Here is a 56,728-nt window from a genome sequence, read left to right as displayed (position 1 = left end):
TTTCAGGCATTCTGAATGCAGAGAAAGCAGATGCCGATGCGTTCATGATCCTGATGACGGAGACCCTGTTCTCATCGCCAATTTACAAAAACTACGCGCCATCGGTGACCGGTACAAGGCCGCTTCCCGCAACCGGCCTCGCGCTGCCAATGAAGGATATGGACTTGCTCGCGGCGGTCTCTGCCGATAACGGGCTCAACAGCCGACTTCTTGCTGCCTTGCGCGAAAGCCTGTCCCTGGCGAAGGAAACGGGCTTCGGAGCGTACGACTGGTCCATGGCATTGGGACGCGCAGCGCGTGGGCATATTGTCGGTTCACAACAATAGACCGCGGAATTTCTCCCGGCCAAACTCGACATATTTTTGTTCCTTTTATGTTCCATTGCTCCTTTTGTGGACTCCGCAAGCCATTATGCGTGTGGAACGAGGGATGATCGACCAGTCGACTTTGAAATTTCTGTCCGAAGCATCCTGTCATCATGGTGATGAGTGGCTGAGCGACAACAAAGCTGAGAGCGATTGGGCTCGGCGCAATTTGATGGAATTCACATTGCAGCTGATAGGAAGCGCCGGATTGGTGGACCCCCGTATCTCGAACGCAAACATCGATCCGCGAAAATGTCTCGCCAGAGCGCCAATCTCAAAGGGGGTAGGGTCGATCTCTGTGCGCGTTTCCCTATCAAAGAACGCTGCAGCAACCTATTTCATGCGAATTTCATCCGGCTCTTCTTACAGTGGGGGCGGCGCACTGTTGCCGCCTCCGCGCCTCGCTCGCATCCTGAGGCAAACGATCGCAAGCCATACCGGCAACTGGAGAGGGATCGTCGAAGGTCCGCTCTTCCAGAGATATTTTCCGAACGGTTTGACCGGGGGACATGATATCAGCGCCAGAGGATATGTTAAAAACCATGATGCGCTCGATTTCTTCAATCTCAAGAACTTTGGCGCATGTCGAGGCGTCCCAGACGAGATGTTGATCTCCAACAGTCTGGTAGAGGATACCGTGAAATCATTCGCGGCCGCTCGTGCCTTGGTCGATTACATCAATCGCGCCACGACGCGGCTTCCTGAGGCTGGATAACATCTGGCTGTTCGTGCACGCAGGCCTGGCACGGAGACCTTCTCGTTATTTCCTAGCGTTATTGCACCCTTTAGATCATCGCAGCAGTCCGTCGAGATCGAAATCGTCCCAGCCCTGCAGGCTCGATGCGGGATCTACGGTTGCCTTGTCGGCCTTTTTCGTCTGCTTCTTCTTTTTCGCCAGCCGCGTCACCTTCCTTTGATATGCGGCCTTCGCTCTCTTCTCCGCCTTCGCCTCGGCATCCTCAACTCGCCACTCGTCGATGACGCCACGATCAAGAAGATCCTCGACAACCTTCGGATCAAAGACGTGGAAGGTGATCTGGCGGGCGCGTCCTGCCAATCTTACGGTCCTAGTGCCGGCACTGAGAAGACGACCGTCAGCGAGCCAGCGATGGCGCTCGCTCGTCTTCATTCCAAGGATGTCCTGGATCTCGCGCGGGATGACGGGAAGGGACGGTGCTTCTTCCACTGTTTTGGAGGCGACCGATACCGCGGCATTGAAGGCGGGTTCTTCATCAGCAGGCATTGCCAGGACCAGATCGACACCTTCCAGCGAGATCGCTTTTTTGGAAGTTGCCGGAAGGCGCGCCTGGATCTCCTGAAGAAGACCTTTTGCCCGCACGGATGACCCCATGGTGATCGCCGCTGACAAGGTCCATGTCTTGATCAGTTCGATGTCGCTCTTCTCGTGTTTCGCCATCGCGCCTAGATGGTGCGATCGATAACGACGTTCAATGCACCCGATCGCGCGAGCGAAAAGATACAGGGAGCGCCGCAGCGCTCCCTGCTGCATTTATCTGGAAGGGTGAAGGAGTGCTTGAGCCTTCATTTTCTCGAGCGCGCGAGCGACAGGATTTCCGTCGCCGACCCTGAGCTTGCGTCCACGGCGTTTGCGAACTTCTACCACGAAGTTATTGACAAGACGCTTCTTCATGGCGAGGCCCCTCAAGCCACCTGGCGTTCCGCTTCAATTTGCAGCGGCGCCGTCTGTCCGGCCGACGTGCCGATCGGGATCTTGCGGGGCTTCATGGCTTCAGGGATCTTACGCTTGAGCAGAATTCGTAGAAGGCCGTTCACCAGCGAAGCATCTTCCACTTTCACATGATCCGCCAGTTCAAAGCGACGCTCGAAGGAGCGGCCGGCAATCCCGCGATGCAGGTATTCGCCATCCTTGGCTTCGGCCTTCTGGCCTTTCACGACAAGGACGTTGCGTTCCTGCGTGATGTCGAGATCGGAATCGCCAAACCCTGCGACCGCCATTTCGATCCGGTACTCGTCGTCGCTTGTCTTGACGATATCATAGGGCGGCCACGTGTCGATCGCCTGCAGGCGCTGCGCGTTGTTCAAAAGATTGAACACGCGGTCGAAACCGACGCTGGAGCGATAGAGCGGTGCAAAATCAAGATCGTTTCTCATAACCAAATCCTCCGTAAAGCGAGATGGAATGGAGACGCGGAAACCTGCGTCTCCGGTTGTGCCTGCCCCTGTCGGCGGCTGGCGAAACTGATCTGGTTTTGAGAAAAAACGGATTCAAGAGAGCGGTCGAAAAAATTCTGTCATTTCATTTTGCCACGCCAAAGTCAGGCCGATTGCATTGCTGCAGGCCGTTAGCGGCTCTTGGGGTGAAGCTGCGGGGCCCCGATCAAGCAGGCTAATGGCTACGACGGCCTGCTTAGCATGTTCGCCAGATCCTCCCGTCTGAAGGGCTTCGTAAGCCGCGGCAGATCCGGTGCCACGTCTTCGACCTCCGAGTAACCTGAGACGATAAGAACCTGGACATCAGAAATCTTCGCATTGACCGATCGCGCGAGTTCCGTCCCGCTCATGCCAGGCATCAGGTGGTCGGTAATAAGGATGCTCGGCTTCAATCCCCGATCGAGTAGTTTTAGAGCGTCCTCCGCAGATGCCGCCTCGATCACGTCGTAACCGAGCTCGCGCAGCATCTCCGCCGTGCTGAGCCGGACCAGCTCCTCATCATCGACAAGCAGGGCAACACCTGAAAGAGCAACTGTCGAAACGGTCGACGGACGCTCCTCATCTTGAACGCTTCCCGTGCTAACAGGCAGCCAGATCTCAACGTTCGTACCGACTCCAGGTCGGCTCCTGATCGTGAGCGTGCCCCCCAACTGGAGCGCGAGGCCGTGTACCATAGAAAGGCCGAGGCCGGTTCCCTTGCCAAGACCCTTGGTCGAAAAGAAGGGCTCTGTTGCGCGCTTCAACGTCTTCTCGTCCATACCAGAGCCGGTATCGGAAACCGAGAGGCAGATATAGTCCGCGTCTGCGAGTTCAGAGGGCCTTGTTGCTCTTCCCGTAGACGTTCCAGCGGTAATCCGGAGCGTTCCTCCATCTGGCATCGCATCGCGTGCGTTGACCGCGAGGTTCAAGAGCGCCATCTCCAACTGGTTGCGATCCGCCAAAGCCGGTGGAAGCGCTGCCGAGACCTCCACTGCAATATGGATCTGAGGTCCGGTGGTGCTTGATATGAGCTCAGCCATGCCCTGAACCAACTCGCCGACATCGACGGCTGCAGTCTGCAGGGGTTGCCTGCGCGCGAAGGCCAGTAACCGCTGAACAAGCACACGGGCTCGCTCCGCTGCCTGGGCGGCGCCCGCGACCATGCGCTGCTCGCGTTCGCCGCCGAGTTGTTTGCGCTGGAGGATATCAAGGCTCCCGATGATCGGCGTCAAAAGGTTGTTGAAGTCGTGTGCGACCCCGCCGGTCAGTTGCCCGATCGCCTCCAGTTTCTGAGCTTGTCGGAGCTGTTCTTCGGCCAGCGACAGACGTTCCTGCTCTCTCAAGAGTTCTGTTATATCACGGCCGATCAGGTATGCCGCACTGACCTTCCCATCGTCGCCAATAACCGGACGGAAACGCATCTCGTAGGCGCGTCGCTCGATGTCGCCCTCACCCCACCAACCGGTCTGATCGAAGGACTCTCCGGCGAGAGCGCGACCCCATACCGCCTTCGCTCCATCTCTTTGCGCAGGAATACGGTCCAGGAGTTCAAGCAGGCTCTGTCCCGTCTGGGGCCGAACACCGAAGACCCGCTCATAATCCGCCTGAGCCGCAGGATTGATGCCCAGGAACGTGTAGTCGCGGTCGATCATCTGGATTGGAGAATCGGTATCCTCGACGATGCTGGCATAAATACGCCGTTCCGCCAGGCTCTTGTTCACGCGCTCCTCGAGCGTCGCGTTCACAGCGCGCAGAGCGCTTTCTGCGCGCGCGCGTTCAACCGAGGCCCACGTGCGTTCCGCGACCTCGGATGCGATGGCCGCCTCTTCATCCGTCCAGTGCCGTGGTTTACTTTCATGAACGTACAAGATGGCCACCAGCCGGCCTTCCTTCAGCAGAGGAACGACCAGCAATGATCTGGTCCCGATACTCGCATATCCTTCTGCGTAAGGTGCGGAAACCGGGTTGTCGGAAACGGAGTCCAGACGCAGCGTTCGTCCCGCTTTTAGCTCGGCGATGATCGCGGGGCCAAATATCTCCAGCCGCCGCGTCTCGCCGCCAAGCGACGACATCTCGCCGTTGCTCCAGTCGCGTTCGACAGTAACATATTCCTGGCCCGCATCGATCTCGCCGTATCCGGCCCTTCCTACAGCCAGATATTCTCCAAGGAGCCGCGCCGCGACCTGCTTGATCTCCTCTGCGCTCGCTAGCGGACGAAGCTGGTCAGATAAGGCCAGCAAAAAGGATTGACGCTCGGCGAGTGCACGCAGGTTGGCTTGAGCGTAGGCACGTTCGACGGCTGACCACGTCCGCTCGGCAACCTCTCGTATCAGCGCAAGTTCCTGCTCTGTCCAATCCCGGGGTTCCTTGTCATGGACGTAGAGCGCAGCGACGAAGCGACCGCTACGGATCAGAGACATCGTTACCACACTTCGGATTTGAAGCGCCTGAAAGGCTGATGCGCTTTGGGGATCGGAAACCCTTGCGTCGGAAAAGGAATCGGAGATCACCAGCGAAACGCCACCCCGCAGAGCAGCCAGTACATCTGGTCCGAAAGCAGCGAGATCATGCGTTCCGCTGTGGCTTTCTACCGTACCGTCGGTACAGTTGCTTGGGGTCGTGAAGTAGCGCTCGCTGTCATCGACTGATCCATATCCAACGCGGCTGACGCCCAGATGCGACCCAAGGGCATGCTGGGCGATTTCGATAATACCTGATGCATCGTCGGTACTGTGAAACGCTGTTTCCAGGTCAATCAGAAAAGCCTGACGAAGCCTCGCCGTTACCGCCTCAGTCGTTTCGCTGCAGATGCATAAAGCAGCGGCGACTCGGCCATCTTCATCGCTAATTGGGCTATAGGAAAACGTGAACCACGCCGGCTGCAGTGCCGGCCGGCTGAGCATCACCTTCATATCCTGGAACAGGGTCGAGTTTCCTGCAAAGGCCTCGTCGATGACAGGCGCCACCTGCTCGCTGACTTCCGGCCAAACCTCGAAGAACGGCCTCCCAAGCGCGGATGGATGGCGAGAGCCCAGGATCGGTATGTAGGCCTCGTTGTAGATCAGGCGGCGGTCGGCCCCGATGACGATGAACATGGGGAAGGGTGCGTTGGCTACGGCATCAATGACCCCTTTGAGGTAGGTCTCCTGTCGCTCGATAAATAGCTCCAGGTCGGGATCGAGTTCACCTCGTCCGCCGGACAGGCGCTGTAAGTATTCAAGCACTCATCGGTCTCCACGCCGCCAACAGTCTTGGCCTTGATCACCACACATAACGCTCTTCATCGATCAGCAAAGGAGGCAGCTGGAAATTCGGGTCCGGGACATAATGCGTGAGAAGCTAAAGATATACGTCTAGACCCGTCGGCAGAACCAGCAAGCGCGTGTTCGGTACGGTATCGGACGCAGCACGCATTTGTTTGATCCTCGCAAAGCAAACGATCGAGTCAACAAACGTACCACAGTGAACAAAACTGACAGACAGAGCTAGGCGAATGCGAATATCCTTGAGTTACCTTGAGCTCACAGGGACAGTTTTAAACGGCCACGCGCGCCGGGGGCTGTCGGTCCCGGTTTCCGGCTGACGCCGGCGCTACGCTAAACCTCCTGCGGCAACCCTCTTAACCGGTCTTGCGAGAGGCGAACTGCCTCCGCGGTTCCCGCTCCGGCTGGTATGCCCTTCTGTCTGGCTGGTTGGACTGGCATCCGCAGCGACTGAAATGTCCCGACATCCTGCGATATCGAAAAAAAGTGATTCGCCTCAAACGTTTACCGCGATGCGCTACGGCTATGATTCCAAAACGATTCTCGTCACGTTAGACTTTTAAGCGCCCCATGCAGGTTTCTTGAGCCCGCTTGACTCTTTTAGGTCCTCGGAACAAAAGAAGAACATTAGCAATTCTGCGGGACATGAAGTCCTGATCAACGCGAGCCGAGGGAGGTCCGTGAACGATGTCGCGCGCCCATAATCCTCGGGTCATCGAGGAACTGAGAGACCGCATCGCCCACCTGGAGGGCAGTGCGGCAAAGAAAGCCGTCGTCTTGCCTTTCGGCGTTCGCGAGATGGACGAGCATCTACCGGGAGGCGGGCTATCATACGGCGCTCTTCACGAGATTGCAGGCGGGGGGGCCGGCACGGTGGACGGAGCGGCAGCGGCACTGTTTGCCGCAGGCATTGCCGCGCGCTCGAAGGGCAAGGTGCTCTGGTGCCTGACGAGACCTGACCTGTTTTTTCCCGCCATCGCCCAGGCCGGCTTGCATCCGGACCGCGTGGTCTTCTGCGAAGGCGACAAGGAGGAGGATGTCCTTGCGTCCATGGAGGAAGGGCTCTCGTTCGGTGGCTTGGCAGCCGTGGTCGGGGAGCTGGTGCGATTGCCGATGGTGGCATCCCGGCGGCTGCAGCTGGCTGCCGAAAAGACAGGAACCATGGGGCTCGTTGTCCGCAGATGGCGGCGGCAGACGGAAGCGTCGGACTTCGGCAATCCAACGGCCTCGACGACACGGTGGAGGGTGAGCGTGCTGCCGTCGGAGGAACTGCCAGTGGCAGGAGTCGGCCGGGCCCGATGGCTGTTGGAATTGATGCGCGTGAAAGCAGGCGAGTGTGCCGAGTTCGAATTAGGAGCCTGTGATGCCAAGGGTCGTTTGTATCTACTTCCCCACTCTGCCAACAGACCGGATACGACGGCATGGAGAGGGTACCGTGCCAGCTGAACAGCCTCTCGTCGTCATCTCCAAATCGGGCTCCAAACGCTGGGTCTCGGCTGCCGATACCGCCGCGCGCAAACTCGGCCTCAAACTCGGCATGCCGGCGAGCAAAGCCCAGGCGATCGTTGCCAATCTGACGATGATCGATGCCGATCCGGCCGCCGACGCTGCTGCGCTCGAACGCCTCGCGCTCTGGGCGCTGCGGCAATACAGCCCTGTCGTCGCCGTCGACGGGGTGGACGGCATCGTCATGGATACCGAAGGCGCCGATCACCTGCAGGGTGGCGAGGACCTTTTAATCTCCGGCTTGGTCAACGGGTTGAGAGCACGCGGACTGACGGCACGCGCTGCGGTCGCCGATACGTGGGGAGCGGCGCATGCGATCACCCGCCTGACGTCAGCGGAAACGACCGTCGTTCCGGTGGGCGGTGTGGCGAGAGCGGTGACTGGACTGCCGATCCACTGTCTGCGTCTCCCACCAGACACAATCCATGGGCTGCGGGTGATGGGCGTCGAGACGGTCGGTGAACTCTCCGCCATGCCGCGCGCACCGTTGACGCTGAGATACGGGCCGGAGGTCGGGCGGCGGCTGGACCAACTGTTCGGGCGAATGGCTGAACCCATCGAACCCTTGCGCACTCCGGAGCTTGTCGAGGCTGCGAAGAACTTTCAGGAGCCGATCGGCACGGCGAAGACGATCGCCAAATATGTGCGCCGGCTGGTCGGGGAACTCACCGCCAAGCTGGAGGAGCGCGGCCTTGGCGTCAGGCGTTCCGATCTTGTCATCCACCGTGTCGACAACACCCGCCAGTGCATTCGAGCCGGCTTGGCAAAACCGGTGCGGGACCCCGCCCGGCTGTCAAAGCTGTTGTGCGATCGTATCGAGAAGATCGACCCGGGCTTCGGGATCGAACGGCTCGTGCTTGTCGCCATCATGGCCGAGCCACTGGAGGAGCGACAGGTCGCGTCGTCACTCATTGAAGAGCAGGTGGTCGACGTGACGCCGCTCGTGGACATTCTCGGTAACCGTGGCCAGCGGCTCTACCGTGTCACGCCCGTCGCCTCCGATGTTCCCGAGCGGTCGGTGAAGCGGATTGGGCCGACGGCCGACGAGACCGGCGCGACATGGGCCGCCAAATGGCCGAGGCCGTCGCGGCTACTGGCGAACCCGGAACGGATCGACGTCACCGCTCTGCTCCCCGACCAGCCGCCTGCTGTCTTTACCTGGCGGGGCAAACGTCGCCGCGTGAAACGGGCAGACGGACCTGAGCGGATATTCGGCGAGTGGTGGATCCGGCCAAGAGAACATGCCGCCGTTCGCGACTATTTTGTTGTCGAGGACGAGGCCGGCGAACGCTACTGGGTCTATCGCGCCGGCGACGGAGTGGACGCCGAGACTGGCTCCCATCTCTGGTTTCTGCATGGGGTGTTCGGATGAGATATGCCGAGCTTCAGGTGACTACACATTTCTCGTTCCTGCGCGGCGCCAGTTCCGCCGAGGAACTGTTTGCCACCGCGGCAGCGCTCGGCATCGATGCGTTGGGCGTGGTCGATCGCAACTCGCTTGCCGGGATCGTGCGGGCATGGGAGGCAGCAAAGACCACCGGCATCCGACTGGTTGTCGGCTGCCGGCTCGATCTTTCCGACGGCTTGTCGATCCTGGCCTATCCAACCGACAGGCCTGCCTATTCGAGACTGACCCGCCTGCTTTCGCTCGGCAAGAGCCGGGGCGGCAAGGGCAAGTGCATTCTCGATCTGTCGGACGTGGAGGCCTATAGCGCTGGCCTTATTGCGGTTCTTGTCCCGGATGAGGCCGACGAGACGACTGCAGGCCAGCTCAGGAAGATCGCCGCGATCTTCGGGGACAGGGCATATGTCTCACTGTGCCTGCGCCGTCGTCCGAACGATCGCCTGCGGCTTCACAATCTTTCCAACATGGCGGTGAGATACAAGGTCAAAACGGTCGTCACCAATGACGTGTTGTTTCACGATCCCAGTCGCCGGCAGCTGCAGGACATCGTCACTTGCATCCGCAACCGCACCACCATCGACAGCGTCGGCTTCGATCGCGAGCGGCATGCCGATCGCTTCGTGAAGGCGCCGGACGAAATGCACCGGCTGTTCTCGGAGTATCCGGAAGCGCTGGCACGAACGCGCGAGATCGTCGACCGCTGTCTTTTCGACATGAGCGAGCTTCAATATCAGTACCCGGAAGAGGCCCTTGTGCCGGGCCTTGATGCGCAGCAGTCACTGACGAAATTCGCCTGGGAGGGCGCAGCAAGCCGATACCCGGAGGGGATACCCGGCAAGGTCCGCAAGGCGATCCTGCACGAACTCGAACTCATCCGGGTGATGAAATACGCTCCATACTTCCTCACCGTTTATAGCATCGTTCGGTTTGCCCGGTCGCAAGGCATTCTCTGCCAGGGAAGGGGATCGGCGGCGAACTCGGCTGTCTGCTACTGCCTTGGTATCACCAGCATCAATCCGGAGACAGGCGATCTGTTGTTCGAGAGGTTCGTCTCGATGGAACGCGACGAACCTCCGGATATCGACGTCGATTTCGAACACGCCCGCCGCGAAGAAGTTATTCAATGGATCTACGAGACCTATGGCCGCTCCCGCTCCGCCCTCTGTTCCACCGTCACCCGCTACCGGGCCAAAGGCGCGCTGCGTGATGTCGGTAAAGCCTTAGGACTGCCGGAAGACCTGATCACACAGCTTTCGTCAGGCGTCTGGGGCTGGTCGGAAGGGGTCGGCGAGAAGCAGCTCAAGGACAACAACATGAACACTGCCGACTACCGCCTGAAGCTGGCGCTCGACCTGTCGGCCCAGCTGATGGGTGCGCCTCGCCATCTTGGCCAGCACCCAGGCGGCTTCGTCCTGACGCAGGATAGGTTGGACGATCTGGTGCCGATCGAACCGGCGACCATGAAAGACCGCCAGGTGGTGGAATGGGACAAGGACGATATCGAGGCGCTGAAATTCATGAAGGTCGACGTGCTCGCACTCGGCATGCTGACCTGCATGGCGAAGTCGTTCGAGCTGCTGCGCGAACACAAGAATATCCCGATGGGTCTGTCCGATGTCGAGCAGGAGGACCCGGCCACCTACGCGATGATCCGCAAGGCCGACACGCTCGGCACGTTCCAAATCGAAAGCCGCGCCCAGATGGCGATGCTGCCGCGACTCAAACCCCGGACGTTTTATGACCTTGTCGTCCAGGTGGCGATCGTTCGGCCCGGGCCGATACAGGGCGACATGGTGCATCCCTATCTGAGGAGACGGGAGGGCAAGGAAAAGGTTGAATACCCGACTCCTGAACTAGAAGCTGTGCTTGGCAAGACGCTCGGCGTTCCGTTGTTTCAGGAGAGCGCGATGAAGGTGGCGATGACCTGCGCGGGATTTACGGCCGGCGAGGCGGACCAGCTCAGGCGTGCCATGGCCACCTTCAAGTTCACGGGCGGGGTCTCCAAGTTCAAGGACAAGCTCGTCGAGGGCATGGTCAAGAACAACTACACAAGAGAATTTGCTGAGAAGACTTTCACGCAGCTCGAAGGCTTTGGAAGCTACGGTTTCCCCGAAAGCCACGCCGCAAGCTTCGCGCTGATTGCCTATGCGAGCTCATGGGTGAAGTGTCACCACCCCGATGTGTTTTGTGCGGCCTTGCTCAATAGCCAGCCGATGGGCTTCTACAGCGTTGCCCAGATCGTCCAGGATGCTAGAAACCATGGTGTCGAAGTTCGCCCCGTCTGTGTAAACCGCTCCCGCTGGGACTGCACCATGGAGCGGATCGGCAATTCCGACCGCTTCGCTGTTCGTCTCGGCATGCGTGTCGTTAGGGGTCTGTCGACCAATGATGCCGCCCGTATCGTCCTGGCGCGTGCCGAGCATCCATTTGTCTCGGCCGACGACATGTGGCGACGCTCCGGCGTGTCACCGCCCTCGCTGGTCAAGCTCGCCGAGGCAGACGCTTTCCTGCCGTCACTGCAACTGGAACGGCGACAGGCGCTGTGGGACATCAAGGCGCTCCGCGACGAACCCCTGGAACTCTGGGCGGCCGCCGCTGAGCGCGAGGCCCGGGTTATTGCCGAGATGCAGGAACCCGAGGTGGCGCTGAAGTCGATGACCGAGGGCAGGGAAGTGGTCGAGGACTATTCGCATACCGGCCTGACCCTCAGGGCGCATCCGGTCTCTTTCCTCCGCCGCGATCTTGAGCGAAAGGGTATCGTGCCCTGTGCCGAAGCCATGGGCCAGCGCGACGGAAGGTGGCTCTGGACGGCCGGCCTTGTCCTCGTGCGACAGCGGCCGGGATCGGCGAAGGGCGTGATGTTTCTCACGCTGGAAGACGAAACTGGTATCGTCAACGCTGTCGTCTGGCCGTCTCTGTTCGAGCGCCAGCGGCGCGTCCTGATGACCGCAAGCATGATGGCGATCAACGGACGCATCCAGCGGGAAGGTGAGGTGGTTCATCTGGTTGCCCAGCGCCTGTTCGACTTTTCCACCGATCTGGCGAGCCTCGGGGAGAGGGACGGACGATCGGGTGACTTCCCGCTTCCGCATGGCCGCGGCGACCAGGTCAAGCATGGAGGAGGGCCGGATCCACGGGATAATCCGAAGCCCGCTGTTCAAGCCCGTGACATCTATATCCCTGACCTCCATATCGATAATTTGAAGATAAAATCCAGAAACTTCCACTGAGGAGACCCGTGTGTCGCGCCTGTTTGCAGTCACCAAAAGCCTGGACGAGGTTGTCGCGCATTTCGCGGTCGACATGGCGCCAGCCCTTGAGGTGCCGCGCGAAACCGTCGAAGGCACTCCCGGATTGATCGTCCTCGAGAAAGAAGGGTTGAGGCTGTTGAAGTCGATCCCTTGGGGCTTTCCACGCCAGACACGCGACATGCGACGTGAGGGCGAGCCCCCGAGCCGCATCGGCCTTGTTGCCGACCTGACCAATCCGCTCTGGGACCGCATCGTCGTGGATCCCAGGTATCGTTGCCTCATCCCGCTCACGCATTTTGCAAACCCCGACGGCGTCAAAGGCGAAAAGACGCGCTCCTGGTTTTCGCTGAACCGCCAGCCGCTGACCGCTTGGGCTGGCTTCTGCAGGAATACGCCAGAGTTCGGACCCGTATTCGCCGGCATGACCATGACCGCCAACGAGAAGATCAGGCCGTTCAACGACCGCATGCCAGTCCTGCTTGCGCCAGACGAATACGATCGCTGGCTTCATGGTTCAATCGAAGACGTTATCGCTTTCCAGTTCCGCGAGCCGCCGCCATCCGATGACTTCGAAATCCTTCATAGCCTCGACCGCTGGCAAAGTGGGGTGTCCCCTGCCAAGGCTTCACCCCGTCGGGACAACATGCTTATGTAGTCGAGGTTTGCGGCTCCAATCGAAAGGTTTGCAGAATGTGCAATTTGTACACCGTCCGTCTGTCCGCCGCGGAAGTGGCCGCACACTTCCGTGTTCCGAACCCGATGCAGTCGAACGCACCGGAGGAAGTCTATCCGGGCACGCCCGGCATGGTGGTGACGGAGAATGAAGGTGTGCGCGAGCTTCGCTCGATGGTGTGGGGCTTTCCGCTTCGCCTGAAAGGAATGAAGCCGGAGGCCAAACCAAAGCCTGTCAACAACATCGCGGATCTCGCGAAAGGCATGTGGATCGGTCTTGCCCGTAAGCCGCAATGGCCGTGCCTGATCCCCGTCACGGGTTTTGCCGAAGCCGAGGGCGAGAAGGGCAGGATGACCCGCACCTGGTTTTCCTTGAAAGACCAGCCGGTCTTTGCCTGGGCAGGCCTGTGGCGGATCAGCGATGAATGGGGTCCAGTCTATTCCGGTGTCATGACGGATGCGAACGAAGCGATCCAGCCGGTGCACGATCGCATGCCGGTTCTTCTGCATGCCGACGAGCACGAGCAATGGCTTCATGGCAGTTTCGAGGATGCGCTTGCGTTTCAGAAGCGGACGTTTCCGCCCGAGTTGGTGACGATGGAGCGGACGAACGAGCTGTGGGCACGGAAGAAGGCAGCTCCGGAGGCGCCTTTGCTCCTTTGACGACAACCTGTTCCTAGAGGCTTGCAAGCCAGTCGGCGTAGGGCGTGTTCTTCGCCAGGTGCCTGTTGTAGTCCGGTGCGCCGTCGTCCCACCAGGGGGCGCCGCGCTCGCCGAGAGCAACTTTCGCCTGATCGACCAGATGCCGGGCTTTTTTGATGGCCCCCGGGTCTCCCTTCGCGTCGCGGACGGCACGTCTTGCTGACATCAGGTCCTTGACCAGCCTTTCTCGCGTGGCGTCGTCCAGCGCCGGATTGCTCTTGCGCCAGAGCCTGCCGCACACCACGAAATACCGCCCATCCGGCGTATCGGGGTAGGACGGGGTGTCAGGACGCTTCGTCACAGGAGTGTCCCCTGGGCAGGCTCGAGCGGCTCCATTTCCTGGCGTTCTCCGCGCCGTGCCAATTCCGTCTCGGCACTGAAGCGGACGTCGACATCGCGATCACGCGCGAAGTCCTCAAGCGCTTCATCAGGGATCCGATCCCAGGTTTTGCCGCGATCCGGACCAGCGGGAACGCGCGGCAGTAGACCCGGTTCGCGGCTCCAGGCCAGGAGTTGGTCCAGAGATGTCGCATTCAAGAGGTCCCGGAGGTGATGCGCGGTGACATACGCATCGGGCATGGCGCGATGGGCCGGCAGGCCGATGTCATGTACGAGACCCTCCGGCATGCGCTGGTAGCGCAGCATCTGGTTGGAAAAGCGCGGCAGTTCCGGCCAGACTCGCAAAGCCGATTTCCAGGTGCAGATCCATGGCGTTCCACCGGTGAAGCGCGGCGTGCAGTAGCGCTGTTCAAAACCCGCCCGGTGCGCCGCGAGCGCATCCAGCCGCCCCGGAGGTCGCAGCACGCTTGCGGCGATATCCTTCCAGAACGGAGCATCGGCCACCTGGCTGTCAAGGATATGATGCACGGCAATCGTATCCGGCGTCATCGGCCGTCCGGGATTGACCAGCAGTGCGCCACGCTCCTCGGTCACCCGCCACACGCCATCGTCACCAAGAACGACATCCTGCCAACCGATCTCGCAGACATCGTTCGGGCCATTGCCGCCGGTCTCGAGATCGATGACGCGGACTCTGGGGAGAGAAATGTCGGAAATCCTGATCGTTCCTCTTGTTGAACCCGATCATAAAGCCAGGTCGAGCTGGGGTTGTTCCCCGTCATGGTCTGTCTGATCGTTGGTGAGCGAGGAGAGCGTAACGCCAAGCAGACGGACCGGGCGCTTGAAGGGATAGACCGTGGCAAGAAGCGCCGATGCCGCCTCCATGATCCCAGCAACGCCCGTGACAGGAAACGTGCCCGTCCTGCTTCGCGTTGCCTGGGTGAAGTCCGAATATTTGATCTTCACCGTCACCGTCCTGCCGCTGATCGACTTTGCCTGACAATGCGACCAGACTTTTTCCGCCAGAGGTCTCAGCTCGGTGGTGGCCAGGGCAATATCGTCGATGTCATCGACAAACGTATCTTCAGCGCCGACCGACTTTCGCACCCGGTCGGGCCGCACCGGACGGTCGTCGATGCCGCGAGCGATGCCATAAAAATAGGGGCCGGATTTCCCGAAATTCTCCGTCAGGAAGAGCAGCGATTTCGATTTGAGATCGGCGCCGGTTTCGATGCCGAGACGGTGCATCTTCTCGGCGGTGGCAGGACCGACGCCGTGAAACTTCTTAACCGCGAGCCCTTCGACGAATGCAGGCCCGTTCTTCGGCGTTATGACGGCCTGGCCGTTCGGCTTGTTGAGGTCCGACGCCATCTTGGCAAGGAACTTGTTGTAGGAAATGCCGGCCGATGCATTGAGACCAGTGACGGCCTTTATCTTCGCACGGATTTCCAGTGCGATCTCGGTGGCAATCGGCATGTCCTTGAGATTTTCCGTCACGTCGAGATAGGCTTCGTCGAGCGACAGCGGTTCGATCAGCGGCGTATATTCCGCGAAGATCTCGCGGATCTGTTGCGAGACGGCGCGATAGACCTCGAACCGTGGTTTCACGAAAATCAGCTCCGGGCACTTCCGAGCCGCCGTCACCGACGGCATGGCCGAGCGGACGCCATACTCGCGGGCCTCATAGCTTGCCGCAGCAACCACACCACGAGCAGCCGCGCCGCCGACCGCAAGAGGCTTGCCGCGTAGCTCCGGATTGTCACGCTGTTCCACCGACGCGTAGAAGGCATCCATGTCGACATGGATGATCTTGCGAGGGGATGGTGCAGTCATGTCGTTCATGTGGGTCGTTCAACGCAAATGAAAACAAAGAGGGAACATAACAGGCGTCCGGCACGAATCCAACCCGACGAGATTGAGTTTTCCATTGGGACCGAAACAACACGACCGGAGCGACGTTTGGTACCCGATGACCAAAACGCAGGGAGAAACTCATGTCTGACGATAGCACCACGACCATCCGCGCAACCTTCAAGACCCGTGAGGCTGCGGACCTTGCGATAGAACATCTGGTCCAGAGCCATGGAATTTCCCGGTCCGATATATTCGTGCAGCCGGTCGCGTCTGAAAACTCGGCAGGATCTGCACCCTCGGGCGGCGACGTGTTGCGTGACGGCGACGTGCGTACCGATGCGCCGCTCGAGGGAGAGATCGAAGTGTCGGCCGACATTGCGTCCCAGAAGATCGCCGCCGTGCAGCGCAGTTTCGGCGATCTCGATGCGATCCGGGTTTCGGGACGTTGACCAGTCGGGAGCCGGTCGAGCCGGCTCCTTTCGTATTGTGTGGCGGAGTTGCGAGATCATGGCTGACAGTCTTTCGACATATCGGTCGAAGCGGGATTTCAAGAAGACAAAGGAGCCGAGCGGCGAGGTGGGCATCAAGCCATCCAATCGCCTGCGCTTCGTCATACAGAAACACGACGCGACCCGCCTGCATTACGATCCGCGCCTTGAACTCGACGGCGTATTCAAATCCTGGGCCGTAACCCGGGGGCCGTCGCTCGATCCGAGCGACAAGAGGCTTGCAGTCGAGGTCGAGGATCATCCGCTCGATTACGGCGATTTCGAAGGCACGATCCCAAAAGGTGAATATGGCGGTGGTACCGTCATGCTCTGGGACCGAGGCTACTGGGAGCCGGAAGGCAATAAATCGCCGGAAGAAGCCCTGAAGAAGGGCGACTTCAAGTTCGTACTGCACGGCAAACGCCTGCAAGGAAGTTTCGTCCTTGTGCGGATGCGGCATGATCGCGACGGCGGCAAGCGAACCAACTGGCTGCTGATCAAGCATCACGACGAACATTCGGTCGAGGCAGACGGGGCAGCGATCCTGGAAGACAATAACACCTCCGTTGCATCCGGTCGCACGATGGAGTCGATAGCGTCCGGCAAGGGCAGGAAGCCGAAGCCGTTCATGCTGGAAGGTGATGCGGCCGAAGCGGATGCCGTCTGGGACAGCAGTCATGGCCTTGCCGCCGAAGAGCGCAAGGCGACAGCAAAGTTGGATGCAAGCAAGGGGAAAAAACGCGCGGCCACGAAGCGCGCCAAGTCCGTTATGCCTGACTTTATCGCGCCGCAGCTCTGTGAAACCCTTACCCGTCCGCCGGCGGGAAAAGGCTGGATCCACGAAATCAAATTCGACGGGTACCGCATCCAGATGCGCGTCGAGAATGGTGACGTAACGCTGAAGACCCGCAAGGGCCTCGACTGGACAGCGAAATGGCCCGCAATCGCCGCCGCCGCTTCTTCCCTTCCCGACTGCATCATTGATGGCGAAATCTGCGCTCTCGATGAGAACGGCGCACCTGACTTTGCGGCCCTTCAAGCCGCGCTCTCGGAAGGAAAGACGGATGAGCTGGTCTACTTGGCTTTCGATCTCCTGTTTGTCGGCGATGACGATCTGCGTGACCATCCGCTGACGGAGCGGAAGGAGAGACTGGCATCCTTCCTATCCGAGGCAGGCGAAGATCCGCTCCTTCGTTTTGTCGAGCATTTCGAGACCGGTGGCGATGCGGTGCTGAAGTCTGCTTGTCGGCTGTCGTTGGAAGGTATCGTATCCAAGCAGGCGGACGCGCCGTATCAGTCCGGGCGTACGGAAACATGGGCGAAATCCAAGTGCCGTGCTGGTCATGAAGTCGTTATCGGCGCGTACGCTACGACCAACGGCAAATTCCGCTCGCTGCTGGGCGTTAATCGCGGCAATCATTTTGTCTATGTCGGCCGGGTCGGCACGGGGTACGGCGCAAAGGTCGTCGAGACACTTCTACCGAAGCTGCGGGCACTTGAAACCGCGAAGTCACCATTCACGGGCATCGGGGCTCCCAAAAAGTCATCCGACGTCGTCTGGCTGAAACCCGAGCTCGTTGCCGAGATCGAATTCGCCGGCTGGACCGCGGACGGACAGGTACGGCAGGCATCGTTCAAGGGCTTGCGGGAGGACAAGCCGGCGGACGAGGTCGAGGCAGAGACTCCGGCATCTCCGGTCGAACAGGAGGTGCCAGACCCCGAAACCGACAAGCCGGCGCAGAAGCGGTTTCGGAAGGGTGCAAAGGCGGAGGTCATGGGAGTGATGATCTCCAGCCCTGACAAGCCGCTGTGGCCGGACGCCGGCGACAAGCAGCCCGTCACAAAGGTCGATCTGGCTCGCTATCACGAAGCTGTCGGGTCCTGGCTGATCGAGCATATCAAGGGTCGACCGTGCTCGATCATCCGCACGCCAGATGGCATTGGCGGCGAGCAGTTTTTCCAGCGCCATGCCATGCCGGGGACGTCCAATCTCCTTGAGCTGGTCACTGTCTTCGGCGACAAGAAACCCTACCTGCAGATCGACCGGGTCGAAGGGCTGGCGGCGATCGCCCAGATCGGCGGCGTCGAGTTACATCCCTGGAACTGCGAGCCCAACCAGCCGGAAGTTCCGGGACGCCTGGTATTCGATCTGGATCCGGGTCTGGGCGTCGAATTCTCCACCATTGTCGAAGCCGCACGCGAGATACGCGATCGCCTAGAGGAGCTCGGCCTGGTCAGCTTCTGCAAGACGACGGGTGGCAAGGGTCTGCATGTGGTCACGCCCCTCACAGTGCCGAAGGGCACGAAACTCAGCTGGGACGAGGCAAAAGGCTTTGCCCATGACGTCTGCCAGGAAATGGCTCGGGACAATCCGGATCTCTACCTGATCAAGATGGCCAAGAACCAGCGCGAGGGTCGCATCTTCCTGGATTACCTGCGCAACGATCGGATGGCGACAGCCGTCGCGCCTCTGTCGCCACGCGCGCGGCCGGGCGCGACGGTCTCGATGCCGCTCAACTGGACGCAGGTGAAAGCCGACCTCGACCCTAGGCGCTTTACGGTCAGGACAGTGCCGGATCTCTTGAAGAAAAGCACGGCGTGGCAGGACTACTGTGACGGCCAGCGACCACTCGAGCCGGCCATCAAGCGGCTCGCGAAATCCCGGAAGGTCGCGGCCTGACCCGATTTCACGTCCGATCCTCGTCGAACTGTTCAGCACCGTCTATCGCCGCGAGCCAGGGTTCGCGGCGTTTCACCCACAGCTCGTAGACCGGGACCAGGTCCGTTGGCGCCTCGCTCAGGCTCCCCAGTTTGATCTCGGCCTCCGTCTCATCATATGCGAACAGACGTGAGCCGCAGGAAGGACAGAACCGGCGGCCTTCAAACACGGTCGTCTCACCCGCACTGGTGAACTGGGCTGCAGGCCAGATGCCGAAATAGGTGAAAGCCGAACCGCTCTCGACGCGGCAGTCGGTGCAGTGGCAGATGCCAATGCGTGTCGGCTCGCCTTTCACCGCAAATGAGACCCGACCACATCGGCATGAACCCTGTCGTTCGCTCATGGGTGCCATCCTCAATACCCCCCGACGATCGGCAGTATCTCGCCGGTGATATAGCTTGAGCATTGCGGTGAGGCGAGGAAGACATAGGCCGGCGCAATTTCTTCCGGCTGGGCCGGGCGCTTCATTGGCGTGCCGGAGCCGAACTGGGCGACCTTGTCGGGCTCCTTGTCGCTTGGGTTAAGCGGTGACCAAACAGGCCCTGGGGCGACGCAGTTGACGCGGATTCCTTTTGGGATGAGCTGCGATGCAAGTGACCTGGTGAAGGCGTGGATGCCGCCCTTGGTCATAGAGTAATCGAGCAGCGTCTTTTCGCCGTCAAAACCGGTGACGGATCCCGTATTGATGATCGCCGAGCCGTTCTTGAGATGCGGAACCGCGGCGCGAGCCATGTGGAAATAGCCGTACAGATTGGTCTTTAACGTCTCGTCGAAATGATCCTCGGTCAGGTCGACGATGTCGTAGGTGTGGACCTGGAAGGCAGAATTGTTCACCAGGACATCGAGCTTTCCGAATTCGGATACGGTCCTTTCGACGGCGTCGCGGCAAAAAGCGGATTCCTTCACGTCGCCCTTGATCACCAGGCAGCGGCGACCTTCCTTCTCGACGGCGGCTGCCGTCTCCTCGGCGTCGCCATCCTCGTCAAGGTGAACGATCGCGATATCGGCGCCTTCCCGGGCAAACAGCACCGCCACGGATCGCCCGATACCGCTGTCGCCTCCGGTGATGAGGGCGACCTTGTCCTTCAGCTTCGCTGAGCCGATATAGAACGGCGCGTCATACATCGTGGCCGGCACGAGGGCGGCTTCGTCACCCGGCTTGTCCTGATGCTGCTCTGCAAATGGCGGCTCAGGATATCGACGGGCGCCGGCCTGCATTGCGTGCGGCTCGGCAGAGACCTCCTGCTGATCCGCCTCGGCGACCTGTTCCTGGATTTCGCGTTGCTTTGCTGCGGTGAATGCTGCGGTCATCGTCCTGTCTCCATCCTTATGTTTCAACCAAACGATCGGGATGAGAAATCGTTCGCAAGGCGGTAGACGGCCCTCAGGCTCCATTCAAATGTTGCGATGAAAAAGAGGAACTTGTGGGGGCTTGCGCGCTTATCGCAAGCGAATGCGATCACGTCAGGATTAAGAGGTTGGAGAATGGCCAGGGATCAATATGAGCGCATCCAGCTGAGAGCCTATGAAATCTGGGAAAACGAGGGGCGCCCGGAAGGCGCTGCCGCCCGTCATTGGGACCAGGCACTAGATGAAATCGCCGGCGATGACGAACATGAAACACTTCAGGACTTGATCGACGAAGATGACCGGGAGGACGAGGAGCGTGAAGAACGCGCTTCAACAGAGCCACAGGACCCCGGACGCCCCTGAGTCGCGACTGACATCCCTGCCGTGCGACGAAAACCATACACTGCGGCCAACTACATGACGCTGGCAGAGACTTTCGTCTTTGTCCTGGAGTTGAGGATTTCGGCCAGGCTCACTGGCTTCAAACCCTCCGCATCGACACCGACATCGAATTGGCGAGGAACCGGCTTCAGTCGACCATGCGAGTGTCCGTGTAAATTGATCGATCCTTTGCCCATCTGATTCCAAGTCCGGAATGCATAGTGGCACAGGATCAGATGGTGGCCTCCCTCTCGGATTTCGGCGTAATGCTGGACGCTGGCCCACCCCTTAGATGCCGTCGTCGTCTCCGGATCATTGTTGCCGACGATCAGGTGTTTCCGGCCGTTCAGCTTTCCGAGCAAGTCGGCACAATCTCCGCCTTTTACCGACATGAAGTCGCCAAGATGCCAGACATCGTCGTCCTGCCCGACGACGACATTCCAGTTGTCGATGAGCGCCGCATCATGCGATGCCATGTCCGGAAATGGACGACGGTCGATGCGCAACACGCGTGGATCCGCAAAATGCGTGTCTCCGGTGAAGAAGAACACCGCCTGCTAACCGAACTGACGGGCCGCCGCGTAGCCGCATGCGCTCGCAGTGGCTGTCAGGACCGTGCCCCAACCCAGATCGACGATCGTCAGCGGGACCGGCCAGTTCTTCAGGGTCGAGAGATTGGTCATGTCGTAGGTTCCATAGGCCGCGAGTCCGAGTATCGCCCCGTAACCAATGGGCGTCCATACTGAGCCGGCCTCGAGACCGGGGCGCACGGCGAGGATGACGATACCAATCGCAAAGAAGAGATAGAACACTGCGGCAACCGCGAAGTTCGGGGACGGCAGCATCAGGTCTCCGAGTTGGTCGCGATAGAAGTTCTTGGCAAGGACGCCAAGCCAGATCGCATCGATGAGCAGAAATGAAATGAGCGTTCCAGCGTAAGCGATACCAAGTGTCTTCATCGTTTCGTTCCTTTCGATGAGCGATACCAGGTAAACAAGATGGCTGCTTTCCTGTTCCGGGCGTCGGGCTTCTGGATCGAAGCAGGGAGATGAATCCTTGCTGTGGAACCGGGTCGCTCTATCTATGAGGTATGGAAAATGAAGCCCTGAAGCCGAAGCTCACAAAATCCGAAAAGCTCGACGCGACGGCCGACGCGGCATAGGAAGTCATCGACAGACAGGCATCAGAACGGGAGAAGAAGACGGCGCTTCTCAAACAGATGCGGTTGTCCCGAGATGCTGCGTCGCGGCCAAATCTTTCGGAACCTCCTCGTTCCGCTCAACGCTCAGGTTAGGGAAGGTGACGATTAATTTTTCGGCACGATCCAGGCAAACATACGCGCCTTCCACTATAGTCGACCGCGGCTGATTTTGTTTCAGATCGATAACGGCATTGCTTCCCGGCGCCGTGATCACCGCGAAGTGGTCGTTCGGACTGTATATCGAGATGCGAAAGCCGTGGGACTCACGAACCATGCCGGGCAAGCCGACCTCCCAAGCCGCTAGGTAAATTCATAGCTCGCGGTTTCGAGGACATTACCGTCGCCTCGGTGACCCACACTTTTCCATCGACATCTTCCCCCCTGGCGATCGCGGCTGCAGCCAGGTCGCGGTAGAACTCTGCATACCGGATCAGCCGTCGAAGAGTTTTCTGCCGTAGCTTTGATCGCTTCGCACGTCACGATCACCAGCCAGACGGTCGAGCCATCAGTGACCGCAATCTGGCCGTTCTCGTGAAAAAGAAAAGGCGCTGGTTCGCACAGCGTGATCTCTGTTTCGTCAATCATCTCAACCAGCCTTCCGGTTCTTCAGTTCGGCAGAGACTGATTTGCGAAGCGCATCCATGATGTTGACCACGTTTGACTTCGGTTCGACTTCGTCGGCTTTTTTGCTCTTGATGGATTTCTTCGGCTTGAGCGCCTTCTTCTTCTCCTCAATAAGCTCAAGGAGGCTTTCCTGGATCGGATCGCTGACCATGTCCGGAGACCAGCGCTTTGTCTTCTGTTTGATCAGCTTCTGGACGAGAGGGATGAGATCGGGATCGGCATCGTCGTCGATGTCCTCGAAGTAGTTTTCTTCCGGCCGCACCTCGTCGCCGAACCGCAGAGACCATAGCACGATGCCTTCGTCGCGCGGCTCCAGAACAACTGCCTTCTCACGGCGCCCGATGACGAGCTTCGATATCCCGACGACCTTGTCGGCTTTCATCGCGTCGCGGATCACGGCGAAGGCTTCATTGCCAACCGCATCGTCGGGCATCAAATAGTGCGGCTTTTCCAGGTAGATCCATTCGATGCTGTCGGCGGGTGCGAACTTCTCGATGTCGATGGTCTTCACTGTATCCAGCGCGACGTTATCAAGGTCGTCGTCGGTCAGGATGACATAGTCGTTCTCGCCGCGAGCGTAGCCTTTTGCCTCGTTCTCATCCTTCACAGGTTTGCCAGTAACGGAATCGATGTACTGGGAAACGACCCGGTTGCCGGTGTCCTTGTTGAGGGTGTGGAATCGAACCTTCTCCGATTCCGATGTCGCGGGGGTCATGTTCACGGGGCAGGTGACGAGGGAGAGCTTGAGGTATCCCTTCCAGTATGGACGCAGAGCCATGGCAACCTCCTCCTCAAGCCGACTTGCGCTGCGGGGCCGCCTTCGAAGCGGCGGACTTCGCGGCAGCCCCGCGCGCGACGCCCTGACGGCCTGCGCCCTTGTTGGCATTGGCTGCAGTGCGTTTCGGCTTATCGCTGGATGCCTTCGTCATGCCAGCGCTTTCTCGGAGGGCGGCTAGCAGATCGTTGGGCTTCGAGACCTCGACCTTTTTGCGCTTCGGTATCGACTTACCTTCAATTTTGGCCTTGACGAGTTCTTCCAGCGCGGCCTCGTATCGATCATCGAAGGTGGCTGGATCGAAGTCACCCTTCTTCGTCGAAATGATGTGCTTGGCGAGATCGAGAATCTCGCCCTCGATCTTGATCTTTGGCATCTCCTCGAAGGCCTTTTTCGAAGAGCGGACCTCGTAGTCGTAATTGAGGGTGGTCGCGATCAGGCCCTTGCCGTGTGGACGGATCAGGACGGTCCGCATCCGCCGGAGAGGACTGTCCTGGCGATGGCGGCCACCTTCGACTTCCGCATGCCGTCCCGGAGAGCGGCGAACGCATCCGACACCGTCTTATCCGGGGTCAGGTAGTATGGCTTGTCGAAATAGACATCATCGACATCCGAGCACGGGATGAACGCCTCAATCTCAAGTGTCTTGTTGCTTTCGGGGATTGTCGCGGCGACCTCGTCGGGATTGATGATGATGTACTGGCCGTTTTCGATCTCGAAGCCCTTGGTCTGCTGTTCCTTCTCGACAAGCTCTTCGGTCTCGCTATCGATGAACACGCGGTTGACCCTGTTTCCGGTCGCTTTGTTGATGGTGTTGAAGGTGATGCGGTCCGATGTCGAAGCCGCAGTATAGAGTGCGACACCTGCCGAGACCTCGCCAAACTTGATGAACCCCTTCCACTGGGCGCGCTGACCTGCCATCGAACTCTCCATACTAAACGCAACTTTGGCGATTCGACCGAATCAGTGAGCGAATCGTTCCGGCCCGAAAAGCGCCTCTTTTTCAACGACTTGATTCAATTTTTCTCTGCAACCTCAGGAGTCGGATCAAGGTGCTGGAATCGATGCATCTTTTGATCCGCTCACGAGTTATCGAGGTACCGCAACCAAAGGAGGGTCCCATGAGCAAGCGAGAACTCATCGATACAGGAACCGACAAACGATACGTCCGCCGTGATGAGCAGGGTCAGTTCACGGAATCCGTCGATGTCGGCAGATCTCTGTCTGCAGACAAGCGTCACGACGCGAAACATGATGCCAAGCCAGGTGAGGGCGACAAGGGCGATCACAAACGCAAGTGAAGGTCGCCACCTACAACGTCAATGGCGTCAACGGGCGCCTCGAGATCCTGCCGCGATGGCTGGACGAGGCGGAACCTGACGTAGTCCCGACGTCTGCTCCAATCCCTGCGCTGACGTCCTGGCGGTGGACGACGACAGCCTCGTGCTGATGAATACGGTTTTGATGGTCGAGGCTCTCGGGCACACGGTAATCGAGGCAAGCTCAGGTGATGAAGCGCTGCGAATCCTTGAACAACAAGCCGCTACCCGAAGTCCTGATCACCGATCCTGCCATGCCCCACATGACCGGGCCGAACTAGCCCGACGGCTTGCCGAACGGCACCCAAAGCTGCACGTGATCCTTGCGACCGGCTATGCCGAATTGCTGGGCGGAGAGGGCGCGGGGCTGGCGCGGCTTTCGAACTATCTAGTCAGGATCAGCTCAACGATCCACTTGCCTTGGTCAGTGCGCCAGACCGATAGCACCTCGTCCGTCAAAGCCCTCCGGGAAATGGCGTCGGCAGGATAGCCATCCCCTTTAACCCCAAACGCAAAAGGCGCCAGACGGCGCCTCTTCCCATTTCGCTGCATTCAAGCTGCCTTCTTGCCCTTAACATTCGCAGAAGCTTCGGCGAGCTGCGTCAGTTTCTTGTCGGTTGCCTCTTCCTCCGCAAGGTTTGCCTGAAGGAGTGGCACGGCCTCATTAAGCCCCAGCTGCTTCGCCCAGGCGATCAATGTGCCGTAGCGGGCGATCTCGTAATGTTCGACAGCCTGCGCAGATGAAATGAGACCGGCGTCCAGCGCGACGGTACCCTTATATTCCTCCATGATTTCTTCGCCTTCAGCGATGATCCCCTGGATGGCTTCACAGGTCTTGCCGCGGGCCGGCTTGCCGAGGAGTTCGAACACCTGTTCGAGCCGCTCGATCTGTCCCTGCGTTTCATCCCGGTGCTGCAGGAAGCCGGCTTTGCCTTCCTCGGATTGCGCTGCGCGCGCCATCTTCGGCAAAGCCTTCAAGATCTGCTTTTCGGCGAAATAGATGTCTTTCAGCGTATCGAGGAACAGGTCGTTCAATGTCTTCTCAGCCATGGGGTTCTCCTTTGACATGGATTTCGCCGAGTCAACGCCGGCGATCGAGGGAATGTTCCCAGTGCATGCAACCAACTGTGCACGGCGCAGCCAGGCCCAGGCTCGCCGAGGGGAGGAGATGTCGCCGGTCCCTAGACCTTGGCGTGCTCCCCAGCTTCTCGAAGCGACAGGAACTTCGTGGTGACCGCAATGATGTTTTCATCGAGCCATGCCGCCATCGCCTTTTCCTCGGCAAGATTTGCCTGAAGCGCTGAAGTCGCGGCGCCGTAGCCGCCCGCTTCGGCGACTGTCAGCAGTGACTTGAGATCACACCGACAGAAGCATTTCTAAGCGCGGCCTAAGGACGCGTGCCCGCTAGTTGAGGAACATCGTCATCGTCGGCCGCGTTTCCGGCAGACAATTTCGACGATGAGGTTCTCATGTCTAGGTTCTTTTCCAAGTTCGCGACACGCGTCGCCAGCCTCTCCGGCAAACCTGGCACATTTGTCCTGGCGGTGGCCGTCGTCCTCGCCTGGGCGATATCAGGCCCTTTCTTCGGCTATTCGGAAACCTGGCAGCTTGTCATCAATACCGGAACGACGATCATTACCTTCCTGATGGTCTTCGTTTTGCAGAACTCGCAGAACCGGGATGGAAAGGCGCTGCAGGCCAAGCTCGATGAACTTATTTTGACATCGCAGGCTCAGAACAAGTTTGTCGGCATCGAGAAACTGGACGAGGAGGCGCTTCGCAAGATGAGCACGGCGCTCGCCGAGCATGCAGAGCAGATCGAAGACGTCGCCGACGAAAAAGCAGGGGCCGCTGAGAGGCCGAAGCACGCGGCGGAGTAAGGCTGCCCGGGCGGCGAAAACCATGCGTGCCGAACTTCACTCTGTACAATGACAGGCAACCTTGCTGGAAGCACGCCCCAACGTTCAAATGTGCCCAACGCCTTCCGCATATTGTTGGCGGGCGGAGTGAAGGGGCGAGGGACATCAAGAACGTGGCCGTTCAAATGTCACGGCATACCAACTCGGTAAGCCTGCCTCGCCGGCTCGCTGACACCATGGAACAAACGTCCAACGCTCACCGTTCGGTGAAGTCAAGCTTCATCATCAATGTCATCTTCCCGTCGGAGCGCTCTATGCCGAAAAAATCCGCCCCAAAACGCACGTCAACAGCAGAGACCGCAACCATTCACGATCAAAAACTGCTACGGGGGGCAGGCGGAGAGCTTCACCAGATTGCCGAAGGCGACACGCCGATACTGACAACCGCCCAAGGCGGCCCGGTAGCAGACGATCAGAACACGCTGCGCGTCGGCGCCCGCGGCCCAGCCCTTATCGATGACTTTCATTTTCGCGAGAAGATTTTTCATTTTGACCATGAGCGAATTCCAGAGCGTGTTGTCCACGCGCGTGGATATGGTGCCCATGGCTTCTTCGAAACCTATGAATCCCTCGCCGCTTACACCCGGGCAGATCTGTTTCAACGACCCGGCGAACGGACGCCGGCATTCGTGCGGTTCTCGACGGTCGCAGGTAACAAAGGCTCGGCAGACCTTGCACGGGATGTGCGTGGTTTTGCTGTCAAGCTCTACACCCAGGAAGGGAACTGGGACCTGGTCGGCAACAACATTCCGGTCTTCTTCATCCAAGATCCCATTAAATTTCCCGATGTCGTTCACGCAGCAAAGCAGGAACCTGACCGTGCCTTTCCGCAGGCGCAGACAGCCCATGACAATTTCTGGGATTTCATCAGCCTGACGCCCGAGAGCATGCACATGGTCATGTGGATCATGTCGGACCGCACCATTCCACGCTCCTTCCGGTTCATGGAAGGGTTCGGCGTGCATACCTTCCGGTTCGTCAATACCAAGGACGAGTCGACTTTCGTCAAGTTCCATTGGAAACCGAAGCTGGGGCTGCAGTCTGTCGCCTGGAACGAGGCCGTCAAGATCAACGGAGCCGATCCAGACTTTCACCGCCGCGATCTGTGGCAGTCGATACAGTCCGGCAACTTCCCGGAATGGGAGCTGTGCGTCCAGCTGTTCGACCAGGAATTCGCCGACAGCTTCGACTTCGACATCCTTGATCCGACAAAGATCATCCCGGAGGAAATTTTGCCGGTCCAGCCGATCGGCCGCCTGGTACTCGACCGCATGCCTGACAACTTCTTTGCCGAAACCGAGCAGGTCGCATTCATGACCCAGAACGTGCCGCCAGGGATCGATTTCAGTAACGATCCGCTGCTGCAGGGCCGCAACTTCTCTTACCTCGACACTCAGCTCAAACGCCTCGGTGGACCGAACTTCACACACCTTCCGATTAATGCACCCAAGTGTCCGTTCCACAATTTCCAACAGGATGGGCACATGGCCATGCGCAACCCGGTGGGTCGGACCAACTATCAGCCGAACTCGCGCAATGAGGGGCCGCGGGAGTCGCCGGTGCAGGGCTATACACACTTCCCTTCGGACGAACACGGGCCGAAAGTCCGGCTTCGTCCGGAAAGCTTCGCGGACCACTACAGCCAGGCACGGCAGTTCTACATCAGCCAGACCCCGCCAGAGCAGCGCCACATCGCCATGGCGCTGACCTTTGAGCTCAGCAAGGTTGAAGCGCCTGTCATTCGGGAACGAATGGTGTCCCATCTCATGAACATCGATGAGACACTTGCCACGACCGTCGCACAGAAGCTTGGCTTCCAGTCCATGCCGAAGCCTGCGGATGCAGCTATGCCGACGCGCCAGGACCTGGAGCCGTCGCCGGCACTCAGTATCGTCGAACGCGGCCCGAAGCGATTTGAAGGTCGCAAGCTTGGGATCTTGATCACTGACGGCGTCGACGCCAAGCTTCTAAAAAGCTTGACTACCGCGATCACCAAGGAGACGGCGGTCTTCGAACTGATCGCACCCAAGGTTGGTGGCGTGACGGCATCTGATGGATCCTGGATCGAGGCGCATCACATGATCGACGGCGGACCGTCTGTTCTGTTCGATGCCGTTGCCCTTCTCACGTCCGCCGCCGCAATTGACGATCTGGTGAAGGAGGCGACCGCCCGAGACTTCGTTGCTGACGCCTTCCAGCACTGCAAGTTCATCGGCTACGACCAGTCGGCCTTGCCACTGCTTGAGAAGGCCGGGATTGCCAACGATCTTGACGAGGGCGTTCTTGCCTTGCCGGGAGAAGAAGGCCTTTCCGCTTTCGTCGCCGAGCTTGGCAAGCTGCGCGTTTGGGGTCGCGAACCGTCCGTCAAGCTTGGTAAGGCATCGCCTCCAATCAAAAGTTAGCAAGTGCAACGGGCGCCGCTCTTGCGGCGCCTGTCACCGCCTAAGTCAAAGGGAAAAGTAATGCGTCTATTGCGCGACAACGGGCTTACGATCGTCTTGGCGGTGGCGTCACTTGCTACGATCCTTGGGATGTTCCTGACCGGGTGGAATGTCTACAACGAGGAGTTGGCCAAGCATGGCAGCCATGCCGTCACGCTCTCGTCCTACGCGACCTCAGGCCATTTTCTCTCGGCTCTCTTCGAGAACTGGGAGAGCGAATTTCTGCAGATGTCGGCTTATGTCGTCCTGACCGCTTTTCTTTTCCAACGCGGCTCGTCGGAATCCAAGGACCCGGATGAAAGCGCGCCGCAGGACGAAGACCCCGCCGACAAGGCCAATGACCGCACCCCTGCCGGTGCGCCTTGGCGGAGTGGTTCGCCGGGTTTATTCCTATTCGCTTGGTCTGGCCTTGGCCGCTCTCTTTCTCCTCAGCTTTCTGCTTCACCTCCGCTACAGCGCCGAAGCGGAGAACGCGGAGGCGCTGACGCACGGACAACCGGTCCAGTCAATCTGGGATCATTTCGCAAGTGGTCAGTTCTGGTTCGAGTCGTTCCAGAACTGGCAGTCCGAGTTCCTGTCGACCGCCGTTCTGGTCGTCCTGTCGATTTTCCTGCGCTTCAGGGGATCCCCGGAATCGAAGCCCGTCGCAGCGTCCCATAGTGAAACCGGTTCGTGAATTTGCACTCCTTTTCCTAACGAACACCGCCCGAGCGTCATTGAGCCAGAGATGCAACTTTAATCCGGATCCACTTAAGACGTGCTCCTCCCAGAACAAACCCGGCCGCCGTCGGCGATCGGGGGAGAGGCTTATGCCGCAGTCCTCGCACATGGTTGCGTTGATCGTCCGAGACTATAACGAAGCGATTGCCTTCTTCGTCGAAAAGCTCGGCTTCGATCTTCTTGAAGATACCCATCAGCCGGAGCAGTGTCGGTACGCTGCCGTCGAACAGGCGATTCACCTCGCGATGTAGCGAGAGGAAGGGATCCCGGTCGTCGTCACGGAGGAGACTCGGAACCTGGTTGCCATTGTTGCGGCCCCAGGGAATCAAATCACGGACACTCATCTTTCTTCTCCTTATCTTGTGGTTCAGTTGGCAAACCTTCACTGTTGACGCCGGGCATCGCCCGGCGCCGTCTTTGCAAATTGTGCTGTGGTCGGAGCTTAAGCCGCCTGCTTGTCGGCCTCGATCTGTTTCGTCTCGGCCTTGGGCAGAGCCATATCAGTCGAGATCGCGATCTGGCGCGGCTTCATCGCATCCGGAATTTCCCGCTTGAGATCGATGGTCAACAGACCGTTAGTGCCGACGACCTTGACGTGATCGGCAAGCTCGAACCGACGCTGGAATGAGCGGCCAGCAATCCCGCGGTGCAGATATTGCACGTCTTCGGCATTTGCCTTCTGACCCGATACGAAGAGCATGTTCTGCTCCTGGGTAATCGTCAGTTCGTCCTGCGAGAAGCCTGCCACCGCCATCGCGATGCGGTATTCGTCCTCACCGGACTTGACGATGTCATATGGGGGCCAGTTGTCGATCGTCTCGATGCGGCTTGCAGCCTCGAGCGCATTCAGCATTCGGTCGAAGCCGATGCTCGACCGGAACAGGGGAGCAGGGCTGCCACTCTGGTTGACAAGCTGGATTCGGGTAATGACGAGGCCGAATAGGCCAGGCGGCAGCTATGCCGCCTGGCAAATGCTGCCTTAGCCCGTCGTGAGCACGCGGACATCGCCTCGACGATCGACGACGTCGACAACGACATGACGGCCGGATCCGCGGATGGTTACATCGGCTGAGCCATTCCCGATCTGCAGGCGCCGCAGGGTCACCTCATCGAGAAAAGAAGGCAATCGCGGTTCATTGAAGCTGATGTGCAGGGCGTTCGGATCGAAATCGAGACCGAGGCACGATTGCAGTAGAAGAAGTGGCGCTGCAGCCGCCCACGCCTGTGGCGAGCATGCGACCGGATAGAAGGTCGGGCCCTGAGCGCGCTGACGCGGCAGACCGCAGAAGAGCTCCGGAAGCCGACGCAGGTCAATATAGGTCGATGCCGCGAACAAACCCTCGAAGATGCGGGCCGCTTCCGTCTGATAGCCATAGCGGGCAAGGCCGCTGGCGATCAGGGCATTGTCGTGCGGCCAGATCGAGCCGTTGTGATAGCTCATTGGATTATAGCGCGGCTCTGTCGACGGGATCGTGCGGATGCCCCAGCCGCAGAAGGACGAGGCACTCATCAGGGTGCGGGTTACTTGGGCGGCTCGTTCAGGATAAGCGATGCCGGTGAACAGCGCATGGCCGGCATTGGAGGAGCGGACGCGACAGGGGCGCTTGTCTCCGTCGAGAGCCAGGACATACGTTCCAAGGTCCTCAACAAAGAAGCTCGTATCGAAGGCGCGGCGCAAGCCCTCCGCTCGTGCAAGAAACTTCGCCGCCCGTTCCGGCCGGCCAAGCCGCCGGAAGATCTCGGCCGCCGCCTGCCAGGCGCCGTAAACATAGGCCTGAACCTCCGCAATCGCGATCGGCCCCTTCGCCAATGTTCCGTCAGCATGGAAGACCGAGTCGTGACTGTCCTTCCAGGCCTGGTTGATCAGCCCTTCGTCCGTCATCCGTCCATATTCAACGAAGCCGTCGCCGTCACGATCACCATGTTCGTCGATCCAGGTGAGAGCGGACTCGATATGCGGCAGAAGGCGCTCGATGACCGCGAGAGCTCCGGTCCGTTTGAGATATTCGCCAGCCAGCATCACGAAGAGCGGGGTGGAATCGATGCTGCCGTAATAGCGGCGGAAAGGAACCTCGCCGAGTTCGGCCATTTCGCCATAGCGCACCTCATGCAGGATCTTGCCGGGCTCTGCATCGGAGGGGGGATAGATCTCCCTCGCCTGATTGGCGGCCAAATGCCCGAGCACGCCGCGGGCGATCTGCGGATCGAGCCAGAGCGTCTCCAGCGCCGTAATCAGCGCGTCTCGACCGAACACAGTGCTGAACCAGGGAATGCCGGCATAGGGATATGGCCCTTCCGGCTTGTCGGTCATCAGCATGTACAGATCGGAGACGCTACGCCGCGCGACCTCGTTGAAGATCTCATTTGACGTAGCGATCGATGCCGCGCGCGAGGACGAGGCCCGCAACGCCCGTCGGGCATCTCGCATGGCCAGAAAGAAAGAGCGGTGGCTCGGCTGATCAGCTCCCGTCTGGTCGCAGGCGATCTCGATGAAGAGGGACCGCGTCTCATGCGGCTCGAGCCGAAGATCATAGACTGCTGCATCGTTGCGGATTTCATCGGGCCAAGGGCTGAATGATAGGGACGTCGATCGTTTCCGCTCATCAAGTCCGATATAGGACAACACGACTGAACCCTGCTCCAGCACAGTAGGAAGAGTGCGCCCCTTCCTGGCTCTTGCGGTTCCCCGCACCTCGAACAGATCGGCGAAATCCGCCCCGAACGAGATTTCGATACGAATGTGTTGTGGCCGATCGTCATAGTTCCTGACGGCCAGCCGTTCATAGCAACGGGCACTCCACAGAAAACGAGACCTGCGCAGATGAATGAGATCATGCCCGAGCGTGAGCTTGCCCTTCTCGTCGAAAAGATCGGGATTGGTGAGGTCGCAGGTGAGCGTCGCGTTGTCGTCGCGCAGCGTCGACGACAACAGCATTAGCCTCTTGCCGTCGATGGTCAGGTAGAGATGCGAGAGATAGCGCGTATCGCGGTAGAAAAGGCCTTCAGGGCTACCCGGGCCGGAAAGCGCATCTCCATTGTGATCGAAGACGGCGAAGGTATCGCCGTGCTTCAGGGTGCGCGGTCGTCGCTCCTGCAGCGAGGCGGCCGCTGGGATAAAGAACTGCGCCACTGGCGCGGCTGGCTCTATCGGTGCGAAGGATGACTTGCTATCCACAAACGCGGCTGTCATGGCGATGCCTCCTATGCAACAACCCGGAGATCCAGGCCTTGGCCATTGGCGCGGCGTAGCGGGGCCGCCTTCGTGCGAACGCCAGGCAAGCTTCGATAGATATCGATATAGTCCCGCGCCATCCGTTCTGCGCTGAACCGCTTCTCGAATGTCGCACGCACCTTCTTTCGATCCATTCTGAGCGCCCATTCGACGTTCTCGACCGCTTCCGTCATGCTGCCGACGAGAATACCCGACGCACCATTGTCGATGACTTCCGGCACGGAGCCGCATCCGAACGCGATGACGGGCGTTCCACATGCCATAGCTTCGATCATGACCAGTCCGAACGGCTCCGGCCAGTCGATCGGGAACAGCAGTGCGCGCGCATTGCCGAGGAAGCCGGCCTTCTGGTGCTCGTTGATCTCTCCGATGAATTCGACATTCGGATGACTCTTGACCATCGGCTCGATCACCGTCTCCCAATAGGCCTTGTCAGCATTGTCGATCTTGGCGGCGATTTTGAGGGGCATGCCGACCCTCGCCGCAATCTCGATGGCACGATCAGGCCGCTTTTCTGGCGATATCCGCCCGAGGAAGGCAAGGTAATTGCCCACGGGCTTTTCCGTGAACGGCAGCAGGCCGACGGGCAGCCCATGGTAGACTGTTCCGACCCAGTTGACCGGCGCCATCGGGCGACGCTGATCATTGGAGATCGAGACCAGCGGAATATCGGGAAAAGCCTGGTAGACGGGTTTGAGATCCGGCAGATCGAGGCGTCCATGCAATGTCGTGACGGTGCGATCGGCAAAGCCCCTGATCAGCGGAAAATGCATGAGATCAATATGAAAATGAAGCACGTCGAATTCGTGCGACCGCCGCCGGATCTCCTCCAACATCACGACCTGGTGCGGCAGGTGATCCCGGACAGCCGGGCTGAGCCTGAGGGCGACATCCGAGCACGCAACCATCCGCGCGTTAGTGACGGAGTCGCCGCTGGCAAAAAGCGTGACGTCATGACCCTGAGCGACAAGTTCTTCGGTGAGATAGGAAACAATGCGCTCGGTTCCCCCGTACAGCTTGGGCGGAACACTTTCAGCGAGCGGTGCGATCTGAGCGATCTTCATCGGCAAAACCTCCTCAGTTGAGCAAAGAGTCGTCGGTAAAAATCAAGGCCGCATCCTCAAAGAGGCAGGCTGCTTCAGATTGAATGGCTAGATCTCGAATGGCTGTCGACGGCGATCTCCTTTCCGGTAGCTGCACAGGCCAAGGCCGCCAAGCCGGCGCATTTGCGGTCTCCTGCGGTGCGTCGTCCTATGGGCACTAAAAGATGCTGGCGAACCATGCACGCCGGTTCGCTCATCGCCCTTGTCCAACGTCTTTAGCGCTTCAATGATTTCGTCGTAGGAGACGGCTTTATCCGTGTCGGGATAAAGGCGAAGGGCCGGAATGGACTCGATGGCAAAGATATCGGATGCCCAGGAGGCAAGAATGGCCCGCTTTTCCTCGTCACCGATGTCAGCGGCGGCAAGCACGTCACGCGGGTGGTCGAAGTGTTTGGCCGGATGAAGCAGATGCGCGGCGCTGAGCGCGGCTGTGGCATTCTCCGGTATCGAATTGCTGATGCTTTCCTTTCTCATGGCCTGGCTCCATTGATCTTGACCGATGGAACTTATTCAACAGTTTGGAGGAGGCTCGCCCCTCGAGGTGGGACGAGCCCCCGGCAGCAGGCGGCCTTAGAAGTCCATGCCGGCGCCCGCGGGCAGGGCCGGAGCGGCTTCCTTCTTGGGCTTTTCGGCAATCATCGCTTCCGTCGTCACAAGAAGGCCTGCGACCGAAGCGGCATCCTGGAGGGCCGTGCGCACGACCTTGGCCGGATCGATCACACCCTGGGCGTAGAGATCACCATATTCTCCGGTCTGGGCGTTCCAGCCGTAAGAGAACTCCGATTTCTCGCGCAGCTTGCCGACGATCACCGAACCTTCGGCGCCGGCGTTCTCGGCGATCTGCCGGACCGGCGCCTCGATAGCGCGGCGAACAATTTCGACGCCGACCTTCTGATCCTGGTTGGCCGTTGCGAGATTTTCGAGGGCCTTCACGGCGCGCAGCAGCGCAACACCGCCGCCCGGGAGGATGCCTTCCTCGACAGCCGCACGGGTCGCATGCAGGGCATCGTCGACACGGTCCTTCTTCTCCTTGACTTCGACTTCCGTCGAGCCGCCGACGCGGATCACGGCGACGCCGCCAGCGAGCTTGGCAAGGCGTTCCTGCAGCTTCTCGCGGTCGTAATCGGAGGTGGTCTCCTCGATTTGGGCGCGGATCTGCGCGGTGCGGCCTTCGATCTCCGCACGCGAACCGGCACCATCGATGATGGTCGTGTTCTCCTTCTCGATCGCCACCTTCTTCGCCCGGCCGAGCATGTTGAGCGTGACGTTTTCGAGCTTGATGCCGAGGTCTTCGGAGATGACAGTGCCGCCCGTCAGGATGGCGATGTCTTCCAGCATGGCCTTGCGGCGGTCGCCGAAGCCCGGAGCCTTGACGGCAGCGATCTTGAGGCCGCCACGCAGCTTGTTGACGACGAGCGTTGCAAGAGCTTCGCCTTCGACGTCTTCGGCGATGATCAGGAGCGGTTTGCCCGACTGGACAACAGCCTCCAGCACCGGCAGCATCGCCTGAAGGTTGGAGAGCTTCTTCTCGTGAATCAAGATATAGGGATCTTCCAGCTCGACCCGCATCTTGTCCTGGTTGGTGACGAAGTAGGGCGACAGGTAACCGCGGTCAAACTGCATGCCTTCGACGACTTCGAGTTCGGTTTCGGCGGTCTTGGCTTCCTCAACCGTGATGACGCCTTCGTTGCCGACCTTCTCCATCGCCTCCGCAAGATAGCGGCCGATTTCCTGGTCACCGTTCGCAGAGATCGTTCCGACCTGGGCAATTTCGGAATTACTGGTGATCTTGCGGGCGTTTGACTTGAGTTCCTTGACAACGGCGTCGACGGCAATGTCGATGCCGCGCTTCAGGTCCATCGGGTTCATGCCAGAGGCGACCGCCTTGGCGCCTTCCTTGACGATCGCCTGGGCCAGAACGGTTGCGGTTGTGGTACCGTCGCCCGCGAGGTCGTTGGTTTTCGAAGCGACTTCGCGCAGCATCTGCGCGCCCATGTTCTCGAACTTGTCTTCCAGTTCGATTTCCTTGGCGACCGATACGCCGTCCTTGGTGATGCGAGGCGCGCCGAACGACTTGTCGATCACGACGTTGCGGCCCTTGGGGCCAAGCGTTACCTTCACCGCATTGGCGAGCACGTCGACCCCGCGCAGCATCCGTTCACGGGCATCGGTGTTGAACTTGACTTCTTTCGCAGCCATTTCTTTAACTCCTCAATAGGCAGCTATCTGACTGATGGTTTTTGGCGTTGAATGCTCAGGCGGCTTTCTTCTGCTCTGCCTGGGCCTCGATGATGCCCATGACATCGCTTTCTTTCATGATCAGTAGGTCCTCGCCGTTGATCTTGATCTCGGTGCCAGACCATTTGCCGAACAGGATGCGATCGCCGACCTTGACGTCGAGCGCCTGGATGTGGCCGGTCTCGTTACGGCCGCCTGGACCGACGGCGATGACTTCGCCCTCGTGCGGTTTTTCCTTGGCGGTGTCGGGAATGATGATGCCGCCTTTGGTTTTCTCTTCGGATTCGATCCGGCGGACGAGAATGCGATCGTGAAGCGGTCGGAACGACATGTTTTCCTCCAATGGACAAACAATGATGACGTAGTTCCCCCTGGCCGGACCGGATGACCAGTCCGGGCGGGTGCAAAACCTCTGCCGAGCGTTCTGCGCGAAAAAATCTGGTTTCGCGATTTTTCGATTTCAAGAGGGCGAAGCGAAAAAATTAGCACTCATCTGGATTTGCTGCTAACGTGCTGGAAAGGAACAAGAAACTGGCATGCTGCGTTGATAAAAGCGTTGATGGCCGCAAAATTTTGCGCCAGCATTTGCAATGCCTGAAACGGAGGAGAAGCATGCGATTTTCATCGGATCTGGAGCGTCAACTGAACGGCTATGGGCTGACCACCGCACATATCCTTTACCGAATTCCCGATTTCGAATCCGTGTTGCAGACCTATGTCTGGCAGGACTATGATCTCGCTCCCGATTTTCCGGAGATGCACAAGTTCCTGAACTTCTGGCAGACCACCCTCGAAGGGCCGCTCCATTCCGTCCGCTATACCCATCAGCGGCTGATCGGACCCAGTGAATGGAGCCGTGTCGAAGGTGAGTTCAAGCTTCACTGAGGTCTTGAATCTGAAATTTCTCTTTCCTAGCTCTTGCGTAACCGAGGCTTTGATGAGCTCGGGCCCTTCCCACGTCTGGTATGGAGTGAGATCAAATGGAAGAGAACATTAACTTTATCAGAAATGCCAGCATCTCCGAGAGAGAAGAGATCATCGTGGACTTTGCACGGTGGCTGGAGAGAGCGTCGCAGGAAGCTCTAGTCTATGGGGAAGGCCGCTTTGCTGTGCTGTCCGCCAATATGGCGGAAGCTATCCGCGTGAACGCCGACGAACTTGCCCGGGAAAAGCCCGAGACGACCGAGCGAGTTCTGCAGCAGGCATCCGCGATGATCTCGCAGTTCAAGGCCGCATATCCCCACCGCATGCTCAGCCGCTCGGTGCATTGAAGCGAAATTCTGGCCGAGCAGCTCATCGCAAATGTCTTCGGCCTCAACGCCCACATCGCGACCTCCGAACATCACAGGCGTCTCCCATTCAATTCCTGATGTAGGTCCGAACATGCGGAATTGATCGGTGAAGGACGAAATCCGCTGATACGGGCCATACAGGCTGAGACCAATGATGCCAGGCCCGAGACGGCATCACGAAGCTGAACGAGATGCAGGCGCGGAAGCGTCTCATCCGCCGGCGCCTCGGCGAGGGCAAGGGTCGTGAGACGCTCGATCTTGAAAGCCGGTTACTTCATCGCGACCTGTCTCGCATCTGGTCGATCGCGGCTGCTAAAGATGACTCGTCATAGGGTTTGGCGAGTAAGACCGCGTCCGCAATCAGCTCATGGCCTTCGACATTCGGAATCTCCGAAGCACCCGACGCAAACATGACGCCTAGTCTCGACTGTCGCCGCCGGCAGGCTACCGCCAACTCTGCTCCGGACATGCCCGGCAGACCTTGATCGGTCAATAGTACGTCGATGGCCTCCCTTCCAGAATAGACAATGCCTCTTCAGCGTTGACAGCCTCGAACACGAGGTGTCCCATCGTCTCCAGCATATCCATCGTGCTCATCAGGATCAGCGGTTCATCCTCCACCACCAGGATGCGTAGTGACGACTTGTCCGGTGCAGGAGGTGCCATTTGCCTCGTCCCAGCCGGGGAACGCTCTTGCATATCAGCAGAGGTGCCCACCTGCCGGTTGCCGAGGACGCGCCGGATCTTCCTCGCTAACGCCTCGCGCGTGTAGGGCTTGCTGAGGAGCTCGATGCCGTCATCGAGACGACCGCCGTGGACGATCGCGTTTTCGGTGTATCCAGAGGTGAACAGAACAGCGATTTCCGGCAACCGCTCGCGTGCTTTGCGGGCAAGTTCATCGCTCCGCAGCGGCCCGGGCATCACGACGTCGGTGAACAGAAGATCGATCGGAACACCGCTCTCGATCACCGCAAGCCCGGTCTGCGCATCGACGGCCCGTAAGACACGGTAACCGAGGTCGGTGAGCATTTCGACGACTGTCGTGCGAACAGCCTCATCGTCCTCGACCACCAGGACTGTTTCCCTGCCGCCAACCACCGGCCCATTGTCAACTTCGACGGTCACGTCCTCCACCTGCTTTGAGCGTGGCAGGTACATGCGAATGGTCGTGCCTTCTCCTGGTTCACTATAGATCTTGATGTGACCTTCAGATTGTTTGACGAGGCCCCAGACCATGCTGAGACCAAGACCTGTGCCCTTACCAGCGGGTTTGGTTGTGAAGAAGTGCTCGAAGGCTTGCTCTATGACGTCGGGGCTCATCCCCGATCCAGTGTCGGTGACCGCCAGCATCACATACTGTCCTGGCGAGACGTCGGCATGGCGCGCGGCATAGGCGTCGTCCAGCGAGGCGTTACCAGCCTCGATCGTCAGCTTGCCATGCCCCTCCATTGCATCACGCGCATTAATCGCGAGGTTGAGGAGAGCGTTTTCGACTTAGCCGGGATCGATCAATGTGTTCCAGAGACCGCCCGTGACGATCGTCTCGATCTCGATGCCTTCGCCGAGAGCCCGGCGCAGCATGTCGTCGAGGCCGCGGATCAGGCGTCCGAGATTGACAACCTTCGGCTCCAGGGCTTGCCGCCGCCCAAACGCCAGAAGCTGTGAGGCAAGTTTCGACCCACGTGTGGCTATTCACTGATTTGGGTAATTGTCTTGTCGACGATCTTGATGATCGCCTTCACCGACATGAGCGTGCGTATCGGCATCATTGCCCGCGGCTCCATGATACAGACGATCAAGGAGACACTAGGCAAGCCCGTTGGTGTGCTGGCCGGTATCAGTGTGTTTTTCGTTACTCTTTGCTTTTCCGTCGGAAATGCCGCGGGTTCAGGTCTGGCCCTCTCCATGCTTTTTGGGGGCTCTTCGATCGTGTGGACACTCGTTTGCAGCGTCGCCGTGGGGTTTATCCTGCTGATGCGCAACGTCTACGGAGTTGTGGAGCGTATCCTGCTTGCTCTCGTCGCGATGATGGCAATCGGCTTTGTCTGTAGCGCCATCCTTGCACGTCCCGATTGGATCGCCAGCGCGGCCGGTGTCATTCCAACCTTCCCCCCAAGCGCCCAGCTCCTGATTATCGCGCTTGTTGGGACAAACTTCTCCATCAATGCGGCGTTTTTCACCAGCTACGCTACGCGCGCCAAGGGGACACGCGCCGACCAGTACCGGGACTCGACTATCACCGACACGCTCCCGGGTATCATCGCGCCAGGTATCATGACCTGCCTCGTTATAATGGTTGCGGTCGCTGTGCTCGGCCATACGGGTGAGCGTGTGCAGACACTGGTGCAGCTTGCCAATGTGTTTCAACCGTTGGCAGGGTCCGTGGGCAGCACACTCTTTGTCCTTGGCTTCTTCGCCGCCGCCTTCTCGTCCATGCTCGCCAATGCAACCGCGGGTGGGACGCTGCTGTCTGATGGCGTGGGCTGGGGCGGTTCGTTCGATGCATTGCGGACGAAAATTCTGGTTGCGTGCGTACTTGCCTTTGGCGCTCTGGTGGTCGCGCTTGCACCCGGATCCCGAGTCCAACTGATTATCTTTGCCCAAGCTATGACGGTATTGGTTGCGCCGTTCCTGGCAGGCCTGCTGATGATCATCTCCAATCGTCGGGAAATGGGTACACTGCGCAACACATTGACTCAGAATGTGCTCGGCGCTTGTGGTTTTCTGTCGATCCTGGCTGCAAGTGGCCTCCTCGTCTACAAGCTGTCGGACATGCTCGGCAGTTGAAGATGCCAATTGGCACTGAATTCATTATAGGCACGGGGTTCGTTGAGCTCCGTGCCTATTCACATCTATCGTTCGCAGCCTCTGGCGTGCGCCCCACATTACAGATGTTGGATGTCGTCTGCTTAGATCTTGTACCGCTGAGTTTCTGATCGATCAGTAACATCGGCATCGCGATGATGATTCACAATCCTGTCCGGCTCTCGGAGACAAAAATTGCAGGGTCGGCGGTTCGTATTCGTTCAAGGCGACCGATACCTATGAAGTTGGGTCCTGATGGAGTACACCTTTTAGCGTGCCTACGAATGTCTGCGCGGCGAGCGACAGTGGCCTGCGTTTGGGCAAGATCATACCGACGGATACGGGAATTCGTGGCTCGAACTGACGGACGACAATGTGGTCCAGTTCGTTCGCGTCCCAAACAGAGAACTGGTCGACGAGCGCCACGCCTCGGCCTCGCTCGACCAGCCGCCGGACGAGTTGGCTTTGATTGGAAATCAGGGTATTGGACGGCCGCACTCCCTCATCGGACAGCGATCGGAAGATCGCCGCGCCGAAAGGTACCGAGCGGGGATAGGTCACAAAGGGCTGATCGGCAATGTCGCTCGCCAGGATGATCCGATGTTGCGCGAGCATGTGGTCAGGTGGCATTATGCAGACCATCGATGAGGTCTTCAACGTCTGCGTCATCAGGTCGGACTCGTGTTCGGGGTGGTGCACCAGTCCGAAATCGTAGTTTCCGCGGCTGACATAAGAATGGATTTTGTCGGAGTCGAGCAGATCAACCTGCACCTGGATGCCGGGATATTGGTTGTTGAAGCTCTCGATGGCCATCGGGATCAAGGCCGTGCTGAAGGCGGACAAAATACCAATGTTGACGTAGCCTTGCGTCATTGCCCTGAGATCGAGCGACAGATTTTCGAAAACCGTCAGCTCATCCATCAAGCGTGCCGCGTGCGAAAAGAGCAGCTCGGCCTCGGGTGTCGGACGTAGCCTCCCTGCGCTCCGCTCGAACAGTTTGATGCCCGCGAATTCCTCAAGCTGTTTCAGCGACTTGCTGGCATTCGGCTGAGTGGTGTGCAGAACAAGCGCCGCTTCCGTCACTGAGCCGGTCTTCATGAAGGCCGCAAGCGTGTCGAGATGCCGCAGCTTGATCCGTCGCATGATGTCGTACTCCCTGAGCATTCCATTTTGGAATGGAAAGCTTGAATAATTGAATTTTACAAACTTGGGAAGTCAATCCTAGATGTCGTTCATGACAGGCAAGGCGGCGGTGTGAAGCCGGTGCCACAGCGCAAAAGACCAGAGCATCATGGGCAATATCAGGGTCGGCATCGATGTCGGCGGAACCTTCACAGATTTCACGGTCCTCGATGACGAGACCGGAAACATGCGTCATTTCAAGGTGTCCTCGACGCCTCACGATCCGTCCGAGGCGATCGAGACCGGCATTGCCGGCTTTGCCGAGCGCGGTCTTCAGGCATCCGACGTGGTCCATTTCGGCCATGGCACGACAGTCGCGACCAACATGGTCATCGAACGCCGAGGCGGAAAGACCGGTCTTCTGACCACCGACGGTTTTCGCGACGTACTCGAGATCGGCCGCCAGACCCGCCCCGACCTGTTCGACATGAGCGTTCGAAAGCCGGACCCGCTGGTTGTCCGTCCGCTGCGCCTCGAAGTGGCGGAGCGCCTCGGCCCGGCCGGGGAAGTCATCGTGTCGCTCGACGAAGCGGGCGTCGAAGCCGCCGCGGAACGCTTCAAACAAGAGGGCGTGGAGGCCGTCGCGATCGGCTTTCTGCATTCCTACCGCAACCCGGCGCACGAGCGGCGCGCCGGAGAAATCATCCGCAAGCACCTGCCCGGTGTCTTTATCTCGCTGTCGAGCGACGTCCTGCCCGAGTTCCGGGAATACGAGCGCATCTCGACCACAGTGATGAACGCCTACCTTATGCCGCGCATGGACGGTTATCTCGATCGCTTCATGACGCGGTCGCGCAAGGCGGGCATCGAGGCCAAGCCCTATACGATCCATTCCAATGGTGGCCTGATGTCCACCGAGACGGCGCGCAACTATCCGGTCCGAACCTGCCTCTCCGGTCCTGCTGCCGGTGTTGTCGGTGCGTCCCTCGTGGGTAAGGCGGCGTCCTTCCCGGACATCATCACCTATGATGTCGGCGGCACCTCCACCGACGTTGCCCTGATCGCCAACGGCAAGCCGGCCTATTCCACGGACCGCGACGTGGCAGGCTATTCCATTCGTTGCCCGATGGTCGACGTCAACGTCATTGGCGCCGGCGGCGGCTCGATCGCCTGGCTCGATGATGCCGGCGGCCTGAAGGTAGGCCCGCAGAGCGCAGCCGCCGTGCCGGGCCCCGCTGCTTACGGTAAGGGTGGAACGGATGCGACCATATCCGACGCCAATATCGTGCTGCAGCGGCTGAACCCGATCGCGCTTCTTGATGGCGCCATGCCCGTTGATCGCGAAGCCGCCCTCAAGGCAGTCGGTGCCGTGGCAGAGAAGATTGGCCGTTCGGTCGAAGATGCGGCATGGGGCATCATCCGCATCGCGGTCGCCAACATGGCGCGCGCCATCCGGGCGGTCTCCATGGACAAAGGGCATGACCTTAAATCCTTCGCGCTGATGGCTTTCGGCGGCGCCGGCCCGCTCCATTCCTCGCTGGTGGCTGCGGAAACCGGCCTGAACACGGTCATCATTCCGGAATCCCCCGGCACGATGTGTGCCCGCGGCGTGCTTCTGTCCGACGTGACGCGCGATTTCGTTTCCACGCAGATCAAGCGGGTTCAGGGTGAAAGCTGGCTCGATATCCGCTCCGCCCTTGAAGGTCTGGAAGTCCAGGCACGCGAATGGCTCGAAGCGGAAACGATCCCCGACGAGAAGCGTGCGCTCCAGCATATCGCCGAAGCCCGCTATGCCGGCCAGAACCATGAAATCCGTGTCGAGGGCATTCTTTCCACCCCGGAAGACTTCGCCGCCCGTTTCGCGGAAGCCCATCGCGTCGTCTATGGCTATGCGCTGAACGACCATCCCGTCGAGATCGTCAACCTTCGCGTTCAGGCGATCGGCCATGCGGGCCGGCCGCTCCAGACGGTGCCGGGCGTTGCCGGCACCATGACGGACGCCATCGTCGGCGAGCGCGCGGTCTATATCGATCCGCAAACCGGATGGCTGACCGTTCCGGTCTACAAGCGCGCCTCGATGCCGCAGGACGAGAGGTTCTCCGGTCCCGCGATCATCGAGGAACTCACCTCCACGACCTACGTGCTTCCCGGCCAGTCGGGCGTCGTCGACGCCTACGGCAACATCATCCTCAGCTTTGTGAAGGACCGTGCGTGATGCAGCAGCACGTCAAACCGCCACGCGAATTCGACGCCATCGAGATGGAGGTCTACTCCAACCGATTCATGTCGATCACCGATGAGATGGGACTGAGCCTCGTGCGCTCGTCCTTCTCGACCAATATCAAGGAGCGCAAGGACTGCTCGGTCGGTCTCTTCGACGGCCGTGGCCGGCTGATCGTGCAGGCGTCCCATATTCCGGTTCACCTCGGCTCGCTGCAGGGCGGCGTGGCGGCGGTTCTGGAAAACTACAAGCTTGAGGACATCAGGCCGGGCGATGCCTTCATCTGCAACGACCCCTATCTCGCCGGCGGATCGCACACGCCGGACATCTCGATCCTGACACCTGTCTTCTATGAAGGCCGGCTCTGCTTCTTCGCCGCCAACCTCGGCCATCATTCGGATGTCGGTGGTGGCGTTCCCGGTTCTTGCGATCCCAGCCAGACGAGCATCTTTGCGGAAGGCCTGCGGATCCCGGTGCTGAAGATCGCCCGCGAAGGGGTTCTGGACGAGCAGATCGTCAAGCTCATCAGCACCAACAGCCGCGATCCGCTGGAGCGTATTCTCGATCTCAAGGTACAGATCGCCACCAACGAGATCGGCCAGCGGAAACTCGTGGCGCTTGCGGACCAGTTCGGAATCGCGACTGTCGAGAAGGCGATCGACGACCTGATCGCCTATTCGGAAAGCCGTTTGCGCAAGCGCATCAGCGATCTTCCCGACGGCATCTACAGGGGCGAGGCCTTCATCGACGGCGACGGGGTCGGTTACGAGCCCTGCCGCATCGAGGTGGCGATCAAGGTCGGCGGCGACGGCATCACCTTCGACTTCACCGGCACCGATCCTCAGGCGCGAGGTGCGGTCAACATCCCCAAGACCGCCCTCGACGCCACCTGCTACTACACGATCAAGGCGCTGCTCGATCCGGCGCTGCCGCCGAACGAGGGAATGGCGCTTCCCGTGACGATCGTTGCAGAAGAGGGCACGCTGGTGCGGCCGAAGTTCCCGGCTGCCGTGGGCATCCGCTCGACCAGCTGCCAGCGTGTCGTCCGCTCCATTTTCCAGGCCTTTGCCGACGTGCTGCCGAGGGAGAAGGTCTTTGCCTCCTCGGCCGACATGAACGCGACGATGATCTTTTTCGGTCCGCACAAGACGCGGGAAGGCAGTTTCGTCTACCTCGAAACCGTCGGCGGCGGTGCGGGTGCAAGCCTTGAACACGACGGCATGAACGGCATTCAGGTGCACATCACCAACACCTCGAACCTTCCGGCAGAAGCGCTCGAAATCGAATATCCGCTGATGGTACGCCGTTATGCGCTCGCCACCGGTTCGGGTGGCGAAGGCCATACCACGGGCGGCATGGGCATTGTCCGCGAAGTGGTTGCGATGACGGATGGCGTGCGGGCAAATGCGTCCTGCGAAGGCCTCCGGACTCCGGCAGACGGTGTCTTTGGTGGTGGCCAGGGCGAGGTTGCCCGGCTGAAGTTCGCGAATGCCGACGGGACGGTCAAGGAATACGACATCTCGATCACCAACATCCTGATGAATCGCGGGGACAGCCTGTTCCTGCAAACGCCGGGCGGCGGCGGCTTCGGCCGCGCTTCCTGAATTCCCTTTGGAGAATGAATAACATGGCTCTCGAAAACCTGACGCCGAGTGACGAACAGATCAAGTCCGCTCCGAACCCGAACTACCTCGAAGGCGACTATCTGAAGGGCGTCCTTGAGATGACCTTTCGCGACGGTAACCCGATTGCCGAAAGGCTGGTCGATGAAATCTTCTCTTCGCGCCAGATCGATTCCATCTACCTGGTCGGCGCGGGCGGCTCGAACTCCTACATCGAGCCGGTCAAATACATCCTCGACAAGTATTGCGACCTCAGGATCGAGCGCATCAACTCGACGGAACTCGAAACGCGCCGTCCGAAGCCCGTCAATGAAAAGGCCGTCGTGCTACTCACGTCCCATAACGGCGAGACCGAAGACACGGTCGTCGCTGCCCGCTGGGCCAAGACGACCGGTGCCGTCACCGTGGCGCTGACCTCGGGTCACGATAGCGGCCTTGCGAAGATCTGCGACTACCTGCTGCCCTATAGCAAGGAGTTGCCGGGCATGCCGAAGACGATGATCGCTTATCTCTTCGCCGCTCATTTCCTAAAGCGCCTCGGCAACCCGGTCGGCGCCCAGCTCATCGCCGATCTGGAAGCGATGCCGGCCAAGCTGCACGACATCAAGAATGCCGAGCGCGAGCGCGGCATGGAGCTCGCCCGCCGCTATAAGGAGGAGAACATCTACTATGTGCTATCGAGCGGCATTCTGTCGGCGCTGAACTACCAGTACTCGATCTGCATCTTCAACGAGATGCTGTGGCTCGACGCGTCCGACATCCATTCGGGTGAATTCCGCCACGGCCCGTTCGAGGTGGCCGATCCGGAGATGGCCTACGTTTTCCTGATGGACAACGGCGAGAACCGCAAGATCGACCAGCGGGCGCTGGAGTTCACCCGCCGCGTCACGGACAAGATCATCACCTTCGATGCCGGCCGTTACGAGGATGTCTCGCCGCTGCTGTCTCCCTTCGTGATCGGCGTCACCTGGTACTGGTTCGCGCATACGCTTTCGGTTCTGCGCGAGCATCCGCTCAGCGTGCGCCGCTACATGTGGAAGGTCGACTACTGATGACGAAGACGTCCGCCGACATCGCCTTCAATCCCGGTGCGAGAGTTTCGCGCCGGGTCGGGCTGCGCGATCGGCGGATGTCCCACCCGTCTCGGCACCGCACGACAGGGAAGGCGGTCGAGGAATGATGACGCCGGACAAGACATATTCGGGCCTCAGGGTCCTCGGACTGGGCGACAACGTCGTCGACCGTTACCTGCATGCGGGCAAGATGTACCCGGGCGGCAATGCGCTCAATTTTTCGGCCTACGCCAAGATGCTCGGCGCGGATGCGGCTTTTCTCGGCACGTTCGGTACGGATACCGCCGGACGCCATGTGCGCTCCACGCTGGAAGAGCTTGCCATTCCGACATCGCTCTGCCGGATTGTCGAAGGCGCGAACGGCCATGCGGATGTGCGCGTCGTTGATGGAAACCGCGAGTTCGTGTTTTCCAACAAGGGCGGCGTCGCGCGCGAAAATCCCTTCACGCCGGACCAGACCGATCTAGACTATATTGCCGGTTTCCGCCTCGTGCACACGAGCTGCTACAGTCATCTCAATCCGCATCTGGCGGCGTTGAAGAGCGCGAGCGCCCTGCTTTCCTATGACTTTTCCTATCGCTGGCAGGTGGACGATCTGATCGGACCCGTAACGCCGCATCTTGATTTTGCAGCGCTTTCGGCGGGCGACGTCGGTCGTGAACGCGGTCTTGCTGTCCTGCGTGAAGCCGTTTCCAACGGTTGCAGCCTGGCCTTGGCGACCTTCGGGCCGGAAGGCGCCACGGCCTATAACGGCAAGGACTTCGTTTCGGTTCTGCCAAAGCCTGCCAATGTCGTCGATACGCTCGGCGCCGGCGATGCGTTCATTACCGCGACACTCCTTTCGCTGCTCATGGCCGGCTGGACGCGCGGCAGCCGGCCTTCGGCGGACGCCATCGCTATCGCCATGGAAAAAGGCAGCAAGTTTGCAGCCGAAATCTGCGGGGTCGACGGTGCATTCGGCCATGCCGCTCCCATCACCCCCAACGAACACGTCTGAGAGGAGGTCGGATGCTCGAAGTCAGAAACCTCTCGATCGCCTTCAAGACCGGCGCGGGGCTGAAGTCAGCCGTGCGCAATATCGATTTCACCATCCAGCCGGGCGAAATCCTCGGGCTCGTCGGTGAAAGCGGCAGCGGCAAGACCATCACCTCGCTCGGCGTGATGGGGCTCCTGCCACCGAACGCAGTGGTCACCGGTGGTGAGGTTCTGGTAGACGGCATCGACATCCTGAAGCTGCCGCCGGCGGAGCTGCGCAAGCTGCGCGGCAGCCATATCGCCATGATCTTCCAGGATGCGATAGCGTCGCTCGATCCGATCTTCACCTGCGGCGACCAGATCATCGAGGCCATCCTCCTGCATGACCCCGTCGGCCGTGCGAATGCGCGCCGAAAGGCCCGCGATTTGCTGGAAAAGGTCCTGATCCCCGATCCCGATCGCGCCATGCGCGCGTATCCGCACGAGCTGTCAGGTGGCCAGTGCCAGCGCATCATGATCGCCATGGCGGTCGCCTGCCGGCCACGCATCATCATAGCCGACGAGCCGACCACCGCGCTCGACGTCACCGTGCAGAAGCAGGTGCTCGACCTGCTCCGCGAATTGAACGGGGAAGTCGGCGCGGCGATCCTGCTGATAACCCACGATCTCGGCGTCATTTACGAAGTCGCAGACCGCGTCGTGGTCATGTATGCCGGCGACAAGATGGAGGAGGCGACGACCGCCGATCTCTTCGCCGCCCCCCAAAGCGACTATTCCAGGGCGCTGATCGATTCCATGCCGTCGCTTGGCCGCGATGCCGAACGGCTGCCGGTGATCGAGCGCGATTCATCGGGCAAGGTGCGCAGCGTCCGGCCGGAACCGCGCCGCCGCCCCGCATCCTCGGGACCCATTCCGGCAACGGGTGATCGTCCGCTTCTCGAAATCCGCGATCTCTGCAAGTCCTACTGGGTCAAGCCTTCGCCTCTCGCCATGCCGGTTGAGATGCGTGCCGTCGATCGCGTCAGCCTGTCGATCGCGCCGCGTACGACGCTCGGTCTCGTCGGCGAATCCGGCTGCGGCAAGAGCACGCTCTCCCGTGCAGTCATACGGCTCTACAAGCCCGATTCCGGCCAGATCTTCTTCAAGGGCAAGGATATTGCCGGGCTCTCGGACAAGGAGATGCGGCCGTTCCGGCGCGAGATCGCCATGGTCTTCCAGAACCCCTACGGTTCGCTCAACCCGCGCCAGACGGTCGCCCAGATCGTTGAGGCGCCGATGGTGATCTTCGCCGATGGCGATGCAGCGGGGCGTCAGGGGCGGGTCCGCTCGCTGCTCGACGCCGTAGGCATGCCTGCTGCCGCGGCCCAGAAATATCCGCATGAATTCTCTGGCGGGCAGCGGCAGAGAATTGCCATTGCGCGTGCACTGGCTCTCAACCCGTCGCTCGTCATCTGCGACGAAGCGGTCTCCGCGCTCGACGTCTCCGTTCAGGCCCAGGTGCTGAACTTGCTCAAGGACCTGCAGGCGGAGTTCGACCTGACCTATCTCTTCATCTCCCATGATCTCTCCGTGGTCGAGCATGTCAGCGACACGGTCGCGGTCATGCAGAAGGGCAGGATCGTCGAGTACGGACCTGCTGCGGAGATTTTCGGCAATCCTAAAGAGCCCTATACCCGCATGTTGCTGGATGCCGTGCCGACCGTCGGTTCGCTGCTCGGCGGAAAGGAGGGCGCATGAACGCCTCGATTGGGGCTCTGCTCCTTGCCGCGCGAAAGCTCCTGACCGCTTTGATCCAGCTTCTCGTCGTCGCCACCCTGATCTTCTCCGTCATGTACATCATGCCGGGCGATCCCGTGCTCCTGCTGCTCGGCGCCGACAGCAATCCGTCGCCTGAGGCGATCGCCTCGATGCGCAGCCAACTCGGCCTCGACCAGGCGGTGGTGTCGCAATATTTCGTCTGGCTCTGGAACGCGCTGCATCTCGATTTCGGCAAGTCGCTGACCAACGGTTATCCGGTCGCCAACTACGTGATGCAGAACCTGCCGCGCACACTCGAGCTCGCATTCGCGGCGATCGTCATTGCAGCGCTCATCGGCGTTCCGCTCGGCATTGCGGCCGCACTCAAGCGGGGCAGCATGCGCGATACGGTGCTGACCTCGCTCGCGACGATCGGCATATCGGTGCCGGTCTATATCATGGGCACGCTGCTGGTGCTGTTCTTCAGCCTGAAGCTCGGCTGGCTTCCGGCAAGCGGCTACACGGATATCTCGCGCAACGCACTGGAGCATTTCCGCAAGCTGGCCTTGCCGGCGCTGGCTCTGGGCTTCGGTCTGGCCGCGTCGATCGCCCGGATGACGCGCTCCTCCATGCTGGAAATCCTCGGCCGCGATTTCGTCCGCGCGCTGCGTGCCAAAGGCATGTCCGAACGGCGGATCATTTGGCAGCACGTCCTGCGCAATGCCGCGATCCCGATCGTCACGATCATCGGCCTGCAGCTCGGTAACCTCATGGGCGGCACGGTTCTCGTCGAAGCCATGTTCAACTGGCCGGGCCTCAGCACGCTTCTCGTTGGCGCCGTATCGGCGCGTAACTATCCTCTGGTCCAAGGGGCGATGCTGGCCATCGCCGCGGCGTTCATCCTGATCAACCTGGTGGTAGAGCTGCTCTACAGCCTGCTCGACCCGCGCATCCGGAGGAAACGCTCGTGATCCCCGAGGCAATTCTCCGCGCGACCCGCAACCAACCCTCCTTCCTGGCCAGCATCGTGCTGCTCGTCGCGGTGATCTTCATCGGCGTCTTCGGCAGCTGGCTTGCTCCGCAGGACCCGTTCCTGCTCAATCCGCAGACCGTCAACCAGGGCAGTACCACTGCCCACTGGCTGGGCACCGACGAATTCGGCCGCGATCTGCTCAGCCGACTGCTGATCGGGGTCCAGCCGACCTTGCTGGTGGCGATCGGCGCGACCGTGATCGCCGGAGTTCTCGGAACCATGATCGGGATCGCGGGCGCTTATGGTCGGCCGCTGATCGCATTTCTCATCATGCGGAGCGTGGATATCATGCTGAGCTTTCCGCCCATCCTGCTGGCGCTGCTGGCGGTCGGGTTCTGGGAAAGCGGAATATTCAGCCTCGCCGTCGTCATCGGTGTTCTCTACGTCCCGCATTTCGCCCGCGTCGCACACGCCGCCACGCTGCAGGTCTCGCGGATGGAGTTCATGGAGGCCGAACATGCGATGGGCGCGTCAGCCCGCCGCGTCGTTTTCACCGCCATCCTTCCGAACATCCTGTCGCCGCTGGTCGTGCAGGCGACATTGACGGTCGCGGCCGCCATCCTTCTGGAATCCGGCCTGAGCTTCCTCGGCCTCGGCATCGTGCCGCCGGAGCCGTCCTGGGGCCAGATGATCGGAACCGCGCGCGGCTATCTCGGCCAGAACCCGATGTACGTGATCTGGCCGTCACTTCTTCTCGCCTTGACGGTGCTTGCCATCAACGTGGTGGGCGACCGGCTGCGCGACATTCTCGATCCACGACTCAGGGAGGAGTAACGGGCATGGCAATTTCTCATCAACAAACAGAAGCAAAAAAGGGGTACGGCATGAAAAGGAAGATCTTCGGGCTCGTCTTGGCCCTGGCATCGAGCGTCTTCGCTCATCAAGCGCTGGCGGATGGCGGCACGCTCTATTTCGGTATTTCCGGCGAGCCGTCGACGCTTGAAAGCACCATCAATGCGGGCACGCCGGCGCGCACCATCCGGCTTGCGATCCATCGCGGCCTCTTCAACTACGGCGCCGACGGCAAGCTCTCGCTGGAGCTCGCCGAGAGCTACAGCGTCGCTCCGGATGCGCTCAACTATACGTTCAAGCTGCGCGACGCGAAGTTCCATGACGGTTCTCCGGTCACGTCGGCGGACGTCAAGGCGTCCATCGAGCGCATGACCGCCAAGGACAGCAAGGCGACCTACCGGAACGAACTCGGCGTCATCCAGTCGATCGAGACGCCGGACGCCAATACCGTGAAGCTGGTGCTTTCCAAGCCGTTCGTGCCGTTGGTGCATTACCTGGCGCTTCCGGAATCGGCGATCATCCCGGCCGCCTGGATCAAGGCGCATGGTACGGACCCGAATGCGGCGCCCGTCGGTGCCGGCCCCTTCAAGTACGCCACCTGGGAGCGCGGCCGCGAGCTGACCGTCGAAAAGTTCGACGGCTACTACAAAAAGGGCAAGCCACATCTCGATGACGTGCACTACGTCTTCTACGGCGACGAAAACACCCGCGTGAACGCGCTGAAGTCCGGCGACGTCGATATCATCGACTACGTTCCGTGGAAGGATGCCGGGTCGATCGAAGGCAGCTCGGACCTGAAGCTGGCAAGCACCACCGGCCCGTTCATGATGCTGCAGTTCAACACCAAGTTCGAGCCCTTCTCGAAGCCGGAAGTGCGACAGGCGATTTCCTACGCAATCGACCGTGCGACCGTCATCAACACCGCCTTCAACGGCCGCGGGACCCCACTGTTCGGCATCGCAATCCCGGAAGGCTACATGGGGTATTCGAAGGAAAAGGCGAACTTCTTCAAGTACGACATCGCGAAAGCCAAGGAATTGCTCGCCAAGGCAGGCTATCCGGACGGTTTCGAAGCCCGGCTGCTCGCCACCTCGCAATACGGCTTCCACAACAACACCGCTATCGCCGTCCAGGCCGAGCTTGCCAAGATAGGCATCAAGGCGAAGCTCGATCTCCCCGACTGGTCCGGCCGTATCGCCAAGAACAATGCGGGTGACTACGACTTCCTGGTTGCCGGCACGGCCGGAGATATCGCCGACCCCGACTGGCTCAGCAACTTCTTCTACGGCGGCCAGCAGCTGGTGCGGCTCAACAACTCCGCCTACTTCAACGACCCGGTCATCAACGATCTCCTAGACAAGGGACGCGTCACACTCGATGCCGGCGAGCGGGAGAAAATCTACGGCCAGTTCGTCGATCGCGCCCTCGAACAGTCGCCATTCGTCTATCTGATGTGGCGCGACCAGAGTTTTGGCCTCAGCAAGAAGGTCAAGGGCTTCACCAATATCCCGGGCTTCCTGACCTTTCAGTCCGGCATAACCGTCGAGAATGTCGAAGTGGAATGATCCGGAGAACGGTCGTTCTCGGATCCTATCGATAGCGTCAGGAGCGGGATGTCGAATCCCGCTCCTTTCTGTTTTAGGTCTTCGAAGCCTTCGCAGATAGCAGCCGTTATTCCGCCATCAATTCGCCCATCCGCCTCACGATATCGTCCAGCACGGCAATGCGCTGCCCGCCCGACGGACGAATGGCGAAATAGGAAACTTCGATCCGCGGCTCGAACGGAATGGCGATGATGTCGGCGCCGGCGGAGCGAAGGCTTGTGTGGGCGACGATGCCGACACCCATTCCCGATGCCGCGAAATAGCAGCAGTTCAGCATCGAGGTTTCCATCGTGCTGGTCGGTTGATGGTCTTCATTCGAAAAGGCGCGGTCCAGAGCCAGCCTCAGCGGCGAATTGCGGCCAGGAATCAGGACGCGCTCGTCCAGAAGGTCGGCGGGCGTGATGATTTTGCGAGACGCCAGCCTGTGGCCGGGCGCCATGGCGGCGACGGCATGGGCAGGACCGCATTCTTGTCCGCCATGCGCGGTGAGCCGAAGACGAAGCCAAGGTCGTAGCGGTTCTTCTCGACCATGTCCCAGATATGCCGGCTGTTTTCAACGTCGATCACCAGCGGGATGTCCAGACGGTTGCCGACCACATCGATGATCGCCTGGTGCAGATAGGGCCGAACCAGCGAAGTGACGCTGGCGATCCTCAGCACGATGTTCTTGTGCCGGCGGATATCGTCCGCGGCCTGGGCGATCTGGTCGAGACCGAGATAAAGCCGCTCGACCTCCCGGAAAAGCTGCGTCGCCTCGGCCGTCGGCACGAGACAGGCCCCGACCCGCTCGAACAGCCTGATCCCGACGATTTCCTCCAGGTCGCGAATGAGGCAGCTTCTGCGGCGGCGGTGATGCCGCCCGTCATCATCACGCTTCTGAAGGCTTCAACCTGTCGTGGCTTCAATCGCATTCGCTTCGGCTCCCATAACATTAGGGCATGAATGGAACATCAAATGCAATTTTTCTTTTCTGGGGGAGGCTTTAATGGCATCTCTAATCCGCAGGGAGAGCGCGGATTTCGGAAACCCCGGAGGAGCTCCATCAAGAAATTCCTTACGATCGCAGCCGCCTTGGCAGCGTCAGTCTTTGCCGTACCGTTCGCGTCCCATGCGAAGGACCTGACCGTCGGTCTGGCCGCCTCGACCACGTCCATGGACCCGCAGTTCTATGTCGTCGGCCCGAATAGCGCCATGGCGCGCAACATCTTCGACGGCCTCGTCAATCAGGACGCCAAGGAACAGATCCAGCCGGCGCTGGCCGCGTCGTGGAAGACGATCGACGACACGACCAGGGAGTTCAAGCTGCGGCCGAACGTCAAGTTCCACGACGGCAGCGACTTCATGGCAGAAGACGTCGTCGCCAGCATCAAGCGCGTTCCGCTCGCCTCGAAGAACTGCCCGAGCTCATTTGCCGCCTATGTGAAGGCGATCACCGATATCACCGCCGTCGATCCGCTCACTGCAGATCAATCCGACTTTTGTTTCTACTTATAACGCTGCTTCGAATGACGAAGCGTCACTCTGTCTTGCTAGTGCCGCCAATATGAGAGAACCGAAGCGAGCGACAAAGAAACCCACCGCCAGATTCACAACTGACCCGTCATAGAATCTCCCGACGCCAATGGCCTAAAGGGTGGCGACCAAGCTTGACTCGGAAAACGATCAGCGATGCCCACAGGCCAGCGACCTGGCCGAGAGAGCACATCGCCATGGCGTTGAGATTACCGAACACTATCCCGATGCAAAAGAAAGCCAAAGACCCGAACAGTCACATTCGTCATCGGCAGGAGTGCGACGCCGGTGATTGAGAAGGCCGAACTGGTGAAGAATGATAGCTGCAGCATCGGTCGCAGTCTTCGACACACCCGACGGGACATGTGAAGGCTGCCTACCTACGCAGACCTTGGCCTGACGTTGTCTTCCATCGTCAGGCCATTTGAGAGAATTTCTTTGCGACAATCAGCTTGTGGCTGTCGTAGCCGCCTGAAGGTTCTTCCGCTTCTTTGCTCTGTAGGCGAGAGCGAACGGTAGGATAGCGATCGCCACTGCCAGGATCCACAGGACAATCGAAATTGTGCTTTGGAATAGGATCGATATGTCGCCGCCGCTGATGGCCAGTGCATTACGAAGGTTGACCTCCATGACGCGACCGAGAACGAAGCCTAGGATAATAGGGGCCATGTCGAAGCCCGCCTTTCGCATCAGCCAGCCGAAGATCCCGATGCCCAGCATCAGGAAGATCGAGAATACCGAGGCGTGTGTGGAATAGACACCGACGATCGACAGAACAAGAATCCCGGGAACCAGCAGCCAGTTCGGCACGGTCAGCACACGGGCGAAGATATTCACCAGCGGCAGGTTGAGTGCGAGCAGGATGAAGTTGCCGATGAACATGGCAGCCACTAGACCGCCGACGATTTCGGGGCGTTCCGTCAGCAACATCGGGCCGGGCTGGATGTTATAGAGCATCAGCGCGCCGAGCATCACTGCAGTGGTGCCAGAGCCTGGAACACCAAGCGTCAGCATTGGAACGAAGGCCCCGCAGGCGGTGGCATTGTTGGCGGCCTCCGGAGCAGCAAGACCACGCACATCACCCTTGCCGAAGGTGCCTTCGGTGTCGGACAGACGCCTTTCGGTGGTGTAGGAAATGGCGCTGGAGACAGATGCGCCCGTTCCTGGCAGAACGCCGACGACAAAACCAATCACCGAGCTGCGAAGCGTCGCACCTGTACATTTCACCACATCGCTCATACGTGCCGTCATCCGGCCGAGCTCGCGAATGACCGTGAAGCCGCGACCCTGGTGTTCGAGAATAATCATCGCTTCGGAGATCGAAAACAGGCCGATAACGAGGACGACGAATTCGATCCCGTCGCCAAGTTCAGGCTCGTTGAAGGTAAAACGATAGGCACCTGACGTGGCATCAAGGCCGATTGTCGCCAGCATGAGGCCGAGCGTGCAGCCGATCAGGGTTTTGACCGGCTGACTTCCGACCATCGAACCCAGCGTCGCGAAGGCAAACACCATCAGTACGAAATATTCCGCAGGCCCAAAACCGATCGCAAGGCCTGCCAGAAGCGGCGCAAAAAGTGCAAGGCCAATCGAGCCGAGAATGCCGCCGACAAAAGACGACAGACCGGACAGTGCAAGCGCTTCGCCGGCTCGTCCCTGCTGCGCCATCGGGTAGCCATCGAGGGCCGTCATGACGGCACCGGCGTCGCCGGGCACGTTCAGCAGGATCGACGAGATGCGTCCACCATATTCGGCGCCACAATAGATCGATGCCAGCAGGATCATGGTGCTTTCAGGAGGAAGCCCCATCGTGTAGGCGATCGGCAGGAGGAGGGCGATGCCGTTAATCGGACCGATGGCCGGCAGTGCGCCGACCAAGGTCCCGATAAAGCATCCGACAAAGCCGATCAGCAGGTTCTGCCACGTCAGCGCGACGCCAAAACCCTGCCAGAGATATTCGAAGCTCATGATTTAAACCTTTCCCAAAAATGGGCACCCGGTTGCAGCCGAGGATGGATCAGCCAAAAATGGCGCCGACGGGCAGATAGACTTCCAGAAGGTAGGAGAAGATCACCCACCAGAGTGCGGCGTGACCAAGTCCGCCGAGCAGCGACATTTTCCGGTTTGCCCCGAATAACAGCGCCGTTCCGAAGGTCAGAACGAAAATGGAAATGGCAAAGCCTGCGGGTTCGAACAGCATGACGGAAATGATGAGCAAGACCGGAATGGCCAGCACGCGATAGAGAAGCGATCCTTTCGGAAATTTCTCCGAACTGCCGGGAAAACGCAGGTAAAATAAGCTTAGAGCGCCGAGCACACCGGCCAGAAGTATTGGCATGACGCGGGGGCCGAGCGGATCAGACGCGAAGGCATATTCGATCATGCCGCCGCCGACACCATAGGCAATTGCCAGGACCAGCAGGCAGAGCGCGCTGATCCGACCGGTTAGTCTGTGAGGGTTGGAAGAAGATTCTGACATGAAAATCTCGAGGGTTAATGGCGAGGGATACGGCTGGTCGCGGCCGGCGCATGTCATCGAGACTGATCTTTGCCCGATGCGAGAAGGAGAAGCCCGGCGTCGTCAGGCGCTGCCGGACCTCCAGACGTCATTTACATCCCGGCGTCTTTGGCTAGTGCCTTGAAGCGCACGACATCTTCTTTCACGTAAGCGTCGAAATCGGCGCCAAGCTTAGTGAATTCGAAAAGACCGCGGGTTTCGCGCTCCTTGGCGAACTCGGGTGTCTTGGTCAGCTTTTCGAAGGCCGCAACCCACCAGTTATAGTCTGCATCGGAGACATCCTTGCCCACGTAGTAACCGCGCCAGACCGGCCAATCGATTTCGTATCCCTGTTCCTTGGCGGTCGGAACATCGGCAAGTTCGCCCGGCAAGCGCTTGTCCGA

The 56,728-nt window shown here is 59.7% G+C and carries 53 protein-coding genes and 6 pseudogenes (2 of these 59 only partly in view); 30 read left to right on the top strand and 29 right to left on the bottom strand.

What is annotated here, in order from left to right; translation table 11 throughout:
• Both ACSQ8R_RS30480 and ACSQ8R_RS30475 read left to right on the top strand, forming a co-directional pair.
• Window positions 1-326, top strand: partial view of an NAD(P)-dependent oxidoreductase gene (locus ACSQ8R_RS30480; protein WP_436257051.1) — the 3' end only. The gene continues 550 nt to the left of window position 1, outside the view; only the last 326 of its 876 coding nucleotides appear in the window; the start codon falls outside the window, past its left edge; the stop codon is at window positions 324-326.
• Window positions 327-429: 103 nt separating this feature from the next.
• Window positions 430-1,080, top strand: a complete 651-nt coding sequence (locus tag ACSQ8R_RS30475; RefSeq protein WP_436257050.1) for a DUF2461 family protein — start codon at window positions 430-432, stop codon at window positions 1,078-1,080.
• A gap of 75 nt (window positions 1,081-1,155) precedes the next feature.
• Here the strand turns inward: ACSQ8R_RS30475 and ACSQ8R_RS30470 are convergent, their stop codons facing one another.
• The 3 genes from ACSQ8R_RS30470 to ACSQ8R_RS30460 form a co-directional block, all read right to left on the bottom strand.
• A complete protein-coding gene (locus tag ACSQ8R_RS30470; protein ID WP_436257321.1) occupies window positions 1,156-1,782 on the bottom strand; it encodes a hypothetical protein in 627 nt (208 codons plus the stop codon).
• Window positions 1,783-2,027: 245 nt separating this feature from the next.
• Entirely contained in the window at window positions 2,028-2,498 is a 471-nt protein-coding gene (locus ACSQ8R_RS30465) for an Hsp20 family protein (protein ID WP_436257049.1), read from the bottom strand.
• A gap of 242 nt (window positions 2,499-2,740) precedes the next feature.
• The gene (locus tag ACSQ8R_RS30460) at window positions 2,741-5,761 is read right to left on the bottom strand and encodes a GAF domain-containing protein (protein WP_436257048.1); all 3,021 of its coding nucleotides are present in this window, start codon (window positions 5,759-5,761) and stop codon (window positions 2,741-2,743) included.
• A gap of 726 nt (window positions 5,762-6,487) precedes the next feature.
• Here ACSQ8R_RS30460 and ACSQ8R_RS30455 point away from each other — a divergent pair.
• Genes ACSQ8R_RS30455 through ACSQ8R_RS30435 form a run of 5 tightly spaced genes read left to right on the top strand, consistent with a single transcriptional unit; the run spans window position 6,488 to window position 13,297 of the window.
• On the top strand, window positions 6,488-7,246 hold the full coding sequence (locus ACSQ8R_RS30455; RefSeq protein ID WP_436257047.1) for an ImuA family protein: 759 nt from the start codon (window positions 6,488-6,490) through the stop codon (window positions 7,244-7,246).
• A complete protein-coding gene (locus tag ACSQ8R_RS30450) occupies window positions 7,164-8,678 on the top strand; it encodes a DinB/UmuC family translesion DNA polymerase (protein WP_436257046.1) in 1,515 nt (504 codons plus the stop codon). Before ACSQ8R_RS30455 ends, ACSQ8R_RS30450 begins: the two co-directional genes overlap by 83 nt.
• Entirely contained in the window at window positions 8,675-11,941 is a 3,267-nt protein-coding gene (locus ACSQ8R_RS30445) for an error-prone DNA polymerase (protein WP_436257045.1), read from the top strand. The genes ACSQ8R_RS30450 and ACSQ8R_RS30445 overlap by 4 nt, the downstream gene beginning before the upstream one ends.
• A gap of 10 nt (window positions 11,942-11,951) precedes the next feature.
• Window positions 11,952-12,617 (top strand): SOS response-associated peptidase family protein, encoded by a 666-nt coding sequence (locus ACSQ8R_RS30440; protein ID WP_436257044.1) that lies wholly within the window; start codon window positions 11,952-11,954, stop codon window positions 12,615-12,617.
• 35 nt (window positions 12,618-12,652) lie between these two features.
• Window positions 12,653-13,297 (top strand): SOS response-associated peptidase, encoded by a 645-nt coding sequence (locus tag ACSQ8R_RS30435; protein WP_436257043.1) that lies wholly within the window; start codon window positions 12,653-12,655, stop codon window positions 13,295-13,297.
• Window positions 13,298-13,310: 13 nt separating this feature from the next.
• On the opposite strand, the gene ACSQ8R_RS30430 is transcribed toward ACSQ8R_RS30435, so the two are convergent.
• The 3 genes from ACSQ8R_RS30430 to dinB all read right to left on the bottom strand — a co-directional run bounded on the left by ACSQ8R_RS30430 (window position 13,311) and on the right by dinB (window position 15,517).
• Complete coding sequence (locus ACSQ8R_RS30430) at window positions 13,311-13,637, bottom strand: hypothetical protein (protein ID WP_436257042.1); 327 nt, start codon at window positions 13,635-13,637, stop codon at window positions 13,311-13,313.
• On the bottom strand, window positions 13,634-14,269 hold the full coding sequence (locus ACSQ8R_RS30425; protein WP_436257041.1) for a DNA polymerase III subunit epsilon: 636 nt from the start codon (window positions 14,267-14,269) through the stop codon (window positions 13,634-13,636). The genes ACSQ8R_RS30430 and ACSQ8R_RS30425 overlap by 4 nt, the downstream gene beginning before the upstream one ends.
• Before the next feature lie 150 nt (window positions 14,270-14,419).
• Window positions 14,420-15,517, bottom strand: coding sequence for a DNA polymerase IV (dinB, locus tag ACSQ8R_RS30420; RefSeq protein ID WP_436257040.1), 1,098 nt, complete (start codon window positions 15,515-15,517; stop codon window positions 14,420-14,422).
• Window positions 15,518-15,669: 152 nt separating this feature from the next.
• Here dinB and ACSQ8R_RS30415 point away from each other — a divergent pair, with 152 nt between their 5' ends.
• Together ACSQ8R_RS30415 and ligD are read left to right on the top strand one after the other, a co-directional pair.
• The gene (locus tag ACSQ8R_RS30415) at window positions 15,670-15,978 is read left to right on the top strand and encodes a hypothetical protein (protein ID WP_436257039.1); all 309 of its coding nucleotides are present in this window, start codon (window positions 15,670-15,672) and stop codon (window positions 15,976-15,978) included.
• Between the two features lie 58 nt (window positions 15,979-16,036).
• Window positions 16,037-18,697, top strand: a complete 2,661-nt coding sequence (ligD, locus tag ACSQ8R_RS30410; RefSeq protein ID WP_436257038.1) for a DNA ligase D — start codon at window positions 16,037-16,039, stop codon at window positions 18,695-18,697.
• Window positions 18,698-18,704: 7 nt separating this feature from the next.
• Here ligD and ACSQ8R_RS30405 read toward each other — a convergent pair whose 3' ends face one another.
• Both ACSQ8R_RS30405 and ACSQ8R_RS30400 read right to left on the bottom strand, forming a co-directional pair.
• Complete coding sequence (locus ACSQ8R_RS30405; protein ID WP_062553818.1) at window positions 18,705-19,079, bottom strand: GFA family protein; 375 nt, start codon at window positions 19,077-19,079, stop codon at window positions 18,705-18,707.
• Window positions 19,080-19,090: 11 nt separating this feature from the next.
• On the bottom strand, window positions 19,091-20,047 hold the full coding sequence (locus ACSQ8R_RS30400; protein WP_436257037.1) for an SDR family oxidoreductase: 957 nt from the start codon (window positions 20,045-20,047) through the stop codon (window positions 19,091-19,093).
• Window positions 20,048-20,221: 174 nt separating this feature from the next.
• Here ACSQ8R_RS30400 and ACSQ8R_RS30395 point away from each other — a divergent pair.
• Window positions 20,222-20,395: pseudogene (locus ACSQ8R_RS30395) on the top strand (DUF2934 domain-containing protein); the annotation flags it as partial.
• A 104-nt stretch (window positions 20,396-20,499) separates the two neighbouring features.
• Here the strand turns inward: ACSQ8R_RS30395 and ACSQ8R_RS30390 are convergent.
• From ACSQ8R_RS30390 to ACSQ8R_RS30370, 5 genes and pseudogenes are all read right to left on the bottom strand, one after another.
• Window positions 20,500-21,018: a hydrolase gene (locus ACSQ8R_RS30390; RefSeq protein ID WP_436257036.1), complete on the bottom strand. Its 519-nt coding sequence runs from the start codon at window positions 21,016-21,018 to the stop codon at window positions 20,500-20,502.
• Between the two features lie 6 nt (window positions 21,019-21,024).
• Window positions 21,025-21,426: a DUF2177 family protein gene (locus ACSQ8R_RS30385; protein ID WP_436257035.1), complete on the bottom strand. Its 402-nt coding sequence runs from the start codon at window positions 21,424-21,426 to the stop codon at window positions 21,025-21,027.
• A 252-nt stretch (window positions 21,427-21,678) separates the two neighbouring features.
• Window positions 21,679-21,951 (bottom strand): hypothetical protein, encoded by a 273-nt coding sequence (locus tag ACSQ8R_RS30380; protein ID WP_436257034.1) that lies wholly within the window; start codon window positions 21,949-21,951, stop codon window positions 21,679-21,681.
• A 303-nt stretch (window positions 21,952-22,254) separates the two neighbouring features.
• Window positions 22,255-23,070, bottom strand: a complete 816-nt coding sequence (locus ACSQ8R_RS30375) for a Ku protein (RefSeq protein WP_436257033.1) — start codon at window positions 23,068-23,070, stop codon at window positions 22,255-22,257.
• 13 nt (window positions 23,071-23,083) lie between these two features.
• Window positions 23,084-23,988: pseudogene (locus tag ACSQ8R_RS30370) on the bottom strand (Ku protein).
• A gap of 200 nt (window positions 23,989-24,188) precedes the next feature.
• On the opposite strand from ACSQ8R_RS30370, the gene ACSQ8R_RS30365 reads away from it, so the two are divergent.
• The 3 genes and pseudogenes from ACSQ8R_RS30365 to ACSQ8R_RS30355 all read left to right on the top strand — a co-directional run bounded on the left by ACSQ8R_RS30365 (window position 24,189) and on the right by ACSQ8R_RS30355 (window position 24,876).
• Window positions 24,189-24,368, top strand: a complete 180-nt coding sequence (locus ACSQ8R_RS30365; protein ID WP_436257032.1) for a hypothetical protein — start codon at window positions 24,189-24,191, stop codon at window positions 24,366-24,368.
• Window positions 24,365-24,454: pseudogene (locus tag ACSQ8R_RS30360) on the top strand (exodeoxyribonuclease III); the annotation flags it as partial. The gene ACSQ8R_RS30365 and the pseudogene ACSQ8R_RS30360, both read left to right, overlap by 4 nt.
• 38 nt (window positions 24,455-24,492) lie before the next feature.
• Window positions 24,493-24,876, top strand: a complete 384-nt coding sequence (locus tag ACSQ8R_RS30355; RefSeq protein WP_436257031.1) for a hypothetical protein — start codon at window positions 24,493-24,495, stop codon at window positions 24,874-24,876.
• Between the two features lie 62 nt (window positions 24,877-24,938).
• On the opposite strand, the gene ACSQ8R_RS30350 is transcribed toward ACSQ8R_RS30355, so the two are convergent.
• Window positions 24,939-25,436 carry a ferritin-like domain-containing protein gene (locus tag ACSQ8R_RS30350; protein ID WP_436257030.1) on the bottom strand — a complete coding sequence of 166 codons (498 nt, stop codon included), beginning with the start codon at window positions 25,434-25,436 and terminating at the stop codon, window positions 24,939-24,941.
• Window positions 25,437-25,567: 131 nt separating this feature from the next.
• A complete protein-coding gene (locus ACSQ8R_RS30345) occupies window positions 25,568-25,729 on the bottom strand; it encodes a hypothetical protein (protein ID WP_436257320.1) in 162 nt (53 codons plus the stop codon).
• A gap of 126 nt (window positions 25,730-25,855) precedes the next feature.
• Between ACSQ8R_RS30345 and ACSQ8R_RS30340 the strand changes: the two genes are divergently transcribed.
• From ACSQ8R_RS30340 to ACSQ8R_RS30325, 4 genes and pseudogenes are all read left to right on the top strand, one after another.
• Window positions 25,856-26,266: a low affinity iron permease family protein gene (locus tag ACSQ8R_RS30340; protein WP_436257029.1), complete on the top strand. Its 411-nt coding sequence runs from the start codon at window positions 25,856-25,858 to the stop codon at window positions 26,264-26,266.
• Window positions 26,267-26,559: 293 nt separating this feature from the next.
• Window positions 26,560-28,707: a catalase C gene (catE, locus tag ACSQ8R_RS30335; protein ID WP_436257319.1), complete on the top strand. Its 2,148-nt coding sequence runs from the start codon at window positions 26,560-26,562 to the stop codon at window positions 28,705-28,707.
• Window positions 28,708-28,767: 60 nt separating this feature from the next.
• A pseudogene (locus ACSQ8R_RS30330) lies at window positions 28,768-29,422 on the top strand (DUF6766 family protein).
• Window positions 29,423-29,555: 133 nt separating this feature from the next.
• Window positions 29,556-29,717 carry a VOC family protein gene (locus ACSQ8R_RS30325; protein WP_436257318.1) on the top strand — a complete coding sequence of 54 codons (162 nt, stop codon included), beginning with the start codon at window positions 29,556-29,558 and terminating at the stop codon, window positions 29,715-29,717.
• Here ACSQ8R_RS30325 and ACSQ8R_RS30320 read toward each other — a convergent pair.
• The 7 genes and pseudogenes from ACSQ8R_RS30320 to ACSQ8R_RS30290 form a co-directional block, all read right to left on the bottom strand.
• A pseudogene (locus ACSQ8R_RS30320) lies at window positions 29,688-29,810 on the bottom strand (Hsp20/alpha crystallin family protein); the annotation flags it as partial. The gene ACSQ8R_RS30325 and the pseudogene ACSQ8R_RS30320 sit on opposite strands and share 30 nt — an antisense overlap.
• Before the next feature lie 98 nt (window positions 29,811-29,908).
• Window positions 29,909-30,319 (bottom strand): Hsp20 family protein, encoded by a 411-nt coding sequence (locus ACSQ8R_RS30315; protein ID WP_436257028.1) that lies wholly within the window; start codon window positions 30,317-30,319, stop codon window positions 29,909-29,911.
• Between the two features lie 126 nt (window positions 30,320-30,445).
• Window positions 30,446-32,656: an amylo-alpha-1,6-glucosidase gene (locus ACSQ8R_RS30310; protein WP_436257027.1), complete on the bottom strand. Its 2,211-nt coding sequence runs from the start codon at window positions 32,654-32,656 to the stop codon at window positions 30,446-30,448.
• A gap of 11 nt (window positions 32,657-32,667) precedes the next feature.
• Window positions 32,668-33,762, bottom strand: coding sequence for a glycosyltransferase family 4 protein (locus ACSQ8R_RS30305; protein WP_436257026.1), 1,095 nt, complete (start codon window positions 33,760-33,762; stop codon window positions 32,668-32,670).
• Window positions 33,763-33,849: 87 nt separating this feature from the next.
• Window positions 33,850-34,275, bottom strand: a complete 426-nt coding sequence (locus tag ACSQ8R_RS30300; RefSeq protein WP_436257025.1) for a hypothetical protein — start codon at window positions 34,273-34,275, stop codon at window positions 33,850-33,852.
• A 96-nt stretch (window positions 34,276-34,371) separates the two neighbouring features.
• Entirely contained in the window at window positions 34,372-36,000 is a 1,629-nt protein-coding gene (gene groL / locus ACSQ8R_RS30295; RefSeq protein ID WP_436257024.1) for a chaperonin GroEL, read from the bottom strand.
• 55 nt (window positions 36,001-36,055) lie between these two features.
• Window positions 36,056-36,370 carry a co-chaperone GroES gene (locus ACSQ8R_RS30290; RefSeq protein ID WP_436257023.1) on the bottom strand — a complete coding sequence of 105 codons (315 nt, stop codon included), beginning with the start codon at window positions 36,368-36,370 and terminating at the stop codon, window positions 36,056-36,058.
• A 281-nt stretch (window positions 36,371-36,651) separates the two neighbouring features.
• On the opposite strand from ACSQ8R_RS30290, the gene ACSQ8R_RS30285 reads away from it, so the two are divergent.
• Window positions 36,652-36,924: an usg protein gene (locus ACSQ8R_RS30285; protein ID WP_436257022.1), complete on the top strand. Its 273-nt coding sequence runs from the start codon at window positions 36,652-36,654 to the stop codon at window positions 36,922-36,924.
• Between the two features lie 95 nt (window positions 36,925-37,019).
• Window positions 37,020-37,310, top strand: coding sequence for a hypothetical protein (locus tag ACSQ8R_RS30280; protein ID WP_436257021.1), 291 nt, complete (start codon window positions 37,020-37,022; stop codon window positions 37,308-37,310).
• Between the two features lie 295 nt (window positions 37,311-37,605).
• Here ACSQ8R_RS30280 and ACSQ8R_RS30275 read toward each other — a convergent pair.
• Window positions 37,606-39,014 (bottom strand): annotated as a pseudogene (locus tag ACSQ8R_RS30275) (response regulator); the annotation flags it as partial.
• Window positions 39,015-39,044: 30 nt separating this feature from the next.
• Between ACSQ8R_RS30275 and ACSQ8R_RS30270 the strand changes: the two are divergent.
• Window positions 39,045-40,118: an NRAMP family divalent metal transporter gene (locus ACSQ8R_RS30270; protein ID WP_436257020.1), complete on the top strand. Its 1,074-nt coding sequence runs from the start codon at window positions 39,045-39,047 to the stop codon at window positions 40,116-40,118.
• A 255-nt stretch (window positions 40,119-40,373) separates the two neighbouring features.
• Here the strand turns inward: ACSQ8R_RS30270 and ACSQ8R_RS30265 are convergent, their stop codons facing one another.
• Entirely contained in the window at window positions 40,374-41,279 is a 906-nt protein-coding gene (locus tag ACSQ8R_RS30265; protein WP_436257019.1) for a LysR family transcriptional regulator, read from the bottom strand.
• A gap of 148 nt (window positions 41,280-41,427) precedes the next feature.
• Here ACSQ8R_RS30265 and ACSQ8R_RS30260 point away from each other — a divergent pair, with 148 nt between their 5' ends.
• Genes ACSQ8R_RS30260 through ACSQ8R_RS30220 form a run of 9 tightly spaced genes read left to right on the top strand, consistent with a single transcriptional unit; the run spans window position 41,428 to window position 52,276 of the window.
• Window positions 41,428-43,473: a hydantoinase/oxoprolinase family protein gene (locus ACSQ8R_RS30260; protein ID WP_436257018.1), complete on the top strand. Its 2,046-nt coding sequence runs from the start codon at window positions 41,428-41,430 to the stop codon at window positions 43,471-43,473.
• Entirely contained in the window at window positions 43,473-45,083 is a 1,611-nt protein-coding gene (locus ACSQ8R_RS30255) for a hydantoinase B/oxoprolinase family protein (RefSeq protein ID WP_436257017.1), read from the top strand. Before ACSQ8R_RS30260 ends, ACSQ8R_RS30255 begins: the two co-directional genes overlap by 1 nt.
• 23 nt (window positions 45,084-45,106) lie before the next feature.
• On the top strand, window positions 45,107-46,153 hold the full coding sequence (locus ACSQ8R_RS30250; protein ID WP_436257016.1) for an SIS domain-containing protein: 1,047 nt from the start codon (window positions 45,107-45,109) through the stop codon (window positions 46,151-46,153).
• Window positions 46,153-46,281 (top strand): hypothetical protein, encoded by a 129-nt coding sequence (locus tag ACSQ8R_RS30245; RefSeq protein ID WP_436257015.1) that lies wholly within the window; start codon window positions 46,153-46,155, stop codon window positions 46,279-46,281. Before ACSQ8R_RS30250 ends, ACSQ8R_RS30245 begins: the two co-directional genes overlap by 1 nt.
• Window positions 46,278-47,171 (top strand): fructoselysine 6-kinase, encoded by an 894-nt coding sequence (locus ACSQ8R_RS30240; RefSeq protein WP_436257014.1) that lies wholly within the window; start codon window positions 46,278-46,280, stop codon window positions 47,169-47,171. The genes ACSQ8R_RS30245 and ACSQ8R_RS30240 overlap by 4 nt, the downstream gene beginning before the upstream one ends.
• 11 nt (window positions 47,172-47,182) lie before the next feature.
• On the top strand, window positions 47,183-48,886 hold the full coding sequence (locus tag ACSQ8R_RS30235; RefSeq protein ID WP_436257013.1) for an ABC transporter ATP-binding protein: 1,704 nt from the start codon (window positions 47,183-47,185) through the stop codon (window positions 48,884-48,886).
• The gene (locus ACSQ8R_RS30230) at window positions 48,883-49,857 is read left to right on the top strand and encodes an ABC transporter permease (RefSeq protein WP_436257012.1); all 975 of its coding nucleotides are present in this window, start codon (window positions 48,883-48,885) and stop codon (window positions 49,855-49,857) included. The genes ACSQ8R_RS30235 and ACSQ8R_RS30230 overlap by 4 nt, the downstream gene beginning before the upstream one ends.
• Entirely contained in the window at window positions 49,854-50,693 is an 840-nt protein-coding gene (locus ACSQ8R_RS30225) for an ABC transporter permease (protein ID WP_436257011.1), read from the top strand. Before ACSQ8R_RS30230 ends, ACSQ8R_RS30225 begins: the two co-directional genes overlap by 4 nt.
• A gap of 50 nt (window positions 50,694-50,743) precedes the next feature.
• A complete protein-coding gene (locus tag ACSQ8R_RS30220) occupies window positions 50,744-52,276 on the top strand; it encodes an ABC transporter substrate-binding protein (protein WP_436257010.1) in 1,533 nt (510 codons plus the stop codon).
• Between the two features lie 106 nt (window positions 52,277-52,382).
• Here the strand turns inward: ACSQ8R_RS30220 and ACSQ8R_RS30215 are convergent, their stop codons facing one another.
• A complete protein-coding gene (locus ACSQ8R_RS30215; protein WP_436257009.1) occupies window positions 52,383-52,754 on the bottom strand; it encodes a LysR substrate-binding domain-containing protein in 372 nt (123 codons plus the stop codon).
• Window positions 52,682-53,083, bottom strand: a complete 402-nt coding sequence (locus ACSQ8R_RS30210) for a hypothetical protein (protein WP_436257008.1) — start codon at window positions 53,081-53,083, stop codon at window positions 52,682-52,684. Before ACSQ8R_RS30210 ends, ACSQ8R_RS30215 begins: the two co-directional genes overlap by 73 nt.
• A gap of 303 nt (window positions 53,084-53,386) precedes the next feature.
• Between ACSQ8R_RS30210 and ACSQ8R_RS30205 the strand changes: the two genes are divergently transcribed.
• Complete coding sequence (locus tag ACSQ8R_RS30205; RefSeq protein WP_436257007.1) at window positions 53,387-53,809, top strand: ABC transporter substrate-binding protein; 423 nt, start codon at window positions 53,387-53,389, stop codon at window positions 53,807-53,809.
• Window positions 53,810-54,274: 465 nt separating this feature from the next.
• Here ACSQ8R_RS30205 and ACSQ8R_RS30200 read toward each other — a convergent pair whose 3' ends face one another.
• The 3 genes from ACSQ8R_RS30200 to ACSQ8R_RS30190 all read right to left on the bottom strand — a co-directional run.
• Entirely contained in the window at window positions 54,275-55,795 is a 1,521-nt protein-coding gene (locus ACSQ8R_RS30200) for a tripartite tricarboxylate transporter permease (RefSeq protein ID WP_436257006.1), read from the bottom strand.
• 49 nt (window positions 55,796-55,844) lie between these two features.
• Window positions 55,845-56,306, bottom strand: coding sequence for a tripartite tricarboxylate transporter TctB family protein (locus ACSQ8R_RS30195; protein WP_436257005.1), 462 nt, complete (start codon window positions 56,304-56,306; stop codon window positions 55,845-55,847).
• Window positions 56,307-56,437: 131 nt separating this feature from the next.
• A protein-coding gene (locus ACSQ8R_RS30190) for a Bug family tripartite tricarboxylate transporter substrate binding protein (RefSeq protein ID WP_436257004.1) crosses the window boundary here: on the bottom strand, window positions 56,438-56,728 show its end. The gene runs 684 nt beyond the window's last position; 291 of the gene's 975 nt are visible here — the last part of the coding sequence; its start codon lies beyond the right edge, outside the window — the gene reads right to left on this strand; the stop codon is at window positions 56,438-56,440.

The organism is Neorhizobium sp. LjRoot104, from assembly GCF_964253725.1.
In the GTDB taxonomy this organism is placed as follows: Bacteria; Pseudomonadota; Alphaproteobacteria; order Rhizobiales; family Rhizobiaceae; genus Neorhizobium.
This window is presented reverse-complemented; position numbering and strand designations above follow the sequence as displayed.

Coding starts and splice junctions, on each gene's coding strand:
- ACSQ8R_RS30260 (WP_436257018.1), top strand. CDS start 41,428: ATGGGCAATATCAGGGTCGGCATCGATGTCGGCGGAACCTTCACAGAT.
- ACSQ8R_RS30245 (WP_436257015.1), top strand. CDS start 46,153: ATGACGAAGACGTCCGCCGACATCGCCTTCAATCCCGGTGCGAGAGTT.
- ACSQ8R_RS30305 (WP_436257026.1), bottom strand. CDS start 33,762: ATGAAGATCGCTCAGATCGCACCGCTCGCTGAAAGTGTTCCGCCCAAG.
- ACSQ8R_RS30215 (WP_436257009.1), bottom strand. CDS start 52,754: ATGGCGCCCGGCCACAGGCTGGCGTCTCGCAAAATCATCACGCCCGCC.
- ACSQ8R_RS30230 (WP_436257012.1), top strand. CDS start 48,883: ATGAACGCCTCGATTGGGGCTCTGCTCCTTGCCGCGCGAAAGCTCCTG.
- ACSQ8R_RS30350 (WP_436257030.1), bottom strand. CDS start 25,436: ATGGCTGAGAAGACATTGAACGACCTGTTCCTCGATACGCTGAAAGAC.
- ACSQ8R_RS30290 (WP_436257023.1), bottom strand. CDS start 36,370: ATGTCGTTCCGACCGCTTCACGATCGCATTCTCGTCCGCCGGATCGAA.
- ACSQ8R_RS30435 (WP_436257043.1), top strand. CDS start 12,653: ATGTGCAATTTGTACACCGTCCGTCTGTCCGCCGCGGAAGTGGCCGCA.
- ACSQ8R_RS30255 (WP_436257017.1), top strand. CDS start 43,473: ATGCAGCAGCACGTCAAACCGCCACGCGAATTCGACGCCATCGAGATG.
- ACSQ8R_RS30445 (WP_436257045.1), top strand. CDS start 8,675: ATGAGATATGCCGAGCTTCAGGTGACTACACATTTCTCGTTCCTGCGC.
- ACSQ8R_RS30240 (WP_436257014.1), top strand. CDS start 46,278: ATGATGACGCCGGACAAGACATATTCGGGCCTCAGGGTCCTCGGACTG.
- ACSQ8R_RS30340 (WP_436257029.1), top strand. CDS start 25,856: ATGTCTAGGTTCTTTTCCAAGTTCGCGACACGCGTCGCCAGCCTCTCC.
- ACSQ8R_RS30300 (WP_436257025.1), bottom strand. CDS start 34,275: ATGAGAAAGGAAAGCATCAGCAATTCGATACCGGAGAATGCCACAGCC.
- ACSQ8R_RS30285 (WP_436257022.1), top strand. CDS start 36,652: ATGCGATTTTCATCGGATCTGGAGCGTCAACTGAACGGCTATGGGCTG.
- ACSQ8R_RS30250 (WP_436257016.1), top strand. CDS start 45,107: ATGGCTCTCGAAAACCTGACGCCGAGTGACGAACAGATCAAGTCCGCT.
- catE (WP_436257319.1), top strand. CDS start 26,560: ATGCCGAAAAAATCCGCCCCAAAACGCACGTCAACAGCAGAGACCGCA.
- ACSQ8R_RS30405 (WP_062553818.1), bottom strand. CDS start 19,079: ATGAGCGAACGACAGGGTTCATGCCGATGTGGTCGGGTCTCATTTGCG.
- ACSQ8R_RS30325 (WP_436257318.1), top strand. CDS start 29,556: ATGCCGCAGTCCTCGCACATGGTTGCGTTGATCGTCCGAGACTATAAC.
- dinB (WP_436257040.1), bottom strand. CDS start 15,517: ATGAACGACATGACTGCACCATCCCCTCGCAAGATCATCCATGTCGAC.
- ACSQ8R_RS30465 (WP_436257049.1), bottom strand. CDS start 2,498: ATGAGAAACGATCTTGATTTTGCACCGCTCTATCGCTCCAGCGTCGGT.
- ACSQ8R_RS30220 (WP_436257010.1), top strand. CDS start 50,744: ATGAAAAGGAAGATCTTCGGGCTCGTCTTGGCCCTGGCATCGAGCGTC.
- ACSQ8R_RS30375 (WP_436257033.1), bottom strand. CDS start 23,070: ATGGCTCTGCGTCCATACTGGAAGGGATACCTCAAGCTCTCCCTCGTC.
- ACSQ8R_RS30450 (WP_436257046.1), top strand. CDS start 7,164: ATGCCAAGGGTCGTTTGTATCTACTTCCCCACTCTGCCAACAGACCGG.
- ACSQ8R_RS30310 (WP_436257027.1), bottom strand. CDS start 32,656: ATGACAGCCGCGTTTGTGGATAGCAAGTCATCCTTCGCACCGATAGAG.
- ACSQ8R_RS30415 (WP_436257039.1), top strand. CDS start 15,670: ATGTCTGACGATAGCACCACGACCATCCGCGCAACCTTCAAGACCCGT.
- ACSQ8R_RS30470 (WP_436257321.1), bottom strand. CDS start 1,782: ATGGCGAAACACGAGAAGAGCGACATCGAACTGATCAAGACATGGACC.
- groL (WP_436257024.1), bottom strand. CDS start 36,000: ATGGCTGCGAAAGAAGTCAAGTTCAACACCGATGCCCGTGAACGGATG.
- ACSQ8R_RS30400 (WP_436257037.1), bottom strand. CDS start 20,047: ATGACCGCAGCATTCACCGCAGCAAAGCAACGCGAAATCCAGGAACAG.
- ACSQ8R_RS30235 (WP_436257013.1), top strand. CDS start 47,183: ATGCTCGAAGTCAGAAACCTCTCGATCGCCTTCAAGACCGGCGCGGGG.
- ACSQ8R_RS30365 (WP_436257032.1), top strand. CDS start 24,189: ATGAGCAAGCGAGAACTCATCGATACAGGAACCGACAAACGATACGTC.
- ACSQ8R_RS30280 (WP_436257021.1), top strand. CDS start 37,020: ATGGAAGAGAACATTAACTTTATCAGAAATGCCAGCATCTCCGAGAGA.
- ligD (WP_436257038.1), top strand. CDS start 16,037: ATGGCTGACAGTCTTTCGACATATCGGTCGAAGCGGGATTTCAAGAAG.
- ACSQ8R_RS30195 (WP_436257005.1), bottom strand. CDS start 56,306: ATGTCAGAATCTTCTTCCAACCCTCACAGACTAACCGGTCGGATCAGC.
- ACSQ8R_RS30455 (WP_436257047.1), top strand. CDS start 6,488: ATGTCGCGCGCCCATAATCCTCGGGTCATCGAGGAACTGAGAGACCGC.
- ACSQ8R_RS30385 (WP_436257035.1), bottom strand. CDS start 21,426: ATGAAGACACTTGGTATCGCTTACGCTGGAACGCTCATTTCATTTCTG.
- ACSQ8R_RS30200 (WP_436257006.1), bottom strand. CDS start 55,795: ATGAGCTTCGAATATCTCTGGCAGGGTTTTGGCGTCGCGCTGACGTGG.
- ACSQ8R_RS30265 (WP_436257019.1), bottom strand. CDS start 41,279: ATGCGACGGATCAAGCTGCGGCATCTCGACACGCTTGCGGCCTTCATG.
- ACSQ8R_RS30315 (WP_436257028.1), bottom strand. CDS start 30,319: ATGCTGAATGCGCTCGAGGCTGCAAGCCGCATCGAGACGATCGACAAC.
- ACSQ8R_RS30475 (WP_436257050.1), top strand. CDS start 430: ATGATCGACCAGTCGACTTTGAAATTTCTGTCCGAAGCATCCTGTCAT.